This is a genomic window from Bhargavaea massiliensis (genome assembly GCF_018390575.1).
Lineage (GTDB): Bacteria > Bacillota > Bacilli > Bacillales_A > Planococcaceae > Bhargavaea > Bhargavaea massiliensis.
Map to the genome: position 1 here is coordinate 1 of NZ_JAHBCJ010000010.1, position 56,027 is coordinate 56,027.

A 56,027-nucleotide genomic window follows, 5' to 3' on the forward strand; every position below is an offset into this window, starting at 1 on the left:
GGAGTTGCAACAAGGGGTGAGGAGTTGCAACAAGGGGCGCGGAGTTGCAACAAGGAGTGTGGAGTTGCAACAAGGGGCGCGGAGTTGAAACAAGTGAATCGCACTTACAGCATGAGTATTGTACTTACAGCATACGAATCGGGCTTACAGCAATATGATCCGCCAATCAAAAACCCCCTCTCCGTCACCGGAGAGGGGGTTCACAAACATGATCACAGGACCCACATGCCGACCAGGCCGCAGAGGACACCGAGAAGGATGACGGCTCCGGAGACGAACCAGAGGACTTTCCTCGGGAACGCGCCTGCGACGAGGATCAGCGATGGCAGGCTGATGGCCGGCAGGGTGATGAGCAGGGCGGCGGCAGGTCCGGTACCAAGCCCGGCGGACATGAAGGCTTGGATGATCGGGATTTCCGCGGCGGTCGGGATGACGAACAGCATTCCGCCGATTGCGAAAAGCAGGATCATGAGCAGTGTATTGCCGGATGCGCCGTCAAGCAGCGGGAAGAGCCACGGGCGCACAGCCGCAATAAGCAGGACCGAGATAAAGTAAGCCGGGATGATGAAAAGTGCCATCCGGCCCATGCTCTTGAGCCAGCGGGAAAGGAAGCTGCCTTCTTCCGGAGAAATCACCGTTTCCACTTTTTCCACCTTGCGGGCGAGTTCCTCAGGAGCCGGCTGCGGGGCAAACCGGTTCGCCAGGTAGCTGATGCCGAAGACGAGCGCGATGCCAAAGATGGCCCGGAGCAGCGTGAATTCCCAGGAAAGGACGAACGTCATGAAGACGAGTACCGCCGGATTCAGCACAGGGTTGCCGAGCCAGAAAGCGAGGGCCGCTCCGATTGAGACATTCTTTTTCCTCAGTCCTGCTGCGACAGGTGCCGCGCAGCACGTGCACATCATCCCCGGAAGGCTCGTCAGTCCGCCGATGGCCGTGCTGCCGAAGGAAGTCTTGCCGAGTGTGCGCATCAGCCAGTCGGCAGGGATGAGCACTTGGACGAGCGAGCCGAGCACGATTCCGAGTACAGCCGCTTTCCAGACGGCAAGAAAGTATGTGACCGTGTATGACCAGGTGCTTTCCCAGGAGAATGTTCCGGCATCAGCCGGGTCCCCGAGGATCGAATCGCCGATTGACTGTGTCGTGATGGCGGTCATGCTTTTATCGACATATGGAATCCATTTCACATACGCAAGCCCGATAACCGCGACGAGAAGGAAGATGGTTACATATAAAATCGTCCGTTTTCTGTCGGACGTGCGGGTGGTGTTCACGTTCAGGACCTCCTGTAAACTGATAACCGGAATAGTATACCACCCGAATTAGAATAATTCTATTAGAAAAATCCCCTGCCACAACGGGCAGGGGATTGAATCAGGCTTCCTGGAACTGAATATTGTGCAGGTTCGCGAAGATGCCGCCGTTCCTTACAAGTTCCTCATAGCTTCCGTCTTCCGCAATGCCGTCCTTTGTCACGACAACGACACGGTCTGCGTTTCGGATGGTGGCAAGACGGTGGGCGATGACGAGGGTCGTCCGGTTTTCGGACAGTTCCTCGAGGGACTGCTGGATGATACGCTCGGTCTCGGTGTCGAGTGCGGAAGTGGCCTCATCCAGGATGAGGATCGGCGGGTTCTTCAGGAACATGCGGGCGATGGCAAGCCGTTGTTTCTGGCCGCCGGAAAGCTTGAGGCCGCGCTCGCCGATCTGCGTTTCGTATCCGTCAGGAAGATCCGAAATGAACTCCTCGAGATGGGCCTTACGGGCAGCCTCGTAAACTTCTTCTTCAGTCGCGTCGAGCTTGCCGTAGGCGATGTTCTCGAAAATGGTCCCGGTGAAGAGAAACACATCTTGCTGAACGATACCGATTTGGGAGCGCAGCGACTTCATCGTCATATCCCGCACATCAATGCCGTCGATGGAAATCGAGCCGCCGTTGACATCATAGAATCGCGGAATCAACGAGCAGATGGTCGTCTTGCCTGCGCCGGACGGACCGACAAAGGCGACCGTCTGCCCGGAGCGGATCGACAAACTGATGTCATTCAGCACCGGCTTGGATCCGTCATAGCGGAACGACACCCGGTCAAAGCGGATATTGCCGTTCAGATGGGAGACCTCTACGGCATCCGGATGGTCGAGCACTTCCGGCTCTTCATCCAGCAGCTCCTGGAACCGCCGGAATCCGGCCATTCCCTTCGGGTACATCTCGAGAAGCGCGGCTATTTTATCAACCGGTTTAATCAAAACGTTGACGAACAGCACGAAACTCACGAGTTCACCGTAGGAGAGCCGGTCGTTAAAGGAAAACCAGGCGCCGACGACGAGGACGAGCAGCGTGACAAGGCGCGTCAGCATATACATGCTGGAATGGGTCCAGGCCATGACTTTATAGGCTGCGATCTTGGCGTGCCTGAAACTTCCGTTGTCTTTCCTGAACCGCTTCATCTCGAACGCCTCGTTCGTGAACGACTGCACGACTCGAACCCCCGACACGCTGTCTTCGACACGGGCATTTACGTCGGCTATCCGGCTGTACATGTTTTGCCAAGCCTTGTTCATCTTCGTATTGCAGAATGTGATGACCGCGACAAGGAACGGGATCATGATGATGGTGATCAGCGCCAGCTCCGGATTGATCGTATACATGATCGAGAACGCACCGACAATCGTCATGATGGCGATGAAAATATCCTCCGGCCCGTGGTGGGCAAGCTCTCCGATGTCGAACAGGTCATTGGTGATCCGGCTCATGATATGGCCGGTCTTCGTGTTATCGAAAAAGCGGAACGACTGCCGTTGCACATGGTCGAAAAGCTGCTGCCGCATATCGGTCTCGATGTTCACCCCTAGCTTATGGCCGAGGTAGGAGACGATAAACTGCAGGAACGTGCTGAGAAGGTAGATGCCGAGCAGCAGGAGGCTGACCCAGACGATCCGGCCCCAGTCCCCGGTCGGAAGCAGTTCGTCAATGAACCACTGTACGGCAACTGGAAATGCAAGCTCGAGCAATGCCACGAACACGGCGCTTGAGAAGTCAATGACGAACAGCCGCTTATGCGGTTTATAATAGGAAAAGAATTGCTTGAGCATAAAATCCTCCAATGGGTGATTTGACTTCCGCCATTATAGCCGAACCAAGTAGAATCCGGAAGAGGATTGGGTCTTTCGTCGGGTTTCTGCAAGAAAACGGAACTATTCCACGAAGTTTGCCGTATTACGGACTGTACCCAAATCCAGAGAGGCGGTAATTTTATATGAAGAAACTCTTGATGGCCATGGCGGCCGGAACTCTGACACTTGGCCTGGCGGCATGCAATGAGACGGCCAAGCCAACGGAAGGCACACCGGAAGAAAAGCAGAGCGACCTGACGGCAGAGGAAGTCTATGAAAACGCGCTAAAAGCTTCACAGGAAATGAAAAGCTCGGAAGCCACTGTGAAGATGGACCAGAAAATCACGGTTCCCTCCCAAGAAGTGGAGATGAACACAAACACCAACATGGAGATGGAAATGACTTTGGACCCACTTGCAATGCATCAGAAGGGGACAATGACCATGAGTGCCGCGGGTGGGGAAGAGATGTCAATGGAAATCGATGTCTACATGACCGAGGACGGGACGATGTACATGCGCGATCCCCAGGGAGAACAGTGGATCAAGATGACTGGAGCCGTCCCGGGGCTTGACCAGCTGACCCAGCAGCAGCCGGATCCTTCCGAGCAGCTTGAGCAGCTCCAGGAATATGCAGAAGATATGAAGTTCGAGCAAAACGAGAGCGAGTATATCCTGAAGCTGACGGCCGACGGAGAAAAATTCAATGAGCTGATTAAGCAGACGCTCCAGGAACAGCTTCCGCCCGAAGCACTTGAACAGATGGGCGAAGAAGAACAGAAGGCACTCGAAAACATGAACATCAACGAAATGCAGTACGAGATGTTCGTGGATAAGGAAACCTTCAATATGACAGCGATGAACATGATCATGTCGATGTCAATGGAAGACCAGGGTGAGACGGTCAATATCGACATCGATACGAAAACCGCTTACTCGAACATCAATGGAATCGAGAAAATCGAAATTCCCCAGGAAGTCATCGACTCCGCAGTGGAACTTCCGCAACAATAATCGAACAGTAAAACCGCAGCCTTCAGCACGGCTGCGGTTTTTTAGTTTGTCATGGAAGATGAAGAAAAGCGATCCATGGAGGTGGAAAAGGTGGTCTGAAAAAGCCGCAAACCGGAAGTGCAGATTCTAGACGATAATCATTCTAAACTAAATGATAATCATTTTCATTTACTCTTTGACTTCATGATAACCCATGCTATAATAGCAATTGCAAGGGTGCTGAGAATGATTTTCAACAGAACATTCTCAATAGCCTTTCAAATCGCAGTGCATCGGGGATAGCCATGAAGACACGTTATTTGATTGCGGGGCTCGTCATCCTGTCGTTCTTATCTTTGTTCGTCGGGGCGAGCAGCATCACACCAATGGACCTCTTGGATTGGAGTTCCGAAGAAACCCAAATATTTTTGATCAGCCGTGTGCCGCGGCTTGTCGCCATCCTGCTTGCAGGGGCGGGCATGAGTGTCGCCGGCATGATCATGCAGCAGTTGAGCCGAAACAAGTTTGTTTCACCGACAACGGCAGGGACACTGGATGCGACCCGTCTTGGGATCCTTGTATCCATGCTCCTGTTCACGAATGCGACGATGCTCGAGCAAATGGCCATTTCGTTTGCATTCGCCCTTGCCGGGACACTCTTGTTCATGCAGATCCTGGAGCGCATCAAGTTTAAAGATGCGATCTTCATCCCGCTGGTGGGGCTGATGTTCGGGAACATCTTGTCGTCCCTGACGACATTCTTCGCCTATCGGTCGAATGTGATCCAGAACATCTCCTCCTGGCTGCAGGGTGATTTCTCCATGATCATGTCGGGACGCTATGAGCTTTTGTACATCAGCGTTCCGATCCTGGTCCTGGCCTACCTGTATGCCAACCGGTTTACCGTTGCCGGGATGGGGGAGGATTTCTCCAGGAACCTTGGCCTCAACTACAGATTTGTTGTGAACTTCGGTCTGATCCTGGTTGCATTGATTACTGTAACGGTTGTCCTCACGGTCGGCATGATTCCGTTTCTCGGACTCATTATCCCCAACATCGTCTCCATCATGAAAGGAGACAACCTAGAGAAGACTTTGCCGCACACGGCGCTCATGGGCTCGATATTCCTGCTTGTCTGTGACATTCTCGGACGTGTGCTGATCTATCCATATGAAATTTCCATCAGTCTGATGGTCGGGGTCATCGGCAGCGGCATCTTCCTTTACCTGCTGTTCAGGAGGAAAGCCTATGCGTGATTCCATTAAACTCATCATCCTGTACGCGCTGGCGGCGCTTTTTGTCGGTCTGTATCTGTTCCATGACTTGAATGGCAGTTACGACTACGCCCTCCCGAGAAGGGGCGTGAAGGTTGCGGCGATGGCCGTGACCGGCATCGCGATCGCCTACGCAACGGTCGTCTTCCAGACGATCACCCAGAACCGGATTTTGACACCGAGCATCATGGGGCTGGACTCGCTCTATATGCTGATCCAGACACTCATCATCTTTTTCCTGGGCTCGACCCATATCACGGTCGTCAACAAGCAGGTGAATTTCCTGCTGTCGGTCATAGCGATGATCATTTTCGCTTTGCTGCTCTACCAGCTCCTCTTTAAAAAGGGGAACCGGCCGGTTTACTTCCTCCTTCTGGTTGGAATTATCGTCGGGACATTTTTCAGCAGCATCTCGACATTCCTCCAGGTGCTGATCGATCCGAATGAGTTCCTGACTGTCCAGGATGCGATGTTCGCCAGCTTCAACAACGTCAATTCAGACTTGGTCTGGCTCTCGATCGCGGTTGTCGCCGCTTGCATCACCATCGGTTGGCGCCAGCTCAGGATCATGGATGTAATCTCGCTTGGCCGGGATATCTCCATGAACCTGGGCGTACCGTATGACAGAATGGTGCGCAGCACCCTGATCCTATCCGCAGTGCTGATCGCCGTGTCTACGGCATTGGTCGGTCCGATCACTTTCTTCGGTCTGATCGTCGCCAATCTGAGCTACCAATTCATCAAGTCTTATAAGCATTCCATCACGATTACGGCTGCAGCCGGCCTGAGCCTGATCCTCCTCATCGGGGGACAGTGGGTCGTCGAGCGTGTCTTCACCTTCTCGACCACTCTGAGTGTCGTCATCGAGTTCGCCGGCGGCGTGTACTTTATCTATCTACTACTTAAGGAGAGTCGATCCGCATGATCCAAGTCCGTGAGCTGTCCAAGTTTTATGGGAAAAAAGCCGTCGTCGAAAAGGTTTCGGTCAACATTCAGCGCGGCCAGATCACTTCGTTCATCGGGCCGAACGGGGCGGGCAAGTCCACCCTGCTCTCCATGGTAAGCCGCCTGCTGGATGCAGACACCGGAGAAGTGCTGGTCGACAAGGATGACGTGCGCAAGATGAAGTCGAACGACTTCGCCAAGCGTGTTTCGATCCTGAAACAATCCAATTACATGAATGTCCGTCTCACGGTCCGCGAACTCGTCTCATTCGGACGATTCCCGCATTCACGGGGGCGGCTGAATGAGGAAGACATCCGTGTGATCGATCAGGCGATCGAGTACATGGAGCTCGGGGATTTGGAGGACAATTATCTGGATGAGCTGTCCGGAGGCCAGCGCCAGCGGGCGTTCATCTCGATGGTCATCGCCCAGGATACCGAATACGTCCTTCTCGATGAACCACTCAACAACCTCGACATGAAGCATTCTGTCCAGATCATGAAGATTCTCCGCCGCCTCGTGGATGAGCTCGGCAAGACTGTCGTCATCGTCCTTCATGACATCAACTTCGCATCGGTCTACTCCGACCGGATCGTGGCGCTGAAGGACGGGCGAGTCATCAAAGACGGCCCGACCGAGGACATCATCAATTCCGAGTCGCTGAAAGAAATCTATGACATGGACATTCCGATCAAGCAGATGAGCAACTGCCGGATCTGCGTATACTTTAATTCCTGACCACACATAATCGAATAGGAAAGACGAGGGATCCTATATGAAAAAGTTCACGTTTATCGCAATGCTGATGGCATTTATCCTGTTCTTGGGTGCCTGCGGCAGCGACACTGCCAAAGAAACCGAAGAAAGCAAAGGCAGCACATCCGGTGAAGCCACTGAAGAAACAACCGAAGACAGCAAGTCCGTGACAATCGAGCACGAGCTCGGCCAAGCAACGATCGAAGGCACGCCTGAGAAAGTCGTCGTCTTTGACTTCGGTATCCTTGATACGCTTGATGAACTCGGCGTAGAAGTCACAGGTCTCCCGCAGGCAAATGTACCGGGTTACCTGGAGCAGTACGAATCGGATGAGTACACGAACGTGGGCAGCCTGAAAGAACCGGATTTCGAAGCCATCCATGAGCTTCAGCCGGATGTCATCTTTATCTCCGGCCGTCAGGCGCAGCTGTATGACCAGTTTGAGGAAATTGCACCAACTGTCTATATCCCGATTGATACAACAGACTACGTGGAATCCTTCAAGGAAAACATGAACACCGTCGCTGAGATCTTCGGCAAAGAAGATGAGATGAACACGGAACTTGAAGACATCGACAGCCGTATAGCTGCCATTCAGGAAAAGACTGCTGCATCTGAAGAAAAAGCTCTGATCGTTCTCGGTACACAAAGCAAGGTTAGTGCATACGGCCCGGCATCCCGCTTCGGCCTGATCCATGATGTCTTCGGTGTGGAACCGGCTGATGAAGGAATCGAAGCTTCGACGCACGGCCAGAACATCACATTCGAATATATCCTCGACACAAACCCTGACATCCTCTACGTCATCGACCGTGACGCTGCAATCGGCGAGGATTCAAGCGTTAAAGAATCGTTCGAGAATGATCTTGTCAAGAAGACGAATGCTTACAAAAATGACAACATCCATTACCTGAACGGTGAATACTGGTACCTCTCCGGGGGCGGCCTTCAATCGATGAAAGAGATGATCTCCGAAATCGAAGCCAGCTTCTGATCGGTTCCTCCCAAACACCCTGCCAAGCGCAGGGTGTTTTTGTTTGCCGATTAATCTGTGCAGGTCCGTCTCCCGGCTGTATCTTTTGTTCCTTCGGGTATGTACGTGGCCTTCAGTGATAAAATGAGAAAAGAGTTTGTACACGCTGGAGGCGTTGAGATGAAAAGCAACAAAATAAAAGCCGGAGCCGCACTTGGTGCCGCGGTTCTGTTTATCCTGCTGGCCTTGTTTTATGATTCTGCGCCGATGCAGGCATTGGATAGGTCCTTATCCAATGGACTGGGAGGCGCTGCATTCTTGAAGGGATTCAGTTTTTTAGGCAATCCTTCTACCATCGCCGTTGTATCCCTGGTTGCCGTCTTCCTGCTTCTGCTCAACCGTTCGCCACGCGATGCGCTGTTTATCGTTTTAGCCGTGGGCGTGGGGTACGCGGTGAATGAGGGGCTGAAGGAGTGGTTTGCAAGACCCCGTCCGGATATGCCCGGACAATTGGAAAGCTACAGTTTTCCTTCAGGCCATGCGCAGATGGGATTCCTCTATGTGAGCTCAATTGGAATGGTTGTGATGCGGCGGCTCCGATCCGGCTTTTTGCGCAGAGTGATTCCGGTCACTGCCGGTGTTCTGATAGCCGGCATGGGCGTATCCCGCATTGCGCTCGGGCGGCATTTTGCAACGGACGTGCTGGCGGGATGGGCAGCCGGCACAGCCTACCTGCTCCTGCTGGTGATCCTATTTACATTCTGGAATAGGGATCGCCTCCAAGCTTGACTGGCGCAATCCCCGATTGTTAGGGACGCCTTTCATGTGGTATAGATAAGGAACAGCAGGAAAGAAGTGATGGATGATGTACAGAATCAGCGAAGAGCTTGCAGAACTCGGACGCCGGCGAATGGGCGAAGCACCGGTGGAAGGCTTTGTCTATGGACAGGGTCCCGAAGAACCGGAACTGATGCTCGTCGGGGAGGCGCCGGGGGAATTTGAGCTGGTGGACGGTATTCCATTTATCGGCCGGGCAGGCAAGGAGCTCATGAAGTCCCTCGCTTCAATCGGGTTGCGGCGCGAAGATGTTTATATCACGAGTGCCGTGCGCAGCCGCCCGTATCGCTGGGGTACGAAAAAGGAGCGAGACGGCACGCTCACTGAGCGAAAGTATAACCGGGCGCCCACGGCAAAGGAGATCCTCGCCCACGCACCGCTCCTGGATGCGGAAATGCGGGACGTACGGCCGAAGCTCGTCGTCACGCTCGGCAACATCGGCCTGCAGCGGCTGCTCGGCAAAAGCTACAAAGTCTCGGACGTGCACGGACAGCTGATCGAGGCCCCTGTCCAGTATTTGGCGAACCCGGAGGATCGGACATACAGCCTGACTGAGGACGTCAGGACAATTGTTCCGACATTCCATCCGGCCTCCGTGTTTTATAACCCATCGCTGCGAGAAAAGGTGGAGGAAGACTGGCAGGCGATCGGTAGGGCACTTCAGAGGCACTCTGGCCATTAAACTTGAACGCATCCTGTAAAGGAGGTGGAAGCAGATGTCGAGACGGGGGAACAGCAGAAGCGAAATGCATGCGCCCGGCGGTCCTCTGAGCGAGCAGGACGCTATCCGCATCATGAGCGGATTGGCCAGTGCCTTCTATGTCTTGGATAGGAATTCGGACTTTATTTATATGAACGAAAAGGCAGCACGCCTGCTGGGCCGTGAAGGGAAAGACTTGGCCGGAAGAAATGCCTGGGCAGAGTTCCCTTATGCGGTGCCTGCCGGCCTGAAAGAGATGTACGACCGGATCCGTGAAACGGGTGTCGCTGAAACGAAAGAAATCTATTACCGGCCCGCGGGCCTCTGGCTGCAAGTGGACGCCCAGGAAATCGGTGACGGCCGGATTGCGGTCTTGTTCCATGACATCAGCCGCTATAAGCAAGCGGAAACAAGGCTGGAAATGCTCGCTTACAGGGACAATCTGACCGGACTCCCGAATCGCAGTTCTGCGATTGAGCTGATTAAAAAAAGCATCGGTGAGAGGAAGCCGTTTTCCATCGTCCTCTTTGACATCGACAGTTTCCGCCAGCTCAACGACCTTCACGGACATCAAGCGGGAGACCGTTATATCCTGGAAATTGCGGAGCGGCTTAAGAGCCTTCTGGAAGACGGTGAGGTCGTCACAAGGATTGGCGCGGACGAGTTCATCTTTCACACCCACCGGACGGATCCGGAAGACTTAAAGCAATGGATCCGGGAAATGTTCAGGCAAACTGCAACTTCCGTGAGACTGAACGACCATGTAAGCTTTTCCGCTTCTGCAAGTGTGGGGATCAGCCGCTATCCGGAAGACGGGACGACGACAGCCGAGCTTCTCAGCAGAGCGGATCATGCTATGCATGAATCGAAGACTAAGAGGGGCAATTGCTTCCAGATGTTCCATGATGAAATGAAGAAAAGACTCGAGCGCAGACGGGTGATTGAGGATGACCTGTTCTCAGGGAACTTCAAGGAAAAAGGGTTCACCTGTGTTGTCCAGCCCCAGCTGGACGGAAAAAGCGGACAGCTGCTCGGAATCGAAACACTGTCGAGGTGGAACCATCCGGAGCTCGGTCCCCTTCCCCCAAGCGAGTTCATTCCGATTGCGGAAGAAAGCGGGAAGATCAGGGAACTGACGATTCACCTGCTCAATCTCGTTTTGGGGGAAGGGAAACATTGGGCCGAGGCTTACGGCAGTGTCCCGAGGATTGCCGTGAACGTAACATCACACCTATTGGATGACAAGCGATTCTTCGGGACCATCATGAGAATGCTCAGAAAGTGGGATCTTCCTCCGGACCGGTTTGAAATCGAAATTACTGAATGGAAAGAAATCCTCTGCTCAGATCTGGTCCTCTCTAATCTGAGAAAGTGCCGAAGCAAAGGAATATCTGTCGCGATTGACGACTTCGGCACCGGATTTTCAGGTCTGTCCTATCTGACCAATTTTCCGGTCGACAAAATCAAGATCGACCGGTTTTTCGTATCCGGCATCGGCATGGTCAGTAAATCGGAAGCGATCCTGAAGTCGATCGTGTCGCTTGCGGAAGGCCTCGATTGTGAACTGATCGCTGAAGGTGTCGAGACCGAGGCGCAGCGCCAGTTTCTTTTGGATATAGGGTGCTGCGGCATGCAAGGTTATTATTATGATGCACCGCTGCCGCCGTGGAGATTTGAAGAAAAGTATTTGTCTGCATGGCAGTCAGACTGACCTTTTGGATCCGCGCATTTGCGCGGTTTTTTGTATGCAGACTGAATGAAGGGAGTACTCGCTCTGCGAAACTTTGGAATCGTCCCCGCAGACAGTCGGGATAGCAAAACGGGTTCGGCACATTTGAGTAGAAATTTTGAAAACTTCCCTTCGAATAAGTTGCACAAGGGAAACTTTTTAGCATATAATAGCATCATCTTAGAGCAGAAAGTGGATGGTTGAATGGAAGGAAATATATGGCTCGCGTTCGGCCTGACCCTGTTTGCGGGATTGGCGACGGGGATCGGGAGCCTGCTTGCGTTCTTTACTTCCCGGACGAATACAAAATTCCTGTCAGCCTCACTCGGTTTCTCGGCAGGCGTCATGATTTACGTTTCGCTTGTCGAAATCTTCGTCAAAGCGAAAGACGAGCTGACCTATGAGCTTGGGGATACCCCTGGGTACTGGGCAACGCTCGCCGGTTTTTTCGGCGGGATGCTGGTCATTGCGCTCATCGACCACTTTATCCCATCAACGGGCAACCCGCATGAAGTGAAGAGTGTTGAGGATATCGGATCTGGCCCGACGAATGATGAATATGCAAGGCTAAAAAAGATGGGGATATTCACTGCGCTGGCCATCGCGATCCACAACTTCCCTGAGGGGATTGCGACGTTTACGTCAGCGCTCCAGGACCCGACACTCGGTGTAGCCATTGCCATTGCAGTTGCCATCCACAACATTCCGGAAGGTATCGCGGTATCCGTGCCAATGTATTTTGCAACAGGAGACCGGAAGCAGGCATTTAGGCTGAGCTTTTTGTCCGGCCTGGCGGAACCTGCGGGAGCGGTGATCGCCTTCCTGATTCTCATGCCGTTCCTGAACGGCATCATGTTTGGCGTCATCTTCGCTGCGGTGGCGGGAATCATGGTATTCATCTCCGTGGATGAACTGCTTCCTGCGGCGCAGAAATTCGACGAAGCGCATTTGTCGATTTACGGCATGATTGCCGGCATGGCGGTGATGGCCATTAGCCTGGTACTTGTTTCTTAATGGATATTGTCAAACTGTCTTGCACATTGTATAGTTATGAAGTCATCAAAACTATACAGATGTAAAGACAGGTGAAGATAAATGGCTACCTATACTGACCGGCAGGCGAAAAAGCCTGCCATTTCAAGAAACAGATTGCTCGGCACTGCCGGCCTTGCCTGGATGTTTGATGCGATGGATGTCGGCATCCTGTCATTCGTCATCGCAGCGCTGGCGGCCGACTGGGCGCTAACGCCTGGAGAAATGGGTTGGATCGGGAGCGTCAACTCGATCGGCATGGCGGTCGGCGCATTCGCATTCGGCATTCTGGCTGACCGAATCGGCCGGAAGAAGGTCTTTATCCTGACGCTTGTGCTGTTTTCGCTTGCAAGCGGGTTGTCTGCAGCAACGACGGGCCTCGCTGCCTTCCTTGTTTTGCGCTTTATTGTCGGGGCGGGACTCGGCGGAGAACTCCCCGTCGCCTCCACGCTGGTTGCCGAAAGTGTCGGGGCGAAGGAGCGGGGCCGTGTTGTCGTCCTTCTTGAAAGCTTCTGGGCGGGCGGCTGGCTGATCGCTGCCCTGATTTCCTACTTTATCATTCCGGAATACGGCTGGCGCATTGCTCTGATCCTTACGGCATTGCCGGCGCTTTACGCCATCTATCTCCGGATCCATCTTCCGGACTCGCCGGAATTCACGGCCAAGAAGGAAAAGCGGGGGACGATCGCAGAAAACATGAAGGCGCTGTTCTCGGCAAAATACCGCCGGGCGACCGTCATGCTCTGGATCGTCTGGTTTACAGTTGTCTTCTCGTACTACGGCATGTTCCTCTGGCTGCCGAGCGTCATGGTCATGAAGGGCTTCGATCTGATCCATAGCTTCGGTTATGTGCTTCTCATGACACTCGCCCAGCTGCCGGGCTACTTTACCGCAGCCTGGCTGATTGAAAAGGTCGGCCGCAAGTTTGTCCTGAGCGTCTTCATGATCGGGACGGCCGTCAGCGCGCTTATATTTGGAGGCGCTGAGACAACCTGGCTGCTGCTCACGGCCGGTGCCTTCCTCAGCTTCTTCAACCTTGGGGCCTGGGGCGCGCTATACGCCTACTCGCCTGAACAGTACCCGACCGTCATCCGCGGAACCGGTACAGGGACTGCGGCCGCTGTCGGACGGATCGGCGGCATATTCGGCCCGCTGCTCGTCGGATCGCTTGCAGGCGCCGGCGTCGGACTGGGCCTGATCTTCGCCATCTTCACCGGTGCCGTGCTGATCGGAGTCGCGGCCGTGCTGATTCTCGGCACGGAGACGAAGCAGATCGAACTTGAATGAAAAAACCCCCTTTCCGTAAAAGTCGGAAAGGGGGTTTTCCAAGTTATGGAATCCGGATCCAAAAAGACGGAAAATCAGACTCAGGGCATCAGAAGCAGACTTAGATCAAGGAGCATCGCCAATGCGGCCCGGCATCTTCACGCCGGAGCGGTTCCAGTCGAATGTCCATCCGCTTGTTCCCCCGTCCAAAAAGAGCCGATTCAGGCGGCTCTTTTCTTCATTCCGGCGACGCCGGATTTCTTTTTGTAATCTGCATACAGCCACCCGTTAAGCACAGCAAGAAGGATGAGGAAGGCTAGCGGGACGGCCCACAGGTTTTCCGGAGCGGCCGCCCATCCGACAAGAGTGGACACGATGGCCATGACGGGCGCCATAAGGTAATAGGATTTCGTATCGTACAGCCAGCCGTAGGGGAGAAAGTGTGCCCCTGCGATCACTGCAAAGATGAACACCATTGCCTCTGGCCGGCTTCCGAATGCCCAGAAGACGAGCGGAAAATAGGCAAACTGGGCAAGGTTGCACACAAGGCCCAGGCTTCCGAGCGGATTATCCTCAGACTTCCAGTCAGCTTTCAGCAGGCCGGCGAGCCCGACGGCCACCGGGAACAGCAGGCCGGTCAGTGCAAGCAGGGCGATGTTCTGGAGCCGCAGTTCGATCGGCAATAAAAAAGCGATGGTGATCAGCGTCCAGACAACCATTCCGGAAAGCAGAAACGGCAGGCCGTTTTTGTTGCGCAGCGCGAGGTCTTGCTTCAGTGAATGCAGGTCCATCTTGAATCCCCCCAGTTTAAATTCCCCCGTAAACCTTTACTTGGCCGAAAGATGCGGCCAGATGACGTCCGCCCAGATCCGGTATCCGAGGTCGTTCGGATGAATGCCGTCCTTGAGCGTTTCCGTCAGCTTGATGCCCCGCTGTTCCATGAGCGCAAGCATGTCGTCGTGGATGTTGATGTATGCCCAGCCTTTGTCCTCGATAAAGGCCTGCGTGCCGTACACATAGTCGGTAAATCGCAGTCCAAGAGTATTCACCGGCGGCCCGAACTTGTTCTCGGTGGTCGGGTTCGGCGAGATGAACAGGATCCGGGCTTCCGGCAGCGTTTGTGAGTATAGTGCGTGCAGCTGTTCCAGTGATGCATAAGTGTCTTCAAGTGTGACATTCTTATTATGATTATTGATTACGGACGTTTCGATAATGAGGACATCCGGGCGTCCTGCGATGACCGGTCCGGTCACCTCGTCTTCAAGCAGACGGACGGATGTGTAGCCGGAGTGCCCGTGGTTTTCAATTTTCAGGGTGTTGAGCGACGGGTAGACGGTTCGCAGGTGAGCCTGCGTGAGTGCACGCCATGTTTTTGATTGGTTCGACGCGCCGGAGCCTTTCGTGACGCTGCTGCCGGTGACGGCCATGCGCGCTTCGCCTGTTGTAAACGCCCGGTAGACGAGGTAGTCCGCGACAGGCTGGCCCGGATTTTTCAAAGGGTCGACCGATTCGACGGTTACGACGTCGGCGGATGCCTTGCCGCCTCTGCCTTCAGGCCGGAACAGCAGAAGGAGTGCACCGGCTGCGGCGAGGAGCAGAAGGAACTTAATCTGTTTCATTTGTGCTCACCTGCCGGGACCGGATACTTGAGGGCGTTTTTTCGGATTTTGGCATGAGCCGCTTCGTCCAGGTCGAAACCGGCCACTTCAGCAAGCTGAAGAAGATAAATATAAACATCCGCAGCTTCTTCCATGATGCCTTCCCGGTTTTGGGCGACAGCTTGCTCGCCAGAGAGCCACTGGAAATGTTCAAGAAGTTCGGAGGCTTCGATTGAGACGGATGTGGCCAGGTTCCGGGCATCCCGGTTTCCTTCCGTCCAACCGCGGGCTTTATTGAAAGCGAGGATCTCCTCGGTGAGAGTTTTCATAGTGGTGTTTCCCCCTGTTAAATCTGTTTGATTTGAGTATAACCGATATCGGGTAGACAATGAATGGAAGAATGTTTCGGTTTAAAGAAAGGAGGGGGACGGATGTACAAGCCGATCAATCCTGATTTTTTCAACCAGCCTGTCCTGGACCTGGCGCCCGCTCTGCTCGGGCAGTACATCGTCCATGAGACACCCGAGGGACTTGCCGCCGCACGGATCGTTGAGACGGAGGCCTACCACGGCCCGGAAGACCGCGCGGCGCACAGTTTCAACAACCGCCGGACCAAGCGGACGGAAGTGATGTTCGCTGATCCCGGCCGGATCTATACGTATCAAATGCACACCCACACGCTCATGAACGTCGTCGCCGGAGAAGAAGGAACCCCGCATGCGGTCCTGATCCGGGGAGCGGAACCGGTGGAGGGCCTGGAACTCATGCAGGAACGGCGAGGCTGGCATTTCAAGATTCCCGACCTCACAAATGGTCCCGGAAAACTGTCGAAGGCGCTTGGCGTCACGATGGAATCGTACGGCGGCCTCTGGTATGAGGAGCCGCTTTTTATCGCGCCCGGACCGGGACTTGGAGGAGAGTTGAAGGTAGGCCCCCGGGTCGGCATACAGAACACAGGTGAGGCCGTCGACTACCCGTGGCGATTTTTCGAAGAGGGCAATCCGTTCGTCTCGAAGTATCGCTGATGTTTAAAAGTGGATGAGGCGGGAAAAGTAGAAAGGGACATTCATAAAGGAGTGATCAGATTGGCTAAAATCGCAACAGTCATCACGGACATGTTTGAGGACAGCGAATACACGGAGCCGGCAAAAGCGTTCAAAGATGCCGGCCATGAAGTGATCACCATCGAAAAGGAAGCCGGCAAGACAGTGGAAGGCAAGCAGGGACAGGAAAAGGTCACTGTCGACAAGGGAATCGGCGAAGTCAGCGCTGCCGACTACGACGCGCTCTTTATCCCGGGCGGCTTCTCGCCGGACCAGCTTCGCGCGGACGAGCGTTTTGTCAGCTTCGCGAAAGAGTTCATGGACGCTAAAAAACCGGTACTCGCCATCTGCCACGGGCCTCAGCTGCTGATTACGGCAAAGGCGCTTGAAGGGCGTAAGGCGACCGGCTACAAATCGATTGCCCAGGACATGAAGTACGCCGGGGCAAACTTTGAAGACTCCGAAGTCGTCGTTTGCCAGGACCAGCTCGTCACGAGCCGCCAGCCTGACGACATTCCGGCATTCAACCGTGAATCACTGCGGGTGCTGGAAGGGAAATAAAATCTGATTGTAAAGCGCGCCCTCTGCGGCGCGCTTTTTTGATGGGAGAAAAGCGGGAGCGCGTATAGAACCTGTTGAAGCGCGCATAGAAAAGGGATGAGCGCGCATAGGACCCGGTGGAACGCGCATAGGACTGCTGCAAGCGCACATAGAAACCTAAGTGCGCTCTCTTCGGTAATAAATAAGTGTTGACTTATATGTTCTGATACAAATACAATGAACCGGTATTCTGTTATTGGAGGGATTCCGGTGGAGTTATCGGAACTTGAAACATTCATGAAAGCGGCGGGCGACGGCACGCGGCTGAAAATACTGCAGCAGCTTATCTCCGGCCCGGTCTGCGTCTGCGACCTGACGCCACTTGTCGGGCTGACGCAGCCGGCGGTGAGCCAGCATCTGAAGCGGCTAAAAGAAGCGGGCCTCGTGACGGGAGAAAAGCGCGGGCGCTGGACGTTCTGGTCGCTTGACCGGACGCATCCGCTGCACGATATTCTGACCGGCCTGCTTTCTCGGGTGACGGCACCGGAGCGGACGGTCGCCGACCTGGAAGCAACCGGCGAGAAAGGATGCTGTGACTCATGATGGCCTGGCTCGCGGCACTGATTTTTCTCGTTACGCTCGTATTCGTGATCTGGCAGCCGAGGGGGCTGTCGATTGGCTGGTCGGCGATAGCAGGAGCGGCGGTCGCACTGCTTGCCGGTGTTGTCAGCCTGCAGGACGTGTGGGATGTGACCGGCATCGTCTGGAACGCGACGCTCACATTTGTCGCCCTCATCCTGATCTCATTGATTCTCGATGAAATCGGCTTCTTTGAATGGGCGGCGCTCCATATGGCGCGATTTGCCAAGGGAAGCGGACTAAGGATGTTTTTCCTCGTCACGCTCCTTGGCGCAATTGTCGCAGCGCTGTTCGCCAATGACGGAGCGGCGCTCATTATCACGCCGATCGTCCTTGCCATGATGCGCGCGCTTGATTTCAAGGATAAGCTGATTTTGCCGTTTATCATGGCATCCGGATTTATTGCGGATACCACTTCGCTTCCGCTTGTCATCTCGAACCTGGTGAACATCGTATCAGCCGACTTTTTCGGCATCGGTTTTTCCGAGTATGCCTCGCGCATGTTCGTGCCGAACCTGTTCAGCCTGGCAGCAAGCATGCTTGTGCTTTATCTGTACTTCGGCAAAAGCATCCCGAAACGGTTTGACGCATCCAAACTGGCGGAACCCCGTTCGGCCATCCGGGACATGAAGCTGTTCCGCCTCTCCTGGGTGGTCATCGCGGTGCTCCTCGCCGGCTATTTCCTGAGTGAAGCGCTCGGTGTCCCGGTCTCGATCATTGCTGGAATCGTCGCCATCCTGTTCCTTGCCATTTCCGCGCCAAGCAAGGCGGTGGATGAAAAGGCGGTTGTTAAAGGCGCGCCATGGGCAATCGTGTTCTTCTCGATTGGGATGTATGTGGTCGTTTACGGTCTCCGGAATGCCGGGCTGACGGATGTGCTCGCTTCTCTCATCGAGTGGACGGCGAGCCACGGCCTGTATGCGGCAACTGTCGGCATGGGATTCATCGCGGCGATTTTGTCGTCGGTGATGAACAATATGCCGACCGTCATGATCGACGCGCTCGCCATCCAGGATGCGGATGTGCCGGTCCGCGTAAGGGAAGCGCTGATCTATGCAAACGTCATCGGCTCCGACCTGGGTCCAAAGATGACGCCAATCGGCTCGCTTGCGACGCTACTCTGGCTGCACGTGTTGTCTTTGAAAGGGGTCAAAATCTCTTGGGGATACTATTTCAAGGTCGGAATCGTTCTGACGGTTCCCGTCCTGCTTATTACACTGACCGGCTTGTATCTGTGGTTGGAAGTTCTTAACTGAGGTGATGGAAGTGGAAAAAAAGCTCATTTATTTTCTTTGCACGGGCAATTCGTGCCGCAGCCAGATGGCAGAAGGATTCGGCAAGGCGATTCTTGGTGACCGCTTTGACGTCCGTTCCGCCGGCATTGAGGCGCATGGCCTGAACCCTGAAGCAGTCCGGGCGATGAAGGATGCCGGCATCGACATCTCGGCTCAGCAGTCCGAGACGATCAGCGCCGATCTCCTGAAGCGCGCCGACTATGTCATCACCCTATGCGGGGATGCCCATGACAATTGTCCGGCTGTCCCATCCGATGCCGTCCTCGATCACTGGGGATTTGACGACCCGGCACGCGCGGAAGGAACTGAAGAAGAAAGACACGCCGTCTTCCGCCGTGTCCGGGATGAAATCCGGGAGCGGATCGAGCGCTTTTCGGAATCTGGGGAATAACCATGGAACGCGCCTTAATCAGGGCGCGTTTTGTTATGGTGAATAGAGTAATGAACATGGGTACCCGGTAATTGCACAAGGGGCTTCCGCAGCTGGTTTTCACTAATAGAACGCCGGGTAGTAAAAGAGGGTGACACCAAAATTGTCGATCAATCTTCAAAGTTATGACAGTAAAATCCAATTCGAGATTGTTATCCTGTGAAAAGCATTCAGAATCATGGTTAAATGGTAGCAACCGCATTGAAGGGAAGATCCCCATGCTCCACTACAAGACTTACATCAAGGGTGACGATTATCCGTGGGTGACATTTATCCACGGGGCGGGCGGCAGTTCGTCCGTCTGGTTCAAGCAGATCAAGGAATTCCGTAAAGCACACAACGTCCTGCTACTTGACCTCAGGGGCCATGGCCGCTCCGAACGGGGACAATGGGAGAAGGGCGACTCGTTCCGTGAAGTGGCGGATGATGTCATCGAAGTTCTGGATACGCTCGGCATTAAGGAGTCGCATATGATCGGAATGTCGCTGGGAACCATCGTCGCCCAGACGCTCGCGGAATGGCATCCGGACCGGGTCAAGTCGCTGATTCTTGGCGGAGCGGTCATCGGGCTGGACATCCGCACGAAGCTCCTGCTTTGGGCGGGCAATACATTCAAACGGTTCGTTCCGTACATGCTGCTTTACAAACTTTTCGCCTACATCATCATGCCGAGGAAGGAACACGAGGAATCCCGGCTCGCGTTCGTCAACCAGGCGAAGAAGATGTGCCAGAAGGAGTTTGTGAAGTGGTTCTCGCTCACCAAGCTGATTAATCCTTATCTGGCGCGACTGCAGTCAACCACGACCGGCGTGCCGACACTGTTCCTGATGGGGGAAGAAGACTATCTGTTTATCCCGCCCGTCAAGGAAGTGGTGCAGCGCAGTGATCAATTCCGCCTGATTACGATCAGGAACTCAGGGCATGTCTGCAATATCGACCAGCCGGACGAGTTCAACCGCCATTCGATCGGGTATATCCGGGAAATGGAGACGGCGTACGCTTAAACCTGCAAAATGATGAGGCTGGAGGCCGAGTGTTAAGTAAACCTCGCCAAGTGTTAAGCAAACAACCTGAGCACACTAAAAACCCCGACCGGACTTTCCGGTCGGGGTTTCGCACGCTCTAAAGTTATGCTGTGATGGCTTCAAGTTCAGCGGCAGGGCCAAAGAATTCATAGTGGATCTTTTCGACCGGCACGCCGATCGCCCTGAGTTCGTGAATCATCGCATTCATGAACGGTGCCGGGCCGCACAGATAGATGTCGCTGCCTTCGATGACGCGGCCGCGGAGGAAGTCGCGGTCCAGGAAACCTTCCGTGTCGGAGTAGCGGACCGAGTAAGTCGCATTGTCGTTACCGGCCGCCATTTCGCGGAGGTCGCCGTCAAATGCCTGGAGCTGCGGATTGCGGGCAGAGTGAATAAATGCCGCTTCGCGTTCCGGCTGGTTGCTGGTGATGTAATCGAACATCGCAAGCATCGGTGTGAGGCCGACGCCGCCGCTGATGAGTGTGACCGGAGTCGTTGACTCTGTATCGAGGAAGAAGTCTCCCGCAGGGACGCTGGCTTCAATCGTGTTGCCGACATTCACGCTGCGGTGGAGGAACGTCGAGACCTTGCCTTCAGGGTTGCATTCGTCTTCACGCTTGACGGAAATGCGGAACATGTCTTCCTGAGGCGCGCGGGACAGGCTGTACTGGCGGATCATCAGATACTTTTCGCCGGGGATGGTGACGCGGACGGTCAGGTACTGGCCCGGTTTGTAGGTCGGGACACCCTTGCCGTCCGCCGGCTTCAGATAGAAGGAGGTGATGACGTCGCTTTCTTCCACTTTCTTCGCGACGACAAAGTCCTTGAAGCCGTCCCAACCGTTTTCGGCATTGGCCGCATCTTCGTACATGGTTTTTTCGACACCGATGAAGGCATCCGCGATGACACCGTAAGCTTCGCCCCAGGCGTTGAGTATCTCAGGTGTGGATGCGTCGCCGAGCACTTCTTTGATCGCGCCGAGAAGATGATGGCCGACGATCGGATAGTGTTCCGGGCGGACATCGAGGCCGCGGTGCTTGTGCGCAATCTGCACAACTGCCGGTACGATCGCTTCGAGATTGTCGATATACTTTGCTGCGGCAAGCACCGTGTTGGCGAGCGCCGTCTGCTGGCGGCCGCGGGATTGGTTGGCGTGGTTGAAGATATTCAGGAGTTCGGGATGAGCTTCAAACATGTTCTTATAGAAAACTGTAGTAATTGTTTTGCCGTGTTGCTCAAGTACAGGGACGGTGGACTTCACGATGTCGATTGTCTGTTGGGACAGCATGTTTACAACTCCCTTTCGGTTGTTTGGAATGGTTGTTCTTGATCTGTCTCAATCATATTCCTGTGCAATTTCTAAAGCAATATATAAAATACATCTTTAAGGGCATGTCAGAATTCCGTCACATTCCATTCAATACCTTGTCAAAATTTAAAGAAAACGATTTGCTTTCATTCCAGCTGAACAAGCCTTTATAATATGGGAGGAAAGGCGAGTGACTATGCATGAGAATGACGATGTACACTGACTATGCGCTCCGCGTCCTCATGTATCTCGGCGCGAAAAAAGACGGCGAATTGTCTACCATCCAAGGCATTTCGGATGCTTACGGAATTTCCAAGAACCATTTGATGAAAATCACACACAAGCTCGGCCAATTGGGGTATGTGGAAACTGTCCGCGGCCGCGGTGGCGGTGTACGGCTGGCTGTGCCGCCCGAGGAGATCAATATCGGGACGGTCGTTCGCCAGACCGAAGACGACTTCAACATTGTTGAGTGCTTCAGCTCCACGGCGAACCAGTGCGTGCTCAGCCCGGTCTGCGGTCTGCGCGGAGCACTGAACCAGGCACTGATGGCCTATCTGGCGGTGCTGGACCAATATACGCTCGCCGATTTTCTGATCAACAAACAAGACCTCGCGGCGTTATTGTCAGCGCGGGAGATATGATAGAATTAGGAAGGAAAATTCGAACCAGACGGTCAGGAGTGAAATACAAATGTCTAAAGTATTGGTTTTCGGGCATAAAAACCCGGACACAGACTCAATCACAGCAGCAATTGCCTATGCGCATCTGAAAAACGAACTCGGCATGGAAGCGGAAGCGGTCCGCCTCGGTGAAGTCAATGATGAGACAGCTTATGCGCTGGAGAAGTTCGGCTTCGAAGCACCGCGTCTCGTGAAAAATGTTGCTGAAGAAGCGGACGGCGTCATCCTCGTCGACCACAACGAATTCCAGCAGAGCGCGGATGACATCACGGATGTGAAAATCCTTGAGGTGATCGACCACCACCGGATTGCGAACTTCCAGACGGCTGATCCGCTCTACTACCGCGCGGAACCAGTCGGCTGCACAGCGACCATCCTAAACAAGCTTTACAAAGAAAACGGTATCGAGATTCCTGCGAACATTGCGGGTCTCATGCTATCGGCGATCATCTCCGACTCGCTGCTCTTCAAGTCGCCGACATTCACTGGCGAAGACCGCAAAGCAGCGGTTGAGCTGGCGGAAATCGCTGGTGTCGATGCCGAGGAATACGGGCTCGCCATGCTGAAGGCGGGTGCCGACCTCAGCAAGAAGACGCTCGAGGAACTCGTCAACATGGATGCAAAGGAATTTGAGATGGGCGGCAAGAAAGTCGTCATCGCCCAGGTCAATACCGTAGACATCAACGACGTCCTCTCCCGCAAGAAAGAGCTGGAAGACTTGCTCTATCGTGTCATTGCAGAGCGAGAGCTGGGCCTTTACATGCTTGCGATCACGGACATCCTGAACAATGATTCGACCGTCCTTGTCCTTGGCGGAGAAGCCCAGGCGGCATGCGGCGCATTCAATGTTCCGATGGAAGACAACCTGGCTGTGCTGAAGGGCATCGTTTCCCGCAAAAAGCAGATTGTCCCGGTCCTGACAGAAGCCTTGTCGAAATAAGGATTTCCGAAAAGCCCCGGCAGTGCCGGGGCTTTTGCTTTTTCAGGTATCCTCCAAACCAGTTGCATCCCGATACCACTTTTCTTCATACTTTAATAAGGGCCAATGCCTCAGAAAAGGAGTTTGAAAGATGCCAGGTTCAAAGCGTAAGTTTCTGTCCGAGTCCATACCGCTCCAGCTGTTCCTGATTACGGCAGGTGCAATCATTGCGGCCATCGGGCTTGAACTCTTTCTCGTTCCGAACAATATCCTGGACGGCGGGGTGATCGGGCTGTCGATCATTTTGTCGGAGCTGACGCCTCTCAGCTTAAGTATTTTCATCATCATCCTGAACATTCCGTTCATCATTCTCGGATACAGGCGGATGGGCATGCGGTTCACCGTCAATGCGCTATACGGCATCATCGTGCTGTCTGTGGCAACCGGTTATCTGCACAGGTTCGACGTCGTAACGGATGACCTGTTTCTCGCGACGGTGATCGGTGCGGTGATCCTCGGTTTCGGGGTCGGGCTCGTCATGCGCATGGGCGGGGCGCTGGACGGCACCGAAATCCTCGCCATCCTGATCAGCAAGCGGCGCCCGATTTCCGTCGGGCAGACGGTCATGATCATGAACGTCTTCATCTTTATCCTTGCGGGTCTGCTCGTCTTCACATGGGAAACGACGTTTTACTCGATGATCACTTATTTTATCGCCTCAAAGGTGATCGATATGGTCGTCGAGGGTACGGAAGAGTCCCTGTCGGTCATGGTCATTTCCGATCATGCGGAGGAATTGGCAAAGAGCCTGATCGAAAATGTCGGACGCGGCGTGACGTTCCTGAATGGGGAGGGCGCGTTTACCAATGATTCGAAGAAGATCCTCTATGTTGTGGTAGACCGGCTCGAGTTGGCGGATGTCCGGACGGCAATCCGTGAGACAGATCCCGAAGCTTTTGTCATCGTCCAGAGAGTCAGCGAAATCTCCGGCAGCAACTTCAAGACTCCGGTACACCAATAACACTCATCACCCGGCCCAGGATGAATGGGCCGGGTGATTTGGTTGGGGGATCAGCCATCCATCTCCGATGAAAAACCTCCGGACAAGCCGGAGGCGGACACCATTTACAGTTTGAGAGGTTTTGTCGCAGGGCCTTCCAACACCGAGCCGTCTTCGCGGAACCTGGAGCCGTGGCACGGGCAGTCCCACGTGCGGTCGCCCTCGTTCCATCGGGTTTTGCAGCCCATATGCGTGCATGTCGGCGTATCCAGCCGGACAGTGTATCCCGCAGCCAATTCGCCTGTTACCAGTCCGTTGATTTTGACGGCTTGCAGAAGTTTCGCGCCGAAACCGGTTCTGGCCGGACTGTACAGTTCAATGGCATCGTTCTGCCGGCCGACGATCAGGTCGCGGAGCACTTCGGATCCCGCAAGAGACCCGGACAGTCCCCATTTCCGGAAGCCGGTGCTGACGAAGATGTGCGGCAAGTCCTCTGTGATCCGGCCGACGAACGGTATATAATCCGGCGTCTGCGGATCTTGGGCCGACCAGCGGTGTGAAATATCGGTCACGCCAAACTGTTTCCGCATATGCTCTGAAAGTTCGCCGTAATTCTCTCCGGTTTCTTCCTTCATCCCCGCCAGATGGCTGCTGCCGGAGACCATGAGGTAGGCCTGGCCGTCAATTCCCGCTGTGCGGATCGACAGGGAGTCGGCATCCACGCCGAGATACTGGTTTTTCAGCTCGGTCTCGGATTTCGCGGCAACCACGTAGGAGCGGCTGACCTGGAGTTTCATGATGTTCAGATTCTGAAATCCGACGAGCGGATAGTGGGTGCAGAGGATCAGTTCGCTGAAAGTGACATGGGCATCATTTTCAAGCTCCACGTACCGCTTCTTGAAATTCATCTTCCTTACTGCGGAGTCTTCATAAATACGTGCACCGGCTTCCGCTGCCATCCGTGCCAGCCGCTGTCCGAACCGGAGTGGATGGATCTGCAGTTCGTCGTGCATCGAAAGCGCGCTTTCCACGGTAAACGGCAGCTCGGTCTCATTGACAAAAGCGCCCTGGATGCCGATCTCCTTATACGCTTCCCATTCCTTCCGGAGGTTTTCGGTACCGAGGGGGGTGCGGGCATACAGGATGGAATCGAGCGGGCGGGCTTCATCGTCCCGGGCAATTTCCCGTGCCCGGCGGACGGCGCGTTCGTTCGCCTGGTAATAGGTCCGTGCCGTCTCCAGGTCGAACTGCTTGATCAGCTTGGAATAAATGATGTCGTGCTGGGCGGTCACCTTTCCGGTCGAATGGCTTGTCGTGGAGCCGAAAATGCGGTCCTTCTCAAGGACGACGACGTCCTTTCCGGCCTTTGCCAACTGCTCGGCTGCAGCAATGCCACCAATGCCCCCGCCGATGATGCACACATCACAGCGGAGCGAGCCGGATGCTTGAGGAAACTTGTCGCGCGGATACCCTGTGTCAAGCCAAAGCGATTCATTCATGATGAGAAATCCTCCAATCACTGGTAGTCGTGCCCCGCTATCGTGCCGGGGCATATTCCTTGTCGGGTGCTCAGCGTCCCCCCTACAATGAAGGCAGTCAATAGGGAAGGGGATCGGTGACGTGAAAATAGAAGTATGGTCTGATTATGTTTGCCCGTTCTGCTATATCGGCAAACGGAAACTTGAAAACGCCCTTGAGAAGACGGGTCTTGGGAATAGGGCGGAGGTCGTCTTCAAAAGCTACGAGCTGGATCCGCAATCCCCGGAAACATCCGAGGAGTCAATGGTTTCCGTGCTTGCCCGCAAATACGGCACGACCGAAGCAGAGGCAGAAGGCATGACGGCCAATGTCACCGCGGCTGCCAAAGAAGTCGGACTCGAGTACAACTTCTCCAAAATGCGCCCTGCCAATACCTTCAGCGCGCATCGGCTCGCAAAATGGGCGGAAGAGCAGGGAAAGGCATCTGAGATGTCAGAGAATCTGCTTCGTGCGTACTTTATCGAGAACCGCGAGATCGGTCGTAAAGAGGTTCTGGCGGATATTGCGGAAGAGACGGGCCTGGATCGAAAGGAAGCGGAAGCCGCTCTCGGATCCGGCCGCTACGAAGAAGATGTCCGGGCGGATATTGAAGAAGCACGCCAGCTCGGCGTACAGGGCGTCCCGTTTTTCGTTATCAACCGGAAATATGCGGTCTCCGGCGCGCAGCCTGATGAAGTGTTTGAGCAGGCACTCCGAAAAGTTGCAGAAGAAGAATCATGAAATGATTGTCCTGCCGCATCCTAACCTGGAGATGCGGCTTTTCTGATGCAAAAAAAAACGGCTGCCCGTGCATGGGCAGCCGAAACGATCAGGATTCGAGGCTTTCTTCTTCTGCTTCTTCTGTTTGGGGCTGTTCTTCAGTGGCTTCAAGGTCAAGGTGGATCTTCACATCTTCGCCGACGAGGACGCCGCCGGTCTCCAAAGCCTGGTTCCAGGTCAGGCCGAAGTCCTTGCGGTTGATCTTGCCGTCCACGGAGAATGCGACGACTTCCTGGCCCCAAGGGTTTTTGGCGCGGCCCTCATACTCGGCTTCAAGCGTGACGGACTTGGTCTCTCCCTTGATGGTCAGGTCACCGGTCACTTTGTACTCGCCGTCCCCGTCGGGCCGGATGTCGGTGGACACGAAAGTGATTTCCGGATGGTTCTCCGTGTCGAAGAAGTCGGCAGACCGCAGGTGATTGTCGCGGTCTTCACTGTCCGTATCGATCGAATTCACATCAATCGTGAACTTGAGGGAAGCACCGGTCAAGTCCTCCGGGTCTGCTTCAATATCGGCGCCAAAATTTCCGAACGATCCCCGGACCTTCGAAATCATCATGTGTTTCACCACAAAGGTCACGTGAGAGTGCGCCGCGTCAATCTGCCATTTCGTCTTTGCCAATGGAACTCCTCCTTTTAAAGGTACAATAATACTCTGAATTTAAGCCAATAGTCTGAAAGGGTCAACTGTTTTGACTTCAACTCAACCCGATATGGTGTGGCTTGTCAAAACGACGGGCAGACAGCATACTATATAATTGTGAATGAGTATTTGAAAGTAAGAGTCCCGCCGCTGCCAGGCGGAGAGCCTCTGAAAGGAATGGCAATTTATGAGCAAACAGCAATGGGCCGATGACCTAGTCAAACTCATCGGCGGTAAACACGTAAAAATAGATGAACCGCTTTCGAATCATACGATGACCCGCATGGGCGGCCAGGCGGACCTGTTCTGCGATCCGGAAACCGAGGAAAGCGTCCAGGCGGTTGTACGCTACGCATTTGAACACGATATTCCGGTGCTCCTGCTTGGGAACGGGTCGAACATGGTCGTTCGTGATGGCGGTGTCCGAGGCATCGTGCTGAACTTGTCGAATCTGAATGAGGTGCGCTTTGATGGAACGTCAGTTTACGCCGAAAGCGGTGCGGACATCAAAGCTGTTTCCAGGCAATCCGCAAAGCGCGGACTGACCGGCTTTGAATTCGCCTGCGGCATCCCGGGCTCCGTCGGCGGAGCGATGGTCATGAACGCCGGGGCATACGGCGGCGAAATCAAAGACATCATCCACCGCTGCACGATCCTGACGCCGGAGGGCGAGCGCCTGGTGCTGTCGAAGGAAGAACTGGAGCTGGGATACCGGACGAGTATCATCGCGAAAAAGGGCTATTATGTCCTGTCCGCGGAATTCGTCCTTGAAGAAGGCGACCAGGAAGAGATCGATGCGAAGGTGGCCGATCTGACACATCAGCGTGAATCCAAGCAGCCGCTTGAGTATCCGTCGGCAGGGAGCGTCTTCAAGCGTCCTCCCGGCTACTTTGCCGGCAAGCTGATCCAGGACTCCGGCCTGCAGGGCAAAGGATTCGGCGGAGCCGAAGTGTCGACCAAGCACGCAGGCTTCATCGTAAACAAAAACGGTGCAACGGCAACCGACTATATCCGGACAATTGAAATGGTGCGGGAAGCTGTCAAAGACAACTTCGGCGTCGACCTGGAGCTGGAAGTGAAGATTGTCGGAGAAGAATCATAATACAGGAAAAGGAGCACGGACACATGTACGCGCTCCTTTTTCAAATGTTTGCGGCTGCCCATTATGGACAGCCGCTTTTCATTATTGGACGTGTTTTTCCTCCACCATGCGTTCGACGGTTCCTGTTTCTTCAATGCGGTCATCACTTACATGCACCTGGCACATTTTGCTGTCGTGCATGAACTTGAAAATGCCGTTGTTAAAATCGGTACCCATCTCTTTGAAGAAAATCCCCTCGAATTCGCAGCCTTTCGACTGGGTGAAGCTGACGCGGTAGCCATCGCCATCCTCTACAAGATACGCACGTACCCCTTTCTCGTACATATCCTCTTCAACAGATTTGATGTTCCGCGCGACAGAGACGACGTGCAGGTCGGCAAACGGGATTTCCCGCAGCAGGACGTTGATGAACGATCCCCTGGTGATCTCCTCCCACCGGCTTTGGGCGGTCTGTCCGATGACGATCTGGGTCACATTTTTATCGTATGCCACTTCCTTGATGGCCTTTGCGGACGGGAGGCGCTCGTTATCCCGGAGGATGAACGCCTGCGCACCGAGTTCGTCCGCGAGTTCCTGCCATCGCTCCACGTACTCCGACTTGTCTGCATCAAACTGGTCGAACGGAAGCGGATCGACCGACAGAATATAAAACGGGCAATTGAGCATGCTGGCCATTTTGTGTCCTCTGCGGATCAGCCGTTCTCCGTTCGGGCCATAATAGACGCAAACAAGAATGCACTCATCCATTCCCGGCTTTTTCAACATGACGGTGAGTCACCTCTAGTTCATAATAACTGGGATTCCGGGAGCACTTGCCCGGTCCCTCATTCGAAAACCAACACATTATAAGACATCATCGCGGAAAATACAACAACACCGGCGACAGGTGGCATGATGTGCGAAAGGGTCGGATTTCCTGTATACTTTAAGCGGGAAATCAGTGCCGTGAAATGTGGCAGCTGTGTTTCGCATGTTCTTTATACATAACTGCTGTCCATGGTCTCCAGAAGGGGTCCGGACGCTGTTGCCCCATATTATGCGCCCTGCCGGTCATTCCGTCAAGGCGGCTTGCCTGGTGGGGGTTCACCACGCTGATTGGAGGTTCTCATGTACGCTGTTTTCATCATTTTTCTCCCATTCATCATGGCAGCGCTTTTGCCTGCAACGCACCGTCTGATCGGCGACCGCCTGATCGGCTGGTATGTCATGGCGGTGCCGCTCATTTTGTTTGCCGCCCTCATCCGGCTGATCCCGCGGGTTGCCGACGGAGAGATTGTTTCGGCCTCCTATCCATGGATACCGGATGCGGGAATCGACCTGGCCGTCCGTGTCGACGGTCTCGGCATGATTTTCGCGCTCCTCATCACGGGGGTCGGCACACTTGTCGCCCTTTATTCTATTTATTACCTCTCGCCGAGGGAATCGCTCGGCCACTTCTATGTCTATCTGCTCCTGTTCATGGGCGCCATGCTCGGCGTCGTCTTTTCGGACAACCTGATGCTCCTTTATACGTTCTGGGAACTTACGAGTATTTCTTCCTTCCTGCTGATCGCGTTCTGGTACCACCGGAAGGGCTCCCGGTACGGGGCGCAGAAGGCGATGCTCATCACGGTCATGGGCGGGTTTTCATTGCTTGCCGGCTTCCTGATGCTTTATTTCACGACGGGCACATTCAGCATCAGTGAAATCATCGGGATGCGTGATGCGCTTGCCGGTGAACCGATGATTGTCCCTGCCATGTTCCTGATCCTGCTCGGGGCGTTTACCAAGTCAGTCCAGTTTCCGTTCCATATTTGGCTGCCGGACGCAATGGAGGCACCGACCCCGGTCAGTGCCTACCTTCACTCCGCGACCATGGTCAAGGCCGGAATCTATCTGGTTGCCCTGTTCACGCCGCTTTTCGGCGGCATGGAATCCTGGTTCTGGTCACTGAGCATAGCCGGTATCGTGACGCTCCTGTGGGGGGCGTTCAATGCCATGAAGCAAAACGACCTGAAAGCCCTCCTTGCTTATTCCACCATCAGCCAGCTCGGCCTGATCATGAGCCTTCTCGGTTTCGGCTCTGCGGCACTGTCTGCAAGTGCGGCGGGTGATCCGGCTGTTTATGCGGCTGCAGGGTTTGCCGCGCTGTTTTATATGCTGAATCACTCGACGTTCAAGGGGCTGCTCTTCATGGTCATCGGGATTGTCGACCATGAAATCGGCACGCGGGACATCCGCCGTCTCGGAGGGCTCATGTCGTTTATGCCGGTGACGTTCACATTTGCGGTCATCGGCAGCTTTTCCATGGCAGGACTGCCGCCGTTCAACGGTTTCCTAAGCAAGGAGATGTTCTTTGGCGCTGCAGTGGATATCGCGTCCGGACAACCGTTTGCCGGCGGTGCCGAGGTGCTTTTCCCGGTAGTCGGCTGGCTGGCCAGTGTGTTCACGTTTATCTACTGCACGATCATCGTGTACCGGACATTTCTCGGCCCTGTCCAGCCGGAGAAGATCGACCGGGTGCCGCATGAGGCACCTAAAGGGATGCTGGTCGCGCCCGGTATTCTTGCGGCGCTTGTCATCCTGATCTTCTTCTTCCCGAACGTGGTCGGCAAGTATGTGATCGGTCCGGCCATGCAGGTGATGTTCCCGGCACTTTCACAGGAGGCAAATCTTGTCCCCAAGATTGAGGCGTGGCACGGTGTTAATCTGCCGCTTGTCATGACATTCGGCGTCATCGCTCTCGGCCTGCTGCTGTTCATCACGTTCCGTCACTGGAAGCGGATCTACCGTGTCGCGCCTTTCCGGTGGACAATGGACTCCATCTACCGCGGTTTGCTCCAGACCGGCGAAGCCGCCTCCACCATCGTGACGGATCTGTATATGACAGGCAGGAGCCGTGACTATTTCGCTTTCATCTACCTGTTCTTCCTCGTCACGGTTGGCGGAATGCTATTCCTGACGGGCGCTTTCGAACCGGACTTCAGCAGAGGCCCCGTCGGAATCTTCGAGATCGCTTTCGTCATCATCATGGCGTTTGCGGCAATTGCGATGCTGTTTGCGAGGTCCCGCATCACGGCGACGCTCTTGAACGGAGTCCTCGGCTACTCTGTCGCCATCTTCTTCGTCTTTTTCCGGGCGCCGGATCTGGCGCTTACCCAGACGGTCATCGAGACGGTGACGACAGTGCTGTTCCTCCTGTGCTTCCACTTCCTTCCGGAATGGAAGCCCGAGGACTCACCGCTCCGGACAAAGGTCGTCAACGGAATTATTGCAGTCGGTGCCGGCGTGCTTGTCACGGCTTTCGGGCTGACTGTACAGGGGTACGATGTGTACGAATCCATTTCTGTTTACTTTGAGGATTCGTATAAGCTGGCCGGCGGAAGCAACATCGTCAACGCCATCCTCGGGGACTTCCGTGCATTTGATACGATGCTCGAAGTCGTGGTCCTCTTTATCGCGGGCATCGGGGTCTATACGCTGATCGCCCTCAAGCCGAAGAAAGGAGGGGATGACGTTGAAGGAAAATGATGTGATCCTGCGGACGGTCACCCGTGTTGTCGTCTTTATCATCCTGACCTTCGGCGTCGAACTGTTCTTGTCGGGCCACCATAACCCAGGCGGGGGCTTTGTCGGGGGGCTCGTCCTGTCTTCGGCGCTCGTCCTCCTGTACGTCGTCTTCGATATCGAGACCGTCCATCAGGGGGTACCATTCGACTTCCGCAAGATTGCGGCATTCGGCGCCATGGTGTCCCTCCTGTCGGGGACTGCGGCAGCCGTGCTGGGCAGGCCCTTCCTATCGCAGGGCTTCGGTTATTTTGATTTGCCGATCTTCGGGCTGACCGAGCTTGCCACCGTGACGATTTTTGAGGCGGGTGTCGCGCTTACCGTAATCGGAACGGTCGTCACCATCATCCTGAGTATCAGTAAGGACGTGTAGCAGATGGAATTCCATATGACCATACTGGTGGGCATCCTTGTGACTGTGGCGGTCTACCTGCTGCTGTCCCGCAATATGATCCGCATCATCCTCGGCACGGCGATCCTTTCGCATGCCGTCCACCTTCTCCTCATCACGATGGGCGGTGCCGGCGAAGGCAAGGTGCCGCTCCTCAGGGAGTCAGAAGGGCCGTATGCCGATGCGCTGCCGCAGGCGCTGATCCTGACGGCAATCGTCATCAGCTTTGCGACCACTGCGCTTCTTCTCGTGCTGGCCTACCGGACATACGAGGAAAGCGGATCCGACAATATGAACACCATCAGGAGGATTGACCGTGAATAATATTCTTGTCCTCCCGATGCTGATTCCGTTGCTCACCGGGTTTGTGCTGTTTTTCCTGCGTCCTTCCATCAAGGCGCAGAAGATTGTCAGTATCCTGTCGCTCCTGTCACTGGTCGCCGTCTCGGTGCGCATCCTGCTTGTCATCCGTGAAGACGGGATTATCCGCCTGGACTTCGGCGGATGGGAGCCGCCGTTCGGCATTCTGTTTGTCGGGGATTCGTTTTCCGCCTTGATGGTGCTGACGGCCTCGGTTGTTTCGGCACTGATTATCGCCTATTCCTTCACCGCGACGGAAAGGCGCATGGAAAACATGTTCTTTTATCCGTTTGCGTTCTTTCTCGTCGCGGGGGTGAACGGTTCTTTCCTGACAGGAGATATGTTCAACCTGTTTGTCTGTTTTGAAGTCATGCTGCTTGCATCGTATGTGCTGATCACGCTCGGAGGCGGCAAGGTCCGTCTCGCGGAATCGATGAAGTACATTGCGATCAACGTGGTTTCCTCCTGGTTCTTCCTCGTGGCCCTTGCATTTCTGTACGGGACGGTCGGCACGCTCAACATGGCCCACATCTCTGTCCGGATCGCGGAAGTCGGGCAGGGGCCGCTCCTCAGCGCCATTTCGGTCGTGTTCCTGATTGTGTTTGCGCTGAAGGCGGGGCTTTTCCTTTACTTCTGGCTGCCGGGTTCATACAGTTCACCGCCGGGACCGATTGCGGCACTGTTCGCGGCTCTTCTGACAAAAGTCGGCGTATATGCCTTGTTCAGGACGTTTACACTCATGTTTTATCATGATGAATTCATCATCGGAACGATAGTCGGCACGATGGCTGTCGTGACACTTATCGGCGGCTGCCTCGGTGCCATCGCCTATACCGACATCCGCCAGATCGCCTCGTACAACGTCATTATCGCGGTCGGATTCATGATCATCGGCCTTGCGGTCTTTAATGAAGATGCGTTCAAGGGATCGGTTTTCTACCTGATCCATGACATGGTCATCAAGGCGCTCCTGTTCCTGATCGTGGGGGCGATGGTCTACCTGACCGGCAAAACTAAAATTACCGGGATGAGCGGGCTGATCCGGAACTATCCGGTGCTCGGATGGCTGCTTTTCCTGACGACCCTCGGACTTGCCGGAGTCCCGCCGCTCAGCGGATTCATCGGCAAGATGTATATCGGCCTTGGTGCCGTCGGAGGCGGGAATTACTTCCTGCTCTTTGCCGGGTTCGCCTCAAGCCTGGTCGTTCTCTATTCGATGCTCCGCATCTTCATGAACTGCTTCTGGGGAGAGACAATCATCAACCGGGAAGACCAGCGTCCCTATCCGGCAAGGCGGCTCGTTCCCATCGCGCTCCTCGGAGTTCTGACAGTGGGAATCGGTGTCGGGGCGCACGCGCTTGAGCCGTTCGTTTCCGATGCGGCACGCGTAATGGCCAATCCCGAACTGTATATTGACGCGGTCCTCGGGGAGGTGGAGTCATGAACAAGTTTGCCGGTGACGGCGGTTTCGGTGCGACTGCCGCCCAGTTTCTCCTGAACCTGTTCATTGCTTTTCTCTGGATGTTGCTTCTGGATGAGGACAAGTTGCGGGCGACGACGTTCATCGCGGGATTCATCGTCGGAATCTTCATCGTCTTCTTCATGCACAGGTTTTTCGGGACGCAGTTTTACTTGCGCAAGCTGTTCGCAATCATTAAGCTTGTCTTTATCTTTATCCGGGAACTGGTCAAATCGAGCCTGTCCGTCATTGTGCAGATCCTGAGTCCGCAACTCAAGATCCGCCCGGGAATTTTTCGCTACGACACCATCCTTGAGAGCGATGTGGAAGTGACGATGCTGTCCCTTCTGCTGACACTCACCCCTGGCTCGGTCGTCATGGAAGTGACCGAAGACGGGAAGGGGCTCTATATCCACGCGATGGACCTGGATACGTCGAAGGAAGCATTGATCAGCCAGCTGAAAAACTTTGAACAAGCGATCATGGAGGTGACGCGATAATGGTACAGACCCTCATGCTCATCTCGCTCGTGCTGTTCTCATTCACGATTCTGATCTCGGTCTACCGGATCATCAAAGGGCCGTCAAAGCCGGACCGCGTCATCGCGCTCGACATGATCGGCGTAAACCTGCTGGCGGCGATTGCGGTCGTGTCCTGCATCCTTCTGACCAAGGCCTTCATGGAAGTGATCCTGATCCTCGGCATCCTGAGCTTTATCGGGACGATCGCCTTCTCGAAGTACATAGAGAGGGGGATCATCGTTGAACGCAGACACAATCGTTGAATACGTTGCGGCCATCCTCATGGTTACCGGCGGCGTGATGAGTGTAGTCAGTGCGATCGGGCTGATCCGTCTGCCGGATGTGTATACGCGCTCCCATGCGGCAACAAAAAGCTCGACGCTGGCCGTCCTGCTTTCGCTTCTGGGAGCCTTCCTATATTTTTGGGCGGTCGAGCGCTTTATCGGCGTCAGGCTCCTGCTAGGAATCATCTTCGTCTTCCTGACTGCACCGGTAGCCGGCCACGTCATTATCCGTGCTGCGCACAGGTCCGGCGTCAGGCTGGCGGATATTTCAAAAGGGGACGAACTGGCTGAAGCCAGGGAAAAACTGAAACAGGAAAAAGAAAGCAGATCCGAAGGCTGAAAGCCTATCGGATCTGCTTTTTCTTGCAGGTGCCCGGCGGCCAGGAAGGATTTTTCAGGAAAGGGGAGAATCAAAAGGTCAGGGGGGATGATGGAATGAGAAAGTGGCCGAAGTGGCTGCGTTTTGTCCTGTATGCGGCGGGGGCGGCCGTGGCACTGGGGGTTGGTGCACTGATTTTCGTAAGCGTTTACATAGGGCGATCCGCGCCGGTCACCGAAGGCGAGCTCCGTGTCCCGGTGCTCCAGTCGGAAGTGACGGTCGTCCGGGACGGAAAGGGCGTGCCGCATATCCGGGCTGAATCCGACGCCGACCTGTACCGGGCACAGGGCTTTGTCCAGGCGCAGGACCGGCTGTTCCAGATGGATCTGGCACGCCGGCAGGCATCCGGCAGGCTGGCGGAAGTGGTCGGAGAGGCAGCCGTCCCGTCTGACAAGCTGTTCCGGACGTTCAGCCTCCGTCATGCGGCAGAACAGTCACACGAGGGATACGGAGAGGAAGCCAAACAGGTGCTCAGCTGGTTCGCTGAAGGGGTGAACGCCTATATCGTTCAGGCAAAAGAAGAAGGCAAGCTGCCATACGAGTTCAGCCTGCTCGGATACGAGCCGGAGGAGTGGACGCCGCTGGATTCCCTGACGATCGGGAAGTTCATGGCGTATGATCTCGGGGGTCACTGGCAGGCGCTGGCATTCCGTCACTGGGCGGTGAACAACTTTGATGGTGAAAAGATGGAAGAGCTGTTCATCCATTATCCGGAGGATGCGCCTTCCATCATTGAAGCGAACCGGGCAAACCCGGTCCAAGTCGCCGGGGCATTTGATGCTTCACTGATTCCGCCGGAGTTCAACGGCAGCAACAACTGGGTCGTCTCCGGGGACAAGACGGCATCCGGCAAGCCAATTCTTGCAGACGACCCGCATCTCGGCCTGACGACACCGTCCATCTGGTATGAGATGCACCTGGAGTCGCCGGAGCAGAATGTCGCCGGCGTTATTTTCGGCGGCGTTCCGGGCATCATCCTCGGCCACAACGAGGATGTCGCCTGGGGTGTGACGAATGTCGGGCCGGACGTCCAAGACTTGTATATCGAACAGCCGAACCCGGACGACCCGACGAAGTTTCTTTATGACGGAAAGTGGGAGCAGGCGGATGTCCGTGAAGAACCGATCCGGGTGAAGGACGGGGAGACAGTGGACTTCCGAGTCGTGACGACACGGCACGGCCCGGTGATTTCAGATATCATGCTTAAGGACACGGGTGCAGGCGCAGTGCTGTCGATGCAGTGGACAGCGCTTGAGCCGACCCGGGAGCTGGAAGCCGTGCTGACGTACAATAAAGCGTCCGACTGGGAACAGTTCGAAAAAGCGCTGGAAAACTTTAATGCGCCGGCGCAGAACTTTGTCTTTGCCGCGAAGGACGGAACCATCGCCTACAAGGCGAACGGCAACATCCCGATCCGCAAAAAAGGGGACGGCCAGCTGCCGGTTCCGGGCGATTCGACGGAATATGGCTGGGAGGGCTATATTCCGTATGAAGAGCTGCCGCGTTCCGTGAATCCTGAAGAAGGGTTTATCGCCACCGCGAACAACCGGGTCATCGGTGCAGACTATCCATACCACATCACCAACTTCTGGGCACAGCCTTACCGATATGAGCGGATTGCGGAAGTGCTTCGGGAAGGGGATGGCCTGACACCAGAGGACATGATGGCCCTGCAGATGGATGTGAAAAACCTCTATGCACGGGAGTTCCTGGATGACATGGTCGGCTCGCTGAAAGCGACGGGCGCAGCGGAAGAATACGCATCTGCCGTCCGGATGCTTGAAGACTGGAACCTCGAGGACGACAAGGAGCTGGGGGCACCGCTCATTTTCCACCGCTGGATCCAGCAATTGCCGAGGACCATGCTGCGTCCCTCCATGCCAGGGGATGTCTATGACCTCATGCCGGGCAAGAACCACATCACCGATGAAATGATGCGGCAGGCCTATGCGGGAAATCCCGGTGCCTGGGTGAGCGGATACGGGGGAGTCGATGCATGGGTCACCGACTCGTTCAAACGCGCAGTCTTGTCCATCGCGGATGCCTATGGCGATGACACGGATAACTGGAGGTGGGGCGACTACCACCAGCTCGTCTTCCCCCACCCGGTCGGCGGCGCATCGCCGATCTTGGAACGATACCTGAACCCGCCGCCCACACCGGTGAGCGGCTCGCACATCACCGTCCAGGCCGCCGGATTCAACTACGACGGCACGGCCGACCACGGCGCATCCTGGCGGTTCGTCGCCGACCTCTCCGACCTCTCGCGCACCTGGCATATCGTCGGACCCGGCCAGAGCGGCCATGTAAAATCCGATTGGTTCCATGACCAGGTGGACGACTGGGTAAAAGGCGATTATCACGAAACCCGGATCGACGGGACCGCGGAAGGTGATGAGCTGAAGCTCGTGCCGTGAAGGGGTGAGTTGGAGAATGGGGCGTGGTGTTACAAGGCGTGCGGATTTGCAATCTGGCGCACTGATTTGCCGCATGGGGATCTGATTTGCCACAAGGAGCTCCGACTTGCAATAAGGAACCGGGAGTTGCAACAAGGGGTCGGTAGTTGCCACAAGGAGGTCCGACTTGCAATAAGGGTCACCGACTTGAAATAAGGCACCCGAACTTGAAATAAGCAGACGGATCATCCGGAGAGAGGGGAATATAGTGAGAAGGTTTATAGTTCGTGCAATCATTGCCGCGGGGCTCCTGTCAGGCTGCAGCGACCCGGAAGTCACGAGCTTCAGCGAAGTCACTCAGATTACGGGAGATGTGTGGAAACACGTCGACCCGGCTCTGCACCTTCAGCTGCTATCTTCGGAAGACCAGACCTACATCGTTTTCCAATCGGAGCAGGCTGTGACGGCAGACTATGAGATCAAAGACAATTTGGTCATCATCAAGCTGGACGAGTCCGGCAGCAAACAGGAAGTTACGGAAACCCATGTCTACCAACTGAAGACGAACGCTAAACAAGACACGATCGACGTCCGGGTGAACGGGGAGCAGCGGCCGTTCGACCAAGTGTCCGTTTTCTGAGGGGCGGGAGCCTTCAGCTGAAGGTGGTGCGGTGAATGGGAAGACTCAGCTTTAGCAGATAGAAAAAGAGAACTTCCATAACCAGGAAGTTCTCTTTTTCATGGCAAGGACCGCTTTACCGGAACTCCGCTTTCCGGACTACTCTCCCTTTCCTGCCGGTTGTCGTCTCCGCGTGTAGGAGCGACTGCAGGACGGCTTCCTCGGTCGAAGCGATCACCGCTTCGAACAGATCATTCATAATCGGGTGGTCGTCTTTGATAATTTCCCGTGTGACGGTCATGTCTTTGCCGCCGTGCGGGGTCAGCAGACCGTTGGAGAAAGCGATGATGATGTCGCCGCTCCCGTTGTGGATGTGGGTGCCTGTCCGGCCGAGCCCGATCGCGGCGCGCTTGGCAATCCGCTTTAGCTGCCGGGCGTCCAGCGGGGCATCGGTCGCGACGACGATGATGACCGAGCCGTCCGGGCGCTTTTCTTCTTCGGCAACCGGTGTTTCGGGGGCCGGCTCTTCCGGCGTAACCCAGCCCGGGAAGCGGCACTCATGGCCGCGGCCGAAGTTGGTGAGGACGAGCGTGCCGACGGTAAACGACCGGCTGACGGCCTCCACGATCCGTGATGAACTGCCGATTCCGCCTTTCGCCCCGTAGCAGATCATGCCCTTGCCGGCACCGACCGCGCCTTGCGACAGTTCGCCTCCGGAAGCCTCACGGATCGCCCGGATAGCGTCATCCGGCCGCACGGCCATCTTCCGCATCGAGTTCAGGTAACTGTCGTTGCACTCGCCGACGACGATATTGAGTGAACTGGTGGAATCCCCGATTGCCGGGTTTTCGTCCAGCATGTATTGGAGCGTTCCTTCAAGCACTGCGCCCACACTGAATGTGTTTGTCAGCATGATCGGGGATTCCAATACGCCGAGTTCCTCGACCTGGACGAGGCCCGCCGTTTTTCCGAAGCCGTTCAATACAAACGAGGCGGCGGCCGGCTTTTCCTCGAACCAGTTGCCTCCGTGCGGGAGGATGGCCGTCACCCCGGTGCAGAAATAATCGTCCCCGTCACCGAGCTGATCAAGCGTCACGTGGCCGACCGACACCCCTTCGACGTCGGTGATGGCATTCCATTTTCCTTTTTTCATTTGCCGGATCCCCCTTGTGTACTTGCTCTGTTTTCCATTATCTCAAAGTTCAATCGCGAATGGGCACATGAAAAAGCCGTCCCGCTTTTTGGGACGGCTCACTTCACGAGCAAGACGGGGCATTCGGCGCGCTTGGCGACTTTGTGGCTGACGCTGCCGAGGACCATCTCCTGGAAAGCATTTAAGCCGCGGCTCCCTACGATGGCCAGGTCATAGCCGGCGGAATTGATGAATTTGACGATGGCAGGTCCGGGTTCGCCGAACTGAATCTGCAGTCCGGGCCGGATTCCCTTGTCGCTGAAAACGTCGAAAACCTCGGATAGTTGGTCTCGGATGCGTGATTCCAGCTCTTCTTTTGTGACATGTTCAAATTCCGGCGGCCGCGACCGGTCATGATCCACGACATAAAGCAGGTCGACGGACGCGCCTGTCGCTTCCGCGATGGTGGCACCATGCTTGGCCGCTCGGCCTGAGTGCGCAGAGCCGTCCACTGCAACGATAATTTTTTCGTACATTCGTCCGGTGTCCTCCTTCGGTTTCCGGAATGGGCGGAAGCGATCCGCCCAGACGCCCGGCCAGACGGGCGCGGGGAAACGTTCTTACTTTAATACTATATTCCCTCCATTCCGTTTGAAAACCTTTTGACTCAAAAGAAAAAGGTTTTCAACAGTGTGTGTGAATAACGAATAGAAGCTAAGCCGGAAAACGTTGTGTATAATCAAAGAAACGGCTATGTTTGCAGTAGCACTTAAAATTGTCGGACTGCTCCGGTTTGGACCGGAGCAGCTGATACTCCGTGTCCCCAGACTCTCCGAACGGGACACGGCAATGCGGCAAGGGGGGACACGGATGAAACTGACGGAATGGACGATGCAGGAACAGGAAGAACTCATCCACTTCATGACGGAGAGCAGCTGGCCGTATCATGGCATTCCGCATCCCGCCCGGGAGATGATCGAAAAGGCGATCGACGACGGCGGCTACGAATCGGATGAGGTAAAGACGTTCTGGGTGGAGACCGATGACCGGGAGAAGGTCGGCATCGTCAAGCTGTATGACATGCAGGACGAGATTCCGATGTTTGATTTGCGGATTGCGGAACGGGCGCGCGGCAGAGGATTTGGCCCGAGGGCGCTCCGCCTGATCTGCGACTATGTGTTCAGCCTGCCGGACAAGAAGATCCGGCTGGAAGGGCACACCCGCCAAGACAACGCCGCGATGAGGAAAACGTTCGAGAGGGCGGGTTTCGTAAAAGAAGGCCATCTCCGCAGGTCATGGTACTCTCCGAAAGAGGATTCCTACTACGATGCCGTCACGTACGGCATCACGCGTGAGGACTTCGAGAGCGGCAAGACGACCCCCGTTGAGTGGAACGACCGGGAGATTGCGGCAACTACCGATAACCAGGGCCGTCCGCCGGGCTTCCCGGAAGAGTTCCGCTCGGACCGGCTCCTGATCCGCGCACCCCGCGTGGAGGATGCGGCCGATGTGTATGACGCGCTTACCTATTCCCATCCGGAACTGAAGGAATGGCTCCCATTCGCCAAGGACAAGCCGACGCTGGAAGGCGTGGAGGACAGCCTGAGGGGGGCGGTGGCCGATTTTATCACCCGGAAAGATCTGCGCCTGCATCTTTACCGGCGGGAAGACGGCGCGTTCATCGGCTCGTCCGGCCTGCACCGGATCAACTGGGACGTCCCGAAATTCGAGATCGGCTACTGGATCGATACCCGCTACACGGGCCACGGCTATATCACCGAAGCCGTGGAACGGATCACGCAGTTCGCCGCGGAGACGCTTGGCGCCCGCAGGGTCGAAATCCGGTGCGACACAAAGAATGTGAGGAGCAGGGCCATCCCGGAAAAACTGGGCTTTGAACTCGAAGGCATCCTGAAAAATGACGATGTCGCCGCGGACGGCAGCCTCCGCGACACATGCGTGTATGCCAAAGTGAAGTAAGTATGACCGCCGGCTTTTTGGTGAGTGTAAAAAACTCTCCGGGTGTTAAGCACCCCCGCCGAGTGTAAAGAAAACCGCCTTTGCACGCCCCACCACGAAACTAAAGGGATGCCGCTCGACTTGCATGCGGCATCCCTTTAGTTAATGTTTATTCCTGCCGGTGAGCAGCTGGAAGATGAAGATGATCCCGGCAATGATGAGGACGATGTGAATCAGCCCGCCGAAAATATCGAGCAGGAAGCCAATCAGCCAGAATGCGATCAGAATCAGTATGATCCACCAAAGGATTTTGCCCATGACGTCACCCGCTTTCCGTCTTGTCTGTTAACCAAATCCTACCCTCCGGCGTTCCCGGATAAACCGGGACGGCTCCGTGCTATAATGGACGGACAGGCAATGGAAGGGGCGGATCTGGCATGGCGACGCCGAGTATGGAAGACTATCTTGAGCAAATCTGGCTTAAGTCGGCCGCTACCGGGGAGGCGCGCGTTTCCGATGTCGCGGAAGCGCTGGAAGTCCTGCCGTCATCGGTGACGAAGATGGCGAGGAAGCTTGACCGGGAAGGCTACTTAGTTTATGAACGCTATAAAGGGTTAATATTAACTTCAAAGGGCGAAGCATTCGGCCGGAAGCTGGCCGGCCGCCATGAGTTGCTCGAACGCTTTCTCCGGCTGATCGGTGTGGACGAGAAGCACGTCTACAATGATGTCGAAGGAATTGAACATCACCTGAGCTGGGACGCGATTGACCGCATCACCGAACTTGTGCAGGTCCTCGAAGACCATCCGGCAATTCTAGGCAAGTTGGAGCGGTATCGTGCGGCAGGCGGTGCGGAAGAAGAAAGGGAGAGATAAATATGGCAAAGGCGGAATCCGGGCGAATTATCGAGGCGCTCGCGGAACGGCGGGAAGGCTCCCGCTGGGTACTGTCCTGCGACGGGCAGGAATTTAATATGAACGCATCAGAAGCGCCGGAAGATCTCAATGAAGGGGACAGGCTGAAAGTATTTCTCCACCCGGACCGCCGCGGCAACCTGGTCGCGACGAGCCGGCTGCCCCGGATGGAAGCCGGTTCGTACGGCTGGGCGGAAGTGATCGACACGGACGGGCGCGATGGCATCCGAACGGACATCGGTTCCTCCGTCGAAGTCATCGTCAACCCGAAGGACATGCCGCAGCTCAGGGAGCTCTGGCCGGAGCCCGGTGACTGTCTGTACATGACGCTGCGCACGGACAAGGGCGGCAACCTGTTCGGACGGCTGATCACCGAGGAACGCATCAAGGATGAGTATGTCGATGCCCCGGCCTCTCTTTTCAATAAAAATCTCAAAGCCCGGGCGTACCGGCTGCTTCCGGTCGGCGCATTCATGCTGAGCGAGCCGCAAAAGTACCGGATCTTCGTCCACCATACGGAGATGAAGTTCGAGCCTCGGCTCGGGCAGGAAGTCGAGGTGCGGGTGGTGGGCATCCGGGAAGACGGCTCTCTGAACGGTTCCCTTCTCCCGCGGAAAGAGGAGCGGATCGGCGATGATGCGGAAACGGTGCTCCGTTATCTGAACGGGGCCGGCGGGAAGATGCCGTTCACCGACAAGTCGGCTCCCGAAGAGATCAGCGAAATGTTCGACATGAGCAAAGCGTCATTTAAGCGGGCAATCGGCAAACTGCTGAAAGAACGCAAAATCAAGCAGGAAGACGGCTGGACCTATTTGAAGGATAACCAGCGGGATTCGTGAAACTTTTTACCCTCTCCGCCCGTTCATATGGGTGGGGAGTTCTTTTGCATCCAGGAAAGGGGAAAACTTGATGAATCAGAAGAGAAGATGGGCATTGCCCGCAATTGTGGCATTGGTCCTTTCAGTGTTGGCGGGTCCTGCCATATCCGCGGCGCCGGCGGTCGATGAGCGGCTCGGTGTGCCGATTGTCGTATACGGCGCGGATCTGACCGCCGACCAGAAGGCGGGCGTGAAGTCCAGCCTGAAAGTTGAAGAAGAAGCGGAAGTCGAGGAAATCACGGTTTCCGGCCAGGACCTCGGCAAGTACATCCAGGGCTCCAATTCGAGGGCCCGGATGTATTCGTCCGCAAAAATTACGGTGACAGAGCCGGGGAGCGGCCTCGTCATCCAGATTGTCACCCCTGAGAACATCACCCAGGTTACATCGGATATGTATGCGAATGCAATGCTGACAGCCGGTATCGAAGATGCCAATGTCGATGTCGCGGCACCGAAGCCGGTTACGGGCCACTCCGCGCTGGCTGGCATCTACAAGGCGTATGAGGCAAGCGGCGGCACGCTCGATACGGAGCGGACCGACGTTGCAAACGACGAGCTCACCGTCGCGACGGAGCTTGCCGAAAAGTCCGGTGTCGACGAACAGAAGGTGACGGAGCTCCTCACCGAGCTGAAGCAGCAGATCGCCGAACAGAACCCGGCGACGAAGGAAGACGTCGAGCGGATCGTCACCGAGCAGCTCGACAAGCTCCAGATCGAACTCAGTCCGGAAGACCGCCAGCTGCTGGTCGACTTGATGGACCGCATCCGCCAGCTGGATATCGACTTCAGCAAGTGGTCCGATCAGCTCGGACAATTTGCTCAGGATTTCAATGATAAATACGGCGACAAAATCCGCGAGACGGTGAACGATGAAGGCTTCTGGCAGAAAGTCAAAGACTTCTTCAACAACCTGATCGACTCGGTCCGCTCGCTGTTCGGCTAATCAAAAACGGATGCACGGCCTTGCTGCCGCTGCATCCGTTTTTTCTCGTTAATCATGAAATGGCGAGTCCAGGCGCGAGAGTGACGATACGTGTCTCGAGTGTGACGATTCACCCTCTGAGAGTGACGATTCACCCTTTGAGAATGACGATTCACCCTCCGAGAATGACGATTCGTGTCTCGAGAGCCAGGACTTGGTTTCTTCTGGATTCCCGCCAGATGGCGACATGGGCAGGGCTGCTGATTGCAAAATGGATTCAGAGGGTATAAGATAAGGATACCAAAATAGTCTTGAATTCGAGATAATATAGGAGATGAGAACTGATGCAACTCGGAGGAATCCACCATGTTTCGGCCATTACGGCCAGCGGAGCCGCAAACCACGACTTCTTCACCAGGGTACTCGGCATGCGTCTCGTCAAAAAGACGGTCAACCAGGACAGCCCCTCGATGTATCATCTGTTTTATGCCGATGCGGTCGGTACGCCGGGGACGGATATGACCTATTTTGAAATCCCGATGGCAGGCCGCACTTATCCGGGAGTCTCTTCCATCAGCAGCACCGGTTTCCGGGTCAGGTCTGAAGCGGCACTCGGTTTTTGGATCGGGCGGTTTGATGAACTGGGTGTGGACCACGAAGACATCCGGGAACGCAACGGGCGGAAGACGCTGGCCTTTACCGACCGGGAAGGATCCAGGCTGATGCTCGTTGCAGATGACGGTTCGGGTGTCCCGTACGGCATACCTTGGGGAAAGCCAGATATTCCTGAAGAATTTGCGATTGTCGGTCTCGGTCCTGTAAAATTGACGGTACGTCACCCGGAACGGACGGAAACCGTTCTGACGGAAGTGCTGAACTTCAGGAAAGCGGGGACCTACCCGTCCGATATTCTTGGCATGCCGGACATGATCGTCTACGAGACCGGAGCAGGCGGAGCGGGCGCGGAAGTGCATCTTGAGACGCGTCCGGACCTGCCGCCGGAACGCCCGGGCAAAGGCAGCGTCCACCATGTGGCGTTCCGCGTCCCGACTTTCGAAGAGTATGACCGGTGGGAGGAGCATCTCCGCAATGCGGGGTTCCAGACGAGCGGCAAGGTGGACCGGTACTATTTCCGGTCGATTTATTTCCGCGAGCCGAACGGCATCCTGTTTGAGCTGGCGACGGATGAACCGGGCTTTGACTCGGATGAACCGATGGACTCTCTTGGCGAGACATTGGCTCTTCCTCCATTTCTGGAGCCGCGCCGGCGGGAGATCGAGGCTGCGCTCAAACCGCTTGAGCTTGACTGAGCGCTGTTCCGGGTACACCAAAGGGGAAAGGGGAGTTGGACCATGGAATTTGAACTGAAGGAACTGGGCAGCGATGCCTATGCATTCGTGCACGAGGAAAACGGCAAGCGTGACGCGGAAATCACTTGGACGATGATGGGGGATGTCATGGTCATGGACCATACATTTGTCGATCCGTCCCTTCGCGGAGGCGGTGTCGCGAAAAAACTGCTCGACCGGGCAGCCGACTACGCCCGCGAAAAAAATTACAAAATGGAAGCAGTGTGTTCATACGTCGTGACGGCCTTCGACCGCTATGGGGAATATGATGACGTCAAAGCAAAATAAGCACACGAAAAAAGCAATCCGTTCCGTTTGATCGGGGCGGATTGCTTTTTATGTTTGTCGTCGGCTGATCGTCATGTTGTCCTCCCTCAGAATGTGATAAAGAGCAGGAGTGCAGTGAGAACAGACGATCCGGCGATGGCGTACATGGCATCGGACTGACTGAAGATGAGCTTCTTTTCCATAGGTTCGTCTCCCCCTTTTGAAGTGATTTGATAGTTTGAAATTACCCCGCTAAATGTCTGGGTAAACCTTCCAAGTGCAATTTCACTTAAAAAAGTTGAAACCCTCTGTAGTTTGAAACGTAAGAAGAAAGTAGAATAAAAGAAAACAAAAGAGGTGTCACCAAATGGAACGCAATTCTTTAAACCGCCCATTCAAGCGGACCGTCGAGCGGGTGCTCGGAATCATCGGCCTGGTATTCAACGTGCTCGGCATCATTCTGACGATCGTTCTGAACAACTTCATGAAAATGCTCACGAACGATCCACAGTTCCAGCAGGAATTCGAAGCGGAAATCTGGAATGACCCGACCCTTACCGAAACGGATGCGCAGGCGATCATCGACATGATGTACATGGTCATGGATTGGATGGTCAGCTTTGGCTGGTTCTTTATCGCCGCTCTCGTCATCAGTTCGGTGCTGATCGTTGTCGCGCTTATCCAGCTCAACAAAAATGCGAAGCTGAGCGGGATCCTGTTCATCATCGCAGGCTTGCTTGCGGGAATCCTTTCCCTCACGTCGATTCTGCTCTACATCGCGGGCATCATGTGCTTCGTGCGCAAACCGCATGACAATAAAGCGTCCTACGACAACGACCCGATGCGCCCGCTCTGATCGATTGCGCGTCGACTCCGAAGCCCCGGTCCTCCGACCGGGGCTTTTCATCGGGTTTATAGTTGAGTGAACAAAAAAGCACCCGCTCATACAAGAGCGGGTGCTTTGAGGTAATAGACATATTGTGCCGTGGTTGTCGGGTATCCTTCGAACAGCTCATCGAATTCTTCAAGAAGTTCGAACCCCTGTTTTTCATAGAACAGGCGGGCCCCTTCGTTCAGGCTGTCAACGTAGACGAACAGTTGGTGGCCGTCTTCGAGGGTGGAGATGCCGGCTCCAAGAAGTGCCGTGCCGAATCCCATGCCCTTGTAATCCGGCAACAGGTACATATCAGTCAGTTCCGCATCGCCGTCTTCATCCACCCGGGTGAAGATGGCAAATCCGACCGGGCGCCCTTCATGTTCCGCTATCAGCATCGTCGTCTTTTCCAGCCGTTTCATCATCATCGGGGAAGCGTAAGCGCGTGTGAGGAAGGACTCCTGGACATCTTCCGGAAGAATGCCCTCATACGTATCATCGTAGCTGACCGCTGCGATCTGCCGGACGGTCTCGATATCATGTCGTGTCATCAAACGGATCATGGAAAAGGTCACCTCGGCAATAGATTTCCATCCACTATAACAAATAAATCGCCCCTCCGATATATGTTGTGGAATAATGTAATCAAATTGAAATGAAAGAAGTGACACAGATGAAGTGGACCCTAAAAAATTTCTCGGAACTCACTGCAGATGAACTCTATGAAATCCTCAAACTGCGTGTCGATGTGTTCGTCGTCGAGCAGGCATGCCCGTACCCGGAAATCGATGGGCATGATCCGGCTGCCCTTCATCTTGCCGGATGGGAGGGCGAGACGCTTGCCGCCTACGCAAGGGTGCTCATGCCTGGTGCCGTCCATCAAGACCCGGCGATCGGCCGCGTCGTCGTCAGGAAATCCCATAGGGGAAAAGGGATTGCGCGTGCACTTGTCGAAAAGGCAAAAGAGGCTGCCGCGGAGCGGTACGGCGATATCCCGGTGCATCTTTCAGCCCAGTATCATCTGAAAGAATTTTACGCATCTTGCGGATTCCGTGCGGTTTCCGAACCGTACGGAGAAGACGGAATCCCCCATGTGGATATGCGGCTCGTGGTTTCCGGCGGCAGTGAAGGGGTATACTTTACTGACAAACCCATTCAAGACTGAAAACTGGACTGGAGGATGATTGACATGGCAAAAAAGAATAATCTCTTACTGGCAGGCCTCGCGGCTGGTGCCTACGCGTATTTCAGCAAGAAGGAGAATCGTGACAAGGCAATGGTCGCCTTCAATAACCTGAAGACGAAAATGGATTCTTTCGTAGAATCCCAAAAGGTGAACCGCAATTACGAGGATACGAAAGCAGGTCTTTCCGATCCCTATGACTTCCAGGATAACGACATGGTGGCCGAAGGGGCACAGACAAGCGTCCACTACTATAACCAGGAAGTAGAGGACAAAAAGAACATGAAAAAGAATCCGGACGAAGACGGTCTGTACCACAAGAAAAAAACCGGCGAGCCCGCGGGTCAGCAAAAATCCAGTCTCGGAAGCAATGATGAGGCAGCGGCTGAGCAGCTCAATGAAGACACAGATTCTGTCACAACGGAAAACCGCATCGACACCGAAAAACTTTAAAACAGGCCCTGCCGGGTGCCCATCCGATCACGGATGGGCATTTTTTTGCATAAATGTGTGAAAAATAACCGTGTTTGGGTATAGAATTAGTATTTAAGAAAATCGGAAGGACGTGCGTCATGGAAAAAGGGAAGGCGGTCTTTATCCTGAATCCCTCTTCGGGAAAGGAACTGGCGGAATCCTACAGCGGACAGTGTGTACAAGTGCTGGAGGAAATGGGCTATTCCGTCGAAGTCAGGGCCACGGAGAAGGAGGGCGATGCGACTGCCTTCGCCAGGGAAGCCGCGGAGAGCGGAAGTGCCCTGGTTGTTGCAATGGGCGGCGATGGCACGGTGAACGAAGCAATAAACGGACTGGCCGAAGAAGAGATCCGTCCGGATTTTGCCCTCATCCCGCTCGGTACGGTAAATGATTTTGCAAGGGCACTGTCGATTCCTATGGACCCTGAGGAAGCGATCCGCCGATTGCCTGAATTCGTGGCAAGGCCGACCGATATCGGCCTTGCCGGCGGCCGTTATTTTATGAACGTCCTTGCAGCAGGCAGCCTGGCTGAGGGTGTGATGGACGTTCCGGCAGGGGAAAAGACGCGTTTTGGCCCGCTCGCCTACGCTGCACACGGTCTGCAGACGCTGCTGGCCGATGAAGGGAACCGATTCACCATCACTCATGATCGGGGCAAGTGGACCGGACAGGCCTCGCTGATTTTGGTCGCCCTGACCAATTCGGTGGGCGGTTTCGAGAAGATGAATCCCGATGCCAGGACGGATGACGGGCTGCTCCATCTGACAGTGATCAAGCGCACCAAGTTGCCCGGATTTTTAAAGATGTCCGCCTCTCTTCTACTGGGAAAGCTGGAGGAAGAGGGAGCGGTCGAGAAAATCCGGACAGCCCGTGTACGAATCGAGACGGATGAGCCGCTTGCCTGCAATATAGACGGTGACGAAGGCGGAAAGACTCCGATCGGGATCAGAGTCCTGCACCGTCATCTGAGGATCTTGGCGCCGGAACCAACGGAAGGAGAATGAACATGAGGAATAGAGGTGCATCAGGATGAAGGACCCGGGTCTGCAATACATGGCCAACCTGTTCATGGACCGGGTCGAGGTATTGAAGGCGTATGAACGCAGCGAGGATTTCTATCATCTTGAGAAAGACTTGCTTGAAGCGGTAGCCGAAGGGGACCGTGCCAGGGCCAAGGATCAGCTGAACCGGATTATCATGATGGTCAAAGACATCGCCGGGGACCGCTGGGTGAAAGATGTGTCCAACTACTACATCATCTTCGCCGCGCTGACCGCCCGCTTCCTCATGGTGCCGAAATTCCCTCCTGAGTGGGCAGTGGCGACGAACATCACCGCAATGCGCATCGTGGACCGCAAGGCGGGCAACATGGACATCACGGAGACAACCAACGACCTCGTCGAATTCTTCATTCACGTCCTGGAAGGCCGCGATAAGCCGGAACTGTCCCACCCGATCGTCAACGACATCATCCAATTCATCGATGCCTCAATCGAAGATCCGATCACCGTCGATCAGCTGGCGAAGCGCGCCGGAATCAGCACGAGCCACCTCTCACGCATTTTCCGCGAACATGCCGGGCTGACGCTGATCGACTATATCAATATGCGGAAAATCGAGGAATCCCAGTTTTTCCTGCGCAACACGGACATGAAAATCTCGGAAGTGTCGGACCGCTTCAGCTTCTGCAACCAGAGCTACTTTACAAGGACGTTCAAAAAGTATACAAATGTGACGCCCAAGCAGTTCAGGGAGCGCAAAGACATCGATTACTTCTCCTCGATCGTGCCCGGAAGCATCGAAGAGACCGGAACATAAATTGAAAATCCTGCAACGGGTGGTGTATACTACTCTATAGTCTAAAAAAGTTGTAGGTGAATCGATTGAATAAGCGCATCGGGCTGATCCTGACATTGGCAGCTGCAGCGTTGCTCCTTGGCGGATGCTCCAGCGTCGAGAACAAGGAAGGCACGTTTTATAGTCTTTTCGTCCGGCCGATGGACTGGTCTCTTGAATCCCTGGGGACCTTCTTTAACGGCAACTACGGACTGGCGATCATCGCCATCACAGTTATCATCCGTCTGATCCTCATGCCGCTCATGCTGAAGAACTACAAGACCCAGCAGGCGATGAAGGTGAAGATGGATGCTCTCCGTCCTGAGATGGAAGACATCCAGAAGCGCATTAAGGAAACAAAGGACAAGGACGAGCAGATGAAGCTCCAACAGGAAATGATGGGGCTTTACCAGAAGCACGGTGTCAACCCGCTGAACATGGGCTGCCTGCCGGTCCTGCTTCAGATGCCGATCATCATGGGCCTTTACTTTGCCATCCTGTATTCCGAGGACGTCAAGTCCCACCAGTTCCTCTGGTTCAACCTCGGCTCCCCGGATATGATCATGGCCTTGATTGCAGGGGTCGTCTATCTCCTGCAGGCACGCGTCTCGCTCTGGACGATGCCTGAACAGCAGCAAAAGCAGATGAAAATGTTCATCTACATGTCCCCGATCATGATCACGTTCATCTCCTTTACGGCGATGTCCGCACTGCCTCTCTACTGGGCGGTCAGCGGTGCGATCCTTGTGATCCAGACGTATATCGGGCGGAAGTTCTACTATGAAAATCCGGAAAAGGCAGTGGAGCAATAAACCGGGTAACCATCCGGCTATTCAGAACAAGCGGCAGTGGCCCGGGAGTCTCATTCGAGGCCGGGACACTGCCGTTTTCCACTTTAGAGTAGAACAAGGAAAAGGGGATGAAGGGGATGTCCAAGAAAAAACGGTGGATGTTTGGAATCGGGATTGCGGTGGTATTCATCCTGACCCTGGTGTTCATTATCCGCCAGGCGATGCATGCGGCGGGCCTGTCGATGGCGCTCCTGTTCGTCCTGACCAATACAGCACGCGCCGCAGGATTCAGGGAGCGGGGCATGATGAGGGAAGCGAAATGGATGAACCTGCTGGCCGGATTTTTCGGTATCCTGTTTATCGTTCTGGCGGTCATGCTATTGTTCTGACGGCACAAAGAAAAACGCGCCGGTCATTTTTGACCGAGCGCGTTTTCTGTCTTGCTTCCCCCTGCCGGGATGAGGCGCTCCCGTTCTGCGAGCAAAGCATCCAGCCTTTCCATCAGTTGGAGAATATCCTGGATTGAAATCGGTTTCATTAATATGCTCCTTTGCCCTCTTTTACCAGACTATACGGACAAAGCACCGGGTAATTGTCCGTGGTCTGATAAAATAGGCCGTTAGTAGGAGAAGCGTTTCTTTGTTGAAAAGACGATCAGTGCGGCCGGGACCGTGCAAATGACCATGCCGAGGAACGACAGGCCCGGTTTGACTTCGTAGAGAGCGCCGCCGAGCAAGGTGAGAAAGGCGGTGCTCAGGCTCATGGCAAATGCGGCGTACAATGCCTGGGCGGGAGCAATCAGGCGGGTCGGCAATTTTTCGGAGATATAGCGGATAAATGCGACATGCGCGATGCCGAACGAAGCTGCATGCAGCACCTGTGTGAGGGTGAACATCCATACGGTCGGCATCAGGAAGATCAGCACCCAGCGGAGCGTCGAGCCTGCTGCGGCCAGCAGGAACATCCGGGAAGCCGGTGTGTTTCCGAACAGCCGGTCCGCGATGCCGAAAAACAGAATTTCAAACAGAATCGCGACATTCAGCACGAGGCCGATTGTGAAACTTGCAACGCCAAGGTCTTCCAGGTATACGAAGCCGTAGTTGTAATAGGATGCGTGCGCGCCCTGCAGCAGCACCGAGACGGTGAGGACGATCAGGAAACCGCGGTTGCGGACGAGTTCGCGGAACGCACCGGATCGCTTTTGCGGCGGCTTCCCGGGCTCTCCGTGGCCGAGCGATACAGGGACAGCCGTATATTGAGTGCCCAGCATGAGAAGGAGCCCCGCGAACATCGTCCAGAGAATCGCCTCATTACCGAACAGGGCAGTGACCGCCCCGATGATCAGAACGGCAACCATATAGCCGGCGGAGCCGTAAGCACGGCTTCGGCTGTAATTGATCCGGTCTTTCTGGATCAGGATCGAGGCGCTTGTCTCCATCGCCGGGAGCAGATTCGGATAGACCACATTAAGCGCGGCGGTGACGACAAGGATTGCCGTATAGGAGCCTGCCGGTATGTAGAGCAGGGCAATGATGAATGACAGGACGACGCCAGCCTTCATCACGCCGGCGATCGGGAAGCGCCTTGCCGCCGCAGGGAACAGGAATAGCGTCGAGAACGCCCTGATGAACATTCCTGTTCCCATGACAGCGCCCGCCTGGAAAACGGTGAGGCCTTTGGCGGAGACGAGCCAGCCCGTCCAATAGGGGAGGAAGACCCCCCAAGTAAAGAAGAACGCGAAGAAATTCAAGGAGAGCCAGCGAGATTTCATATTGGATTCCTCCGCACTTAATAGATTGGTCACAAAAGCATCATAGCATAACAGAGACCGGCGCGGAACAGCGCCGGATATGATACGATAGACCAACGGAAATTCCATGAAAGAAGGGTCACCAAGAATGCGCAGAATGGACGGACGGAAACAGAAAAGCGAGCGGAAAGGTGTCTGGATTGCTGTCATCGCGACAGTCGTATTACTGATTGGCGGAGCAGCAGTGTATGCCGGCATGAACGGCTGGGATGCTGACAAAATCAAGGGTGCGCTCGGAGGAGAAACGCCGGATCAGGAGCAGGAAACGGATCCCGCCGAGACCAAAGAAGCGGACAGCGGTGCGAGTACGGCCGAAGAGGACGATGCGGAAGAAGGCCGGTTGCCTGCAAGCGGCGACGCGACGGAGCATCCGGAGGCAGATCCGCTTGAAGGCATCGGTACATACCTCGAGGGCCGTGAACTCCCGGCAGAACCGACCTATATTGATGGCATCCTTCTGGCGAACAAAAAGTACCCTCTTCCTTCGAGCTTTGCACCAGGTGAAAGCCCCGAAGCGCGTGAGGCATTCGAGGAAATGGCTGCGGAGGCGCTGCTGGAAGGGTTTGACCTGGACGCTTTCAGCACGTTCAGGACGTTCGAGCGGCAACAGGAGCTGTACGACCGGTACGTCGAGCGTGACGGCGTAGAGGCAGCGGACCGCTACAGCGCGCGTCCCGGGTATTCGGAACACCAGACCGGCCTCGCTTTTGACATTGGGGAGGCGACACAGCCTCAGCATTACGCCCGCGAATCGTTTGGCGATACGCCGGCGGGACAGTGGCTTTTCGCCAATGCCCACCGATACGGCTTTGTCCTCCGTTATCCGGAAGGAAAGGAAGACATCACCGGCTACATGTATGAGTCGTGGCACTACCGTTACGTGGGCAAGGAAGTGGCAGGCCGGATCCACTCGCTCGGCATCACCCTGGAAGAATACCTGCTTGTGAAGGACGGCCACGCCAAGCCGTCTGAGCCGTCTGAGCCGGAGAAATAAGGCGAGAGGCTTTGAAGTGAGGTAGCCTGAAAGAAAGTATGGCAGAAGAAGCCCTCCCGCACGGAACTCACCGTGCGGGAGGGCTTTTTGCTGCCATTATAAGATCGGCGACAGGAGGCGGGAAACGGATTCCTTGAACCGGATATTGGTGGTCCGGTTCTCGTAGGCTTCAAAAGTCAATTCTGTTGAAAGCCGCATATCCTGTTCAAACAGTTCTGCGAGTTCATGGGATTTTTCCCGGTCATAGAGAAATGCGTTGATCTCGAAATTCAGCTTAAAGCTGCGGACGTCGATGTTGGCGGTTCCAACAGTCGCTACCTCATCATCGACCACGATCATTTTTGCATGGATAAAGCCATTTTCATAAATATAGACTTTGGCGCCCGCGCGGAGCAGGATGCCGACATGCGAATAGGTCGCCCAGTAGACAAACATGTGGTCTGGCTTGTTCGGGATCATGATGCGGACATCGATGCCCGACAAGCAGGCGATCCGCAGGGCATCTAGGAAACTGGCATCCGGGATAAAGTACGGCGTCTGGATGTAAATGTACTTTTTCGCCAGATGGATCATCTTCAGGTAGCCGTCCTTGATCTGCTCCCATTGTTCATCCGGGCCGCTTGATACAATCTGCAGGCCGACGGAACCTTTCCTGGGGATGGCCGGGAAATAGCGCTCATGGTACTCGATGTCATGGGAGGCGGAAGCCTGGTTCCAGTCCAGGATGAACCGCGTCTGGAGCGGATGGACGGCGCTGCCCTCGATCCTGAGGTGTGTATCGCGCCAGTAACCGAACCTGCGGTTCAGTCCGAGATACTCATCCCCGACATTGAAGCCGCCCACATAGCCGACGCGGCCGTCGATGATCGCGATCTTACGGTGGTTCCGGTAGTTCATACGGGGGTTGATGAGCGGCAGGATCGCAGGGAAAAAGGCCTCCACTTCGCCGCCCACCGCCATCAGATCACGAAAATGCCGTTTTCTGAGCCCTCGTGAGCCGATATCATCGAAGAGAACCCGTACTTTGACTCCGCTTTTTGCTTTCCGGATGAGAGTATCCAGGATGCGCTGTCCCAGATTATCGAGCCTGAAAATATAGTATTGGATATGGATATGATCTTTGGCGTGTTCGAGGTCATCCAAAAGCGCCTCGAATTTTCTCCCGCCGTCATTGAAAATCTCCACATCGTTGTCCTGTGTCAGGAGGGCGTGGTTGTTCCTGAGATGCAGGTACACCATGTCCCGGTAATGGGCGGTGTCGTCCAGCCTGAAGTCGAACGTGCCGTCCTCGATCGCCTCGATCTGGTAATTGACAAGTTGCTCAATCCCGATTTTGTTCCTGTCTTCCCAGCGGAACAGCTGCTTTTTCCGCAGCTGCCTGCCGAACATCAGATAAATGAAGAATCCGAAAATAGGGATGAAGAACAGGACCAGAAGCCAGGCCCAGGTGGAAGTCGGATCGCGCCGCTCGAGGAAAATCAGGGCAATCGCGAGAAAGATGTTCAGGATGAAGACCGCGGCCGTCGCGTACGTGATGAACTGTGCCATGAAAACCTCCAGTTGCGTATGATCTGTCTAAGGACAGTATACCGTTAGGTCGCCGAAAACACGAATGGAGATAGAGGATGCTGATAAAACCTACTTGACTTATAGGATTAAACATTTTATTCTAATGCTTGTGCTTTTGAAAAACGATTCCTCCGCGGGGGAACATCATGATAATCATTGGGGGAGTAATTATGAATACTTGGCTGGTCGTTATCAACATTGCCGCCATGCTCGTTCTCGTCGGTGTCCTGTTTTATATGCAGCGCCGGCATGTCTCGTTCTCGAACCGCGTCTTTGCGGGCCTCGGGCTCGGCATTCTTTTCGGCCTTGCACTGCACCTCATCTACGGAACCGAGTCGGAAGTTCTGGCCGATTCCGTTGACTGGTTCAACATACTCGGCACGGGCTATGTCCGTTTTCTTCAGATGATTGTCATGCCGCTCGTCTTCATTTCGATTTTGGCCGCGTTCACCAAAGTGACTACAGGCAAAAACTTCGGGAAGACGGCAGGCCTGGTGCTCGGCATGCTGGTCGGCACGACCGCACTCGCAGCCGCTATCGGCATCGGCTCGGCACTTGCCTTTAACCTGGATGCATCCGACCTTGTGCAAGGCACGGCCGAAGTGGAGCGCGGGGCGGACCTGGAGCAGCGCTCGACGGAAGTGGCCGACAAGACCCTGCCACAGCAGATCACCGAGCTGATTCCGGCCAACCCGTTTCTTGACTTGACGGGCGCCCGTCCGACTTCCACGATCGGTGTTGTCATCTTTGCCGCGTTCCTGGGCGTTGCCTATCTCGGTATCGGACGAAAAGAGCCGGAAAACGCCGCAATGGTGAAAAAAGGCATCGATGCGATTTATGCGCTTGTCATGCGTGTCGTCAAGCTCATCCTCCGCCTGACGCCGTACGGCATCCTTGCAATCATGGCCCGCACGGTCGCAACGTCCGATTTCGGGGCGATCGCCAACCTCGGCAAGTTCGTCATCGCATCTTATGTGG

61 protein-coding genes (1 of these 61 running past the window's edge) are annotated in these 56,027 nt (G+C 55.1%); 45 read left to right on the plus strand and 16 right to left on the minus strand.

Annotated elements, in window-relative coordinates; genetic code table 11:
• Positions 1-212: 212 nt before the first annotated feature.
• Together KHA84_RS13510 and KHA84_RS13515 are read right to left on the minus strand one after the other, a co-directional pair.
• Positions 213-1,274 (minus strand): permease, encoded by a 1,062-nt coding sequence (locus KHA84_RS13510; RefSeq protein ID WP_213424047.1) that lies wholly within the window; start codon positions 1,272-1,274, stop codon positions 213-215.
• A gap of 100 nt (positions 1,275-1,374) precedes the next feature.
• Positions 1,375-3,093, minus strand: a complete 1,719-nt coding sequence (locus KHA84_RS13515) for an ABC transporter ATP-binding protein (protein WP_213424048.1) — start codon at positions 3,091-3,093, stop codon at positions 1,375-1,377.
• Positions 3,094-3,257: 164 nt separating this feature from the next.
• Between KHA84_RS13515 and KHA84_RS13520 the strand changes: the two genes are divergently transcribed.
• From KHA84_RS13520 to KHA84_RS13565, 10 genes are all read left to right on the plus strand, one after another.
• Positions 3,258-4,127 carry a DUF6612 family protein gene (locus KHA84_RS13520; RefSeq protein ID WP_213424049.1) on the plus strand — a complete coding sequence of 290 codons (870 nt, stop codon included), beginning with the start codon at positions 3,258-3,260 and terminating at the stop codon, positions 4,125-4,127.
• 284 nt (positions 4,128-4,411) lie between these two features.
• Positions 4,412-5,362, plus strand: a complete 951-nt coding sequence (locus KHA84_RS13525) for an ABC transporter permease (protein WP_213424050.1) — start codon at positions 4,412-4,414, stop codon at positions 5,360-5,362.
• Positions 5,355-6,305: an iron chelate uptake ABC transporter family permease subunit gene (locus KHA84_RS13530; RefSeq protein WP_213424051.1), complete on the plus strand. Its 951-nt coding sequence runs from the start codon at positions 5,355-5,357 to the stop codon at positions 6,303-6,305. Before KHA84_RS13525 ends, KHA84_RS13530 begins: the two co-directional genes overlap by 8 nt.
• Entirely contained in the window at positions 6,302-7,063 is a 762-nt protein-coding gene (locus tag KHA84_RS13535) for an iron ABC transporter ATP-binding protein (RefSeq protein ID WP_213424052.1), read from the plus strand. The genes KHA84_RS13530 and KHA84_RS13535 overlap by 4 nt, the downstream gene beginning before the upstream one ends.
• Before the next feature lie 37 nt (positions 7,064-7,100).
• A complete protein-coding gene (locus KHA84_RS13540; protein ID WP_213424053.1) occupies positions 7,101-8,075 on the plus strand; it encodes a siderophore ABC transporter substrate-binding protein in 975 nt (324 codons plus the stop codon).
• 159 nt (positions 8,076-8,234) lie between these two features.
• Positions 8,235-8,843, plus strand: a complete 609-nt coding sequence (locus KHA84_RS13545; RefSeq protein WP_213424054.1) for a phosphatase PAP2 family protein — start codon at positions 8,235-8,237, stop codon at positions 8,841-8,843.
• 76 nt (positions 8,844-8,919) lie between these two features.
• A complete protein-coding gene (locus KHA84_RS13550) occupies positions 8,920-9,573 on the plus strand; it encodes a uracil-DNA glycosylase (RefSeq protein ID WP_213424055.1) in 654 nt (217 codons plus the stop codon).
• 34 nt (positions 9,574-9,607) lie between these two features.
• The gene (locus KHA84_RS13555; RefSeq protein WP_213424056.1) at positions 9,608-11,302 is read left to right on the plus strand and encodes a putative bifunctional diguanylate cyclase/phosphodiesterase; all 1,695 of its coding nucleotides are present in this window, start codon (positions 9,608-9,610) and stop codon (positions 11,300-11,302) included.
• Positions 11,303-11,524: 222 nt separating this feature from the next.
• Positions 11,525-12,334, plus strand: a complete 810-nt coding sequence (gene zupT, locus KHA84_RS13560) for a zinc transporter ZupT (RefSeq protein WP_213424057.1) — start codon at positions 11,525-11,527, stop codon at positions 12,332-12,334.
• 81 nt (positions 12,335-12,415) lie between these two features.
• Positions 12,416-13,639 carry an MFS transporter gene (locus KHA84_RS13565; RefSeq protein WP_213424058.1) on the plus strand — a complete coding sequence of 408 codons (1,224 nt, stop codon included), beginning with the start codon at positions 12,416-12,418 and terminating at the stop codon, positions 13,637-13,639.
• Between the two features lie 200 nt (positions 13,640-13,839).
• Here the strand turns inward: KHA84_RS13565 and KHA84_RS13570 are convergent, their stop codons facing one another.
• From KHA84_RS13570 to KHA84_RS13580, 3 genes are read right to left on the minus strand one after another with little or no spacing between them, the layout of a single operon-like run.
• Positions 13,840-14,409 (minus strand): DUF7010 family protein, encoded by a 570-nt coding sequence (locus KHA84_RS13570; protein ID WP_213424059.1) that lies wholly within the window; start codon positions 14,407-14,409, stop codon positions 13,840-13,842.
• A 36-nt stretch (positions 14,410-14,445) separates the two neighbouring features.
• A complete protein-coding gene (locus tag KHA84_RS13575; RefSeq protein ID WP_213424060.1) occupies positions 14,446-15,237 on the minus strand; it encodes an SGNH/GDSL hydrolase family protein in 792 nt (263 codons plus the stop codon).
• Positions 15,234-15,545, minus strand: coding sequence for a nucleotide pyrophosphohydrolase (locus KHA84_RS13580; protein WP_213424061.1), 312 nt, complete (start codon positions 15,543-15,545; stop codon positions 15,234-15,236). The genes KHA84_RS13575 and KHA84_RS13580 overlap by 4 nt, the downstream gene beginning before the upstream one ends.
• Positions 15,546-15,647: 102 nt before the next feature.
• Between KHA84_RS13580 and KHA84_RS13585 the strand changes: the two genes are divergently transcribed.
• From KHA84_RS13585 to KHA84_RS13610, 6 genes are all read left to right on the plus strand, one after another.
• Positions 15,648-16,241 (plus strand): DNA-3-methyladenine glycosylase, encoded by a 594-nt coding sequence (locus tag KHA84_RS13585; RefSeq protein ID WP_213424062.1) that lies wholly within the window; start codon positions 15,648-15,650, stop codon positions 16,239-16,241.
• A gap of 60 nt (positions 16,242-16,301) precedes the next feature.
• Positions 16,302-16,820, plus strand: coding sequence for a type 1 glutamine amidotransferase domain-containing protein (locus KHA84_RS13590; protein ID WP_213424063.1), 519 nt, complete (start codon positions 16,302-16,304; stop codon positions 16,818-16,820).
• A 249-nt stretch (positions 16,821-17,069) separates the two neighbouring features.
• Positions 17,070-17,402, plus strand: coding sequence for an ArsR/SmtB family transcription factor (locus KHA84_RS13595; RefSeq protein WP_213424064.1), 333 nt, complete (start codon positions 17,070-17,072; stop codon positions 17,400-17,402).
• Positions 17,399-18,694, plus strand: coding sequence for an arsenic transporter (locus tag KHA84_RS13600; protein ID WP_213424065.1), 1,296 nt, complete (start codon positions 17,399-17,401; stop codon positions 18,692-18,694). The genes KHA84_RS13595 and KHA84_RS13600 overlap by 4 nt, the downstream gene beginning before the upstream one ends.
• Positions 18,695-18,704: 10 nt before the next feature.
• The gene (gene arsC, locus KHA84_RS13605; RefSeq protein ID WP_213424066.1) at positions 18,705-19,124 is read left to right on the plus strand and encodes an arsenate reductase (thioredoxin); all 420 of its coding nucleotides are present in this window, start codon (positions 18,705-18,707) and stop codon (positions 19,122-19,124) included.
• A gap of 257 nt (positions 19,125-19,381) precedes the next feature.
• Positions 19,382-20,167 (plus strand): alpha/beta fold hydrolase, encoded by a 786-nt coding sequence (locus tag KHA84_RS13610; RefSeq protein ID WP_213424067.1) that lies wholly within the window; start codon positions 19,382-19,384, stop codon positions 20,165-20,167.
• Positions 20,168-20,291: 124 nt separating this feature from the next.
• On the opposite strand, the gene hmpA is transcribed toward KHA84_RS13610, so the two are convergent.
• The gene (hmpA, locus tag KHA84_RS13615) at positions 20,292-21,476 is read right to left on the minus strand and encodes an NO-inducible flavohemoprotein (protein ID WP_213424068.1); all 1,185 of its coding nucleotides are present in this window, start codon (positions 21,474-21,476) and stop codon (positions 20,292-20,294) included.
• A 221-nt stretch (positions 21,477-21,697) separates the two neighbouring features.
• Here hmpA and KHA84_RS13620 point away from each other — a divergent pair, with 221 nt between their 5' ends.
• From KHA84_RS13620 to KHA84_RS13630, 3 genes are all read left to right on the plus strand, one after another.
• A complete protein-coding gene (locus tag KHA84_RS13620; protein WP_213424069.1) occupies positions 21,698-22,141 on the plus strand; it encodes an RrF2 family transcriptional regulator in 444 nt (147 codons plus the stop codon).
• Positions 22,142-22,190: 49 nt separating this feature from the next.
• On the plus strand, positions 22,191-23,120 hold the full coding sequence (locus tag KHA84_RS13625) for a manganese-dependent inorganic pyrophosphatase (protein WP_213424070.1): 930 nt from the start codon (positions 22,191-22,193) through the stop codon (positions 23,118-23,120).
• 130 nt (positions 23,121-23,250) lie between these two features.
• Positions 23,251-24,120: a YitT family protein gene (locus tag KHA84_RS13630; RefSeq protein WP_213424071.1), complete on the plus strand. Its 870-nt coding sequence runs from the start codon at positions 23,251-23,253 to the stop codon at positions 24,118-24,120.
• Between the two features lie 104 nt (positions 24,121-24,224).
• Here the strand turns inward: KHA84_RS13630 and KHA84_RS13635 are convergent, their stop codons facing one another.
• A complete protein-coding gene (locus KHA84_RS13635) occupies positions 24,225-25,598 on the minus strand; it encodes an FAD-dependent oxidoreductase (RefSeq protein ID WP_213424072.1) in 1,374 nt (457 codons plus the stop codon).
• Between the two features lie 112 nt (positions 25,599-25,710).
• On the opposite strand from KHA84_RS13635, the gene KHA84_RS13640 reads away from it, so the two are divergent.
• Positions 25,711-26,358 (plus strand): DsbA family oxidoreductase, encoded by a 648-nt coding sequence (locus tag KHA84_RS13640; RefSeq protein WP_419465609.1) that lies wholly within the window; start codon positions 25,711-25,713, stop codon positions 26,356-26,358.
• Positions 26,359-26,446: 88 nt separating this feature from the next.
• On the opposite strand, the gene KHA84_RS13645 is transcribed toward KHA84_RS13640, so the two are convergent.
• Positions 26,447-27,019 (minus strand): YceI family protein, encoded by a 573-nt coding sequence (locus tag KHA84_RS13645; RefSeq protein WP_213424074.1) that lies wholly within the window; start codon positions 27,017-27,019, stop codon positions 26,447-26,449.
• Positions 27,020-27,227: 208 nt separating this feature from the next.
• On the opposite strand from KHA84_RS13645, the gene murB reads away from it, so the two are divergent.
• On the plus strand, positions 27,228-28,142 hold the full coding sequence (murB, locus tag KHA84_RS13650; RefSeq protein ID WP_213424075.1) for a UDP-N-acetylmuramate dehydrogenase: 915 nt from the start codon (positions 27,228-27,230) through the stop codon (positions 28,140-28,142).
• A gap of 81 nt (positions 28,143-28,223) precedes the next feature.
• On the opposite strand, the gene KHA84_RS13655 is transcribed toward murB, so the two are convergent.
• A complete protein-coding gene (locus KHA84_RS13655) occupies positions 28,224-28,907 on the minus strand; it encodes an adenine nucleotide alpha hydrolase family protein (RefSeq protein WP_213424076.1) in 684 nt (227 codons plus the stop codon).
• 342 nt (positions 28,908-29,249) lie between these two features.
• On the opposite strand from KHA84_RS13655, the gene KHA84_RS13660 reads away from it, so the two are divergent.
• From KHA84_RS13660 to KHA84_RS13700, 9 genes are all read left to right on the plus strand, one after another.
• Positions 29,250-31,652, plus strand: a complete 2,403-nt coding sequence (locus tag KHA84_RS13660) for a Na+/H+ antiporter subunit A (protein WP_213424077.1) — start codon at positions 29,250-29,252, stop codon at positions 31,650-31,652.
• The gene (locus KHA84_RS13665) at positions 31,639-32,061 is read left to right on the plus strand and encodes a Na(+)/H(+) antiporter subunit B (RefSeq protein ID WP_213424078.1); all 423 of its coding nucleotides are present in this window, start codon (positions 31,639-31,641) and stop codon (positions 32,059-32,061) included. Before KHA84_RS13660 ends, KHA84_RS13665 begins: the two co-directional genes overlap by 14 nt.
• A gap of 3 nt (positions 32,062-32,064) precedes the next feature.
• Positions 32,065-32,403: a Na(+)/H(+) antiporter subunit C gene (locus KHA84_RS13670; RefSeq protein WP_213424079.1), complete on the plus strand. Its 339-nt coding sequence runs from the start codon at positions 32,065-32,067 to the stop codon at positions 32,401-32,403.
• Complete coding sequence (locus KHA84_RS13675; RefSeq protein ID WP_213424080.1) at positions 32,396-33,883, plus strand: Na+/H+ antiporter subunit D; 1,488 nt, start codon at positions 32,396-32,398, stop codon at positions 33,881-33,883. Before KHA84_RS13670 ends, KHA84_RS13675 begins: the two co-directional genes overlap by 8 nt.
• A complete protein-coding gene (locus tag KHA84_RS13680; protein WP_213424081.1) occupies positions 33,880-34,398 on the plus strand; it encodes a Na+/H+ antiporter subunit E in 519 nt (172 codons plus the stop codon). Before KHA84_RS13675 ends, KHA84_RS13680 begins: the two co-directional genes overlap by 4 nt.
• Positions 34,398-34,682: a Na(+)/H(+) antiporter subunit F1 gene (locus KHA84_RS13685; RefSeq protein WP_213424082.1), complete on the plus strand. Its 285-nt coding sequence runs from the start codon at positions 34,398-34,400 to the stop codon at positions 34,680-34,682. Before KHA84_RS13680 ends, KHA84_RS13685 begins: the two co-directional genes overlap by 1 nt.
• The gene (locus tag KHA84_RS13690; protein WP_213424083.1) at positions 34,660-35,043 is read left to right on the plus strand and encodes a Na+/H+ antiporter subunit G; all 384 of its coding nucleotides are present in this window, start codon (positions 34,660-34,662) and stop codon (positions 35,041-35,043) included. Before KHA84_RS13685 ends, KHA84_RS13690 begins: the two co-directional genes overlap by 23 nt.
• A 95-nt stretch (positions 35,044-35,138) precedes the next feature.
• Positions 35,139-37,499: a penicillin acylase family protein gene (locus KHA84_RS13695; protein ID WP_213424084.1), complete on the plus strand. Its 2,361-nt coding sequence runs from the start codon at positions 35,139-35,141 to the stop codon at positions 37,497-37,499.
• A gap of 247 nt (positions 37,500-37,746) precedes the next feature.
• On the plus strand, positions 37,747-38,118 hold the full coding sequence (locus KHA84_RS13700; protein ID WP_213424085.1) for a hypothetical protein: 372 nt from the start codon (positions 37,747-37,749) through the stop codon (positions 38,116-38,118).
• A 115-nt stretch (positions 38,119-38,233) separates the two neighbouring features.
• On the opposite strand, the gene KHA84_RS13705 is transcribed toward KHA84_RS13700, so the two are convergent.
• Positions 38,234-39,250 (minus strand): DmpA family aminopeptidase, encoded by a 1,017-nt coding sequence (locus KHA84_RS13705; RefSeq protein WP_213424086.1) that lies wholly within the window; start codon positions 39,248-39,250, stop codon positions 38,234-38,236.
• 98 nt (positions 39,251-39,348) lie between these two features.
• Positions 39,349-39,765 (minus strand): universal stress protein, encoded by a 417-nt coding sequence (locus tag KHA84_RS13710; RefSeq protein ID WP_213424087.1) that lies wholly within the window; start codon positions 39,763-39,765, stop codon positions 39,349-39,351.
• 334 nt (positions 39,766-40,099) lie between these two features.
• On the opposite strand from KHA84_RS13710, the gene KHA84_RS13715 reads away from it, so the two are divergent.
• A complete protein-coding gene (locus KHA84_RS13715; protein WP_213424088.1) occupies positions 40,100-41,209 on the plus strand; it encodes a GNAT family N-acetyltransferase in 1,110 nt (369 codons plus the stop codon).
• 141 nt (positions 41,210-41,350) lie between these two features.
• On the opposite strand, the gene KHA84_RS13720 is transcribed toward KHA84_RS13715, so the two are convergent.
• The gene (locus tag KHA84_RS13720; protein WP_213424089.1) at positions 41,351-41,506 is read right to left on the minus strand and encodes a lmo0937 family membrane protein; all 156 of its coding nucleotides are present in this window, start codon (positions 41,504-41,506) and stop codon (positions 41,351-41,353) included.
• 119 nt (positions 41,507-41,625) lie between these two features.
• Here KHA84_RS13720 and mntR point away from each other — a divergent pair, with 119 nt between their 5' ends.
• The 6 genes from mntR to KHA84_RS13750 all read left to right on the plus strand — a co-directional run bounded on the left by mntR (position 41,626) and on the right by KHA84_RS13750 (position 46,374).
• Entirely contained in the window at positions 41,626-42,063 is a 438-nt protein-coding gene (gene mntR, locus KHA84_RS13725) for a transcriptional regulator MntR (protein ID WP_213424090.1), read from the plus strand.
• A 2-nt stretch (positions 42,064-42,065) separates the two neighbouring features.
• Complete coding sequence (locus KHA84_RS13730; RefSeq protein WP_213424091.1) at positions 42,066-42,941, plus strand: CvfB family protein; 876 nt, start codon at positions 42,066-42,068, stop codon at positions 42,939-42,941.
• Between the two features lie 70 nt (positions 42,942-43,011).
• Positions 43,012-43,923, plus strand: coding sequence for a DUF1002 domain-containing protein (locus KHA84_RS13735; RefSeq protein ID WP_213424092.1), 912 nt, complete (start codon positions 43,012-43,014; stop codon positions 43,921-43,923).
• Between the two features lie 323 nt (positions 43,924-44,246).
• Positions 44,247-45,212, plus strand: coding sequence for a ring-cleaving dioxygenase (locus tag KHA84_RS13740; RefSeq protein WP_213424093.1), 966 nt, complete (start codon positions 44,247-44,249; stop codon positions 45,210-45,212).
• 42 nt (positions 45,213-45,254) lie between these two features.
• On the plus strand, positions 45,255-45,539 hold the full coding sequence (locus tag KHA84_RS13745; protein WP_213424094.1) for a GNAT family N-acetyltransferase: 285 nt from the start codon (positions 45,255-45,257) through the stop codon (positions 45,537-45,539).
• Between the two features lie 346 nt (positions 45,540-45,885).
• Positions 45,886-46,374 (plus strand): DUF4064 domain-containing protein, encoded by a 489-nt coding sequence (locus KHA84_RS13750; protein ID WP_213424095.1) that lies wholly within the window; start codon positions 45,886-45,888, stop codon positions 46,372-46,374.
• A gap of 86 nt (positions 46,375-46,460) precedes the next feature.
• On the opposite strand, the gene KHA84_RS13755 is transcribed toward KHA84_RS13750, so the two are convergent.
• On the minus strand, positions 46,461-46,955 hold the full coding sequence (locus KHA84_RS13755) for a GNAT family N-acetyltransferase (RefSeq protein WP_213424096.1): 495 nt from the start codon (positions 46,953-46,955) through the stop codon (positions 46,461-46,463).
• A gap of 110 nt (positions 46,956-47,065) precedes the next feature.
• On the opposite strand from KHA84_RS13755, the gene KHA84_RS13760 reads away from it, so the two are divergent.
• From KHA84_RS13760 to KHA84_RS13785, 6 genes are all read left to right on the plus strand, one after another.
• Positions 47,066-47,557 carry a GNAT family N-acetyltransferase gene (locus KHA84_RS13760; RefSeq protein ID WP_213424097.1) on the plus strand — a complete coding sequence of 164 codons (492 nt, stop codon included), beginning with the start codon at positions 47,066-47,068 and terminating at the stop codon, positions 47,555-47,557.
• Positions 47,558-47,581: 24 nt separating this feature from the next.
• On the plus strand, positions 47,582-48,028 hold the full coding sequence (locus KHA84_RS13765) for a hypothetical protein (RefSeq protein WP_213424098.1): 447 nt from the start codon (positions 47,582-47,584) through the stop codon (positions 48,026-48,028).
• A 119-nt stretch (positions 48,029-48,147) separates the two neighbouring features.
• The gene (locus KHA84_RS13770) at positions 48,148-49,053 is read left to right on the plus strand and encodes a diacylglycerol/lipid kinase family protein (RefSeq protein WP_213424099.1); all 906 of its coding nucleotides are present in this window, start codon (positions 48,148-48,150) and stop codon (positions 49,051-49,053) included.
• Between the two features lie 25 nt (positions 49,054-49,078).
• Positions 49,079-49,867 (plus strand): AraC family transcriptional regulator, encoded by a 789-nt coding sequence (locus KHA84_RS13775; protein WP_213424100.1) that lies wholly within the window; start codon positions 49,079-49,081, stop codon positions 49,865-49,867.
• A 65-nt stretch (positions 49,868-49,932) separates the two neighbouring features.
• Positions 49,933-50,697 (plus strand): membrane protein insertase YidC, encoded by a 765-nt coding sequence (gene yidC, locus KHA84_RS13780; RefSeq protein WP_213424134.1) that lies wholly within the window; start codon positions 49,933-49,935, stop codon positions 50,695-50,697.
• Between the two features lie 116 nt (positions 50,698-50,813).
• Complete coding sequence (locus KHA84_RS13785; RefSeq protein ID WP_213424101.1) at positions 50,814-51,065, plus strand: hypothetical protein; 252 nt, start codon at positions 50,814-50,816, stop codon at positions 51,063-51,065.
• 23 nt (positions 51,066-51,088) lie between these two features.
• Here the strand turns inward: KHA84_RS13785 and KHA84_RS15540 are convergent, their stop codons facing one another.
• Complete coding sequence (locus KHA84_RS15540) at positions 51,089-51,214, minus strand: hypothetical protein (RefSeq protein ID WP_272875312.1); 126 nt, start codon at positions 51,212-51,214, stop codon at positions 51,089-51,091.
• 81 nt (positions 51,215-51,295) lie between these two features.
• Positions 51,296-52,447 (minus strand): MFS transporter, encoded by a 1,152-nt coding sequence (locus KHA84_RS13790; protein WP_213424102.1) that lies wholly within the window; start codon positions 52,445-52,447, stop codon positions 51,296-51,298.
• Positions 52,448-52,574: 127 nt separating this feature from the next.
• Here KHA84_RS13790 and KHA84_RS13795 point away from each other — a divergent pair, with 127 nt between their 5' ends.
• Positions 52,575-53,480, plus strand: a complete 906-nt coding sequence (locus KHA84_RS13795) for a M15 family metallopeptidase (RefSeq protein ID WP_213424103.1) — start codon at positions 52,575-52,577, stop codon at positions 53,478-53,480.
• A 96-nt stretch (positions 53,481-53,576) separates the two neighbouring features.
• On the opposite strand, the gene cls is transcribed toward KHA84_RS13795, so the two are convergent.
• Complete coding sequence (gene cls, locus KHA84_RS13800) at positions 53,577-55,028, minus strand: cardiolipin synthase (RefSeq protein ID WP_213424104.1); 1,452 nt, start codon at positions 55,026-55,028, stop codon at positions 53,577-53,579.
• A gap of 191 nt (positions 55,029-55,219) precedes the next feature.
• On the opposite strand from cls, the gene KHA84_RS13805 reads away from it, so the two are divergent.
• On the plus strand, positions 55,220-56,027 hold the 5' portion of the coding sequence (locus KHA84_RS13805; RefSeq protein ID WP_213424105.1) for an L-cystine transporter. 584 nt of this gene lie beyond the right edge of the window; only the first 808 of its 1,392 coding nucleotides appear in the window; the start codon lies at positions 55,220-55,222; its stop codon lies beyond the right edge, outside the window.

Coding starts and splice junctions, on each gene's coding strand:
- KHA84_RS13765 (WP_213424098.1), top strand. CDS start 47,582: ATGGCAAAAAAGAATAATCTCTTACTGGCAGGCCTCGCGGCTGGTGCC.
- mntR (WP_213424090.1), top strand. CDS start 41,626: ATGGCGACGCCGAGTATGGAAGACTATCTTGAGCAAATCTGGCTTAAG.
- KHA84_RS13775 (WP_213424100.1), top strand. CDS start 49,079: ATGAAGGACCCGGGTCTGCAATACATGGCCAACCTGTTCATGGACCGG.
- KHA84_RS13635 (WP_213424072.1), bottom strand. CDS start 25,598: ATGAATGAATCGCTTTGGCTTGACACAGGGTATCCGCGCGACAAGTTT.
- KHA84_RS13525 (WP_213424050.1), top strand. CDS start 4,412: ATGAAGACACGTTATTTGATTGCGGGGCTCGTCATCCTGTCGTTCTTA.
- KHA84_RS13625 (WP_213424070.1), top strand. CDS start 22,191: ATGTCTAAAGTATTGGTTTTCGGGCATAAAAACCCGGACACAGACTCA.
- KHA84_RS13745 (WP_213424094.1), top strand. CDS start 45,255: ATGGAATTTGAACTGAAGGAACTGGGCAGCGATGCCTATGCATTCGTG.
- KHA84_RS13720 (WP_213424089.1), bottom strand. CDS start 41,506: ATGGGCAAAATCCTTTGGTGGATCATACTGATTCTGATCGCATTCTGG.
- KHA84_RS13540 (WP_213424053.1), top strand. CDS start 7,101: ATGAAAAAGTTCACGTTTATCGCAATGCTGATGGCATTTATCCTGTTC.
- KHA84_RS13610 (WP_213424067.1), top strand. CDS start 19,382: ATGCTCCACTACAAGACTTACATCAAGGGTGACGATTATCCGTGGGTG.
- KHA84_RS13685 (WP_213424082.1), top strand. CDS start 34,398: ATGGTACAGACCCTCATGCTCATCTCGCTCGTGCTGTTCTCATTCACG.
- KHA84_RS13680 (WP_213424081.1), top strand. CDS start 33,880: ATGAACAAGTTTGCCGGTGACGGCGGTTTCGGTGCGACTGCCGCCCAG.
- KHA84_RS13570 (WP_213424059.1), bottom strand. CDS start 14,409: ATGGACCTGCATTCACTGAAGCAAGACCTCGCGCTGCGCAACAAAAAC.
- KHA84_RS13565 (WP_213424058.1), top strand. CDS start 12,416: ATGGCTACCTATACTGACCGGCAGGCGAAAAAGCCTGCCATTTCAAGA.
- KHA84_RS13785 (WP_213424101.1), top strand. CDS start 50,814: ATGTCCAAGAAAAAACGGTGGATGTTTGGAATCGGGATTGCGGTGGTA.
- KHA84_RS13760 (WP_213424097.1), top strand. CDS start 47,066: ATGAAGTGGACCCTAAAAAATTTCTCGGAACTCACTGCAGATGAACTC.
- KHA84_RS13695 (WP_213424084.1), top strand. CDS start 35,139: ATGAGAAAGTGGCCGAAGTGGCTGCGTTTTGTCCTGTATGCGGCGGGG.
- hmpA (WP_213424068.1), bottom strand. CDS start 21,476: ATGCTGTCCCAACAGACAATCGACATCGTGAAGTCCACCGTCCCTGTA.
- KHA84_RS13715 (WP_213424088.1), top strand. CDS start 40,100: ATGAAACTGACGGAATGGACGATGCAGGAACAGGAAGAACTCATCCAC.
- KHA84_RS13750 (WP_213424095.1), top strand. CDS start 45,886: ATGGAACGCAATTCTTTAAACCGCCCATTCAAGCGGACCGTCGAGCGG.
- murB (WP_213424075.1), top strand. CDS start 27,228: ATGAGCAAACAGCAATGGGCCGATGACCTAGTCAAACTCATCGGCGGT.
- KHA84_RS13555 (WP_213424056.1), top strand. CDS start 9,608: ATGTCGAGACGGGGGAACAGCAGAAGCGAAATGCATGCGCCCGGCGGT.
- cls (WP_213424104.1), bottom strand. CDS start 55,028: ATGGCACAGTTCATCACGTACGCGACGGCCGCGGTCTTCATCCTGAAC.
- KHA84_RS13580 (WP_213424061.1), bottom strand. CDS start 15,545: ATGAAAACTCTCACCGAGGAGATCCTCGCTTTCAATAAAGCCCGCGGT.
- KHA84_RS13575 (WP_213424060.1), bottom strand. CDS start 15,237: ATGAAACAGATTAAGTTCCTTCTGCTCCTCGCCGCAGCCGGTGCACTC.
- KHA84_RS13655 (WP_213424076.1), bottom strand. CDS start 28,907: ATGTTGAAAAAGCCGGGAATGGATGAGTGCATTCTTGTTTGCGTCTAT.
- KHA84_RS13710 (WP_213424087.1), bottom strand. CDS start 39,765: ATGTACGAAAAAATTATCGTTGCAGTGGACGGCTCTGCGCACTCAGGC.
- zupT (WP_213424057.1), top strand. CDS start 11,525: ATGGAAGGAAATATATGGCTCGCGTTCGGCCTGACCCTGTTTGCGGGA.
- KHA84_RS13770 (WP_213424099.1), top strand. CDS start 48,148: ATGGAAAAAGGGAAGGCGGTCTTTATCCTGAATCCCTCTTCGGGAAAG.
- KHA84_RS13730 (WP_213424091.1), top strand. CDS start 42,066: ATGGCAAAGGCGGAATCCGGGCGAATTATCGAGGCGCTCGCGGAACGG.
- KHA84_RS13535 (WP_213424052.1), top strand. CDS start 6,302: ATGATCCAAGTCCGTGAGCTGTCCAAGTTTTATGGGAAAAAAGCCGTC.
- KHA84_RS13600 (WP_213424065.1), top strand. CDS start 17,399: ATGATGGCCTGGCTCGCGGCACTGATTTTTCTCGTTACGCTCGTATTC.
- KHA84_RS13755 (WP_213424096.1), bottom strand. CDS start 46,955: ATGATCCGTTTGATGACACGACATGATATCGAGACCGTCCGGCAGATC.
- KHA84_RS13790 (WP_213424102.1), bottom strand. CDS start 52,447: ATGAAATCTCGCTGGCTCTCCTTGAATTTCTTCGCGTTCTTCTTTACT.
- KHA84_RS13630 (WP_213424071.1), top strand. CDS start 23,251: ATGCCAGGTTCAAAGCGTAAGTTTCTGTCCGAGTCCATACCGCTCCAG.
- KHA84_RS13545 (WP_213424054.1), top strand. CDS start 8,235: ATGAAAAGCAACAAAATAAAAGCCGGAGCCGCACTTGGTGCCGCGGTT.
- KHA84_RS13670 (WP_213424079.1), top strand. CDS start 32,065: ATGGAATTCCATATGACCATACTGGTGGGCATCCTTGTGACTGTGGCG.
- KHA84_RS13550 (WP_213424055.1), top strand. CDS start 8,920: ATGTACAGAATCAGCGAAGAGCTTGCAGAACTCGGACGCCGGCGAATG.
- KHA84_RS15540 (WP_272875312.1), bottom strand. CDS start 51,214: ATGAAACCGATTTCAATCCAGGATATTCTCCAACTGATGGAAAGGCTG.
- KHA84_RS13530 (WP_213424051.1), top strand. CDS start 5,355: ATGCGTGATTCCATTAAACTCATCATCCTGTACGCGCTGGCGGCGCTT.
- KHA84_RS13795 (WP_213424103.1), top strand. CDS start 52,575: ATGCGCAGAATGGACGGACGGAAACAGAAAAGCGAGCGGAAAGGTGTC.
- KHA84_RS13660 (WP_213424077.1), top strand. CDS start 29,250: ATGTACGCTGTTTTCATCATTTTTCTCCCATTCATCATGGCAGCGCTT.
- KHA84_RS13620 (WP_213424069.1), top strand. CDS start 21,698: ATGAGAATGACGATGTACACTGACTATGCGCTCCGCGTCCTCATGTAT.
- KHA84_RS13520 (WP_213424049.1), top strand. CDS start 3,258: ATGAAGAAACTCTTGATGGCCATGGCGGCCGGAACTCTGACACTTGGC.
- KHA84_RS13705 (WP_213424086.1), bottom strand. CDS start 39,250: ATGAAAAAAGGAAAATGGAATGCCATCACCGACGTCGAAGGGGTGTCG.
- KHA84_RS13515 (WP_213424048.1), bottom strand. CDS start 3,093: ATGCTCAAGCAATTCTTTTCCTATTATAAACCGCATAAGCGGCTGTTC.
- KHA84_RS13735 (WP_213424092.1), top strand. CDS start 43,012: ATGAATCAGAAGAGAAGATGGGCATTGCCCGCAATTGTGGCATTGGTC.
- KHA84_RS13740 (WP_213424093.1), top strand. CDS start 44,247: ATGCAACTCGGAGGAATCCACCATGTTTCGGCCATTACGGCCAGCGGA.
- KHA84_RS13585 (WP_213424062.1), top strand. CDS start 15,648: ATGTACAAGCCGATCAATCCTGATTTTTTCAACCAGCCTGTCCTGGAC.